At 67.4% G+C, this 56,959-nt stretch carries 51 protein-coding genes (2 of these 51 running past the window's edge); 15 read left to right on the top strand and 36 right to left on the bottom strand.

What is annotated here, in order from left to right; translation table 11 throughout:
* The 5 genes from U1872_RS09925 to otsB form a co-directional block, all read right to left on the bottom strand.
* A protein-coding gene (locus U1872_RS09925) for a carbohydrate porin (RefSeq protein ID WP_332792714.1) crosses the window boundary here: on the bottom strand, window positions 1–651 show its 5' end (the start). It extends 663 nt beyond the left edge of the window; 651 of the gene's 1,314 nt are visible here — the first part of the coding sequence; its start codon is at window positions 649–651; the stop codon falls past the left edge of the window.
* A 36-nt stretch (window positions 652–687) separates the two neighbouring features.
* A complete protein-coding gene (locus tag U1872_RS09920) occupies window positions 688–870 on the bottom strand; it encodes a hypothetical protein (RefSeq protein WP_332792713.1) in 183 nt (60 codons plus the stop codon).
* A 276-nt stretch (window positions 871–1,146) separates the two neighbouring features.
* Window positions 1,147–2,574, bottom strand: coding sequence for an alpha,alpha-trehalose-phosphate synthase (UDP-forming) (locus tag U1872_RS09915; protein WP_332792712.1), 1,428 nt, complete (start codon window positions 2,572–2,574; stop codon window positions 1,147–1,149).
* Complete coding sequence (locus tag U1872_RS09910) at window positions 2,571–4,352, bottom strand: glycoside hydrolase family 15 protein (RefSeq protein WP_332792711.1); 1,782 nt, start codon at window positions 4,350–4,352, stop codon at window positions 2,571–2,573. The genes U1872_RS09915 and U1872_RS09910 overlap by 4 nt, the downstream gene beginning before the upstream one ends.
* Complete coding sequence (gene otsB, locus U1872_RS09905) at window positions 4,349–5,095, bottom strand: trehalose-phosphatase (protein WP_332792710.1); 747 nt, start codon at window positions 5,093–5,095, stop codon at window positions 4,349–4,351. The genes U1872_RS09910 and otsB overlap by 4 nt, the downstream gene beginning before the upstream one ends.
* 249 nt (window positions 5,096–5,344) lie before the next feature.
* Between otsB and U1872_RS09900 the strand changes: the two genes are divergently transcribed.
* The 4 genes from U1872_RS09900 (at window position 5,345) to U1872_RS09885 (ending at window position 9,671) form a co-directional block, all read left to right on the top strand.
* Complete coding sequence (locus U1872_RS09900) at window positions 5,345–6,919, top strand: aldehyde dehydrogenase (NADP(+)) (protein WP_332792709.1); 1,575 nt, start codon at window positions 5,345–5,347, stop codon at window positions 6,917–6,919.
* A gap of 46 nt (window positions 6,920–6,965) precedes the next feature.
* The gene (gene araD1, locus U1872_RS09895; RefSeq protein ID WP_332792708.1) at window positions 6,966–7,949 is read left to right on the top strand and encodes an AraD1 family protein; all 984 of its coding nucleotides are present in this window, start codon (window positions 6,966–6,968) and stop codon (window positions 7,947–7,949) included.
* Between the two features lies 1 nt (window position 7,950).
* A complete protein-coding gene (locus U1872_RS09890) occupies window positions 7,951–8,868 on the top strand; it encodes a Gfo/Idh/MocA family protein (RefSeq protein ID WP_332792707.1) in 918 nt (305 codons plus the stop codon).
* 62 nt (window positions 8,869–8,930) lie between these two features.
* Entirely contained in the window at window positions 8,931–9,671 is a 741-nt protein-coding gene (locus U1872_RS09885) for a FadR/GntR family transcriptional regulator (protein WP_332792706.1), read from the top strand.
* A 158-nt stretch (window positions 9,672–9,829) separates the two neighbouring features.
* Here the strand turns inward: U1872_RS09885 and U1872_RS09880 are convergent, their stop codons facing one another.
* The 5 genes from U1872_RS09880 to U1872_RS09860 form a co-directional block, all read right to left on the bottom strand.
* Complete coding sequence (locus U1872_RS09880; protein ID WP_332792705.1) at window positions 9,830–11,632, bottom strand: IlvD/Edd family dehydratase; 1,803 nt, start codon at window positions 11,630–11,632, stop codon at window positions 9,830–9,832.
* A gap of 180 nt (window positions 11,633–11,812) precedes the next feature.
* Window positions 11,813–12,880: a glycosyltransferase family 2 protein gene (locus tag U1872_RS09875; RefSeq protein WP_332792704.1), complete on the bottom strand. Its 1,068-nt coding sequence runs from the start codon at window positions 12,878–12,880 to the stop codon at window positions 11,813–11,815.
* Window positions 12,877–15,348: a DegT/DnrJ/EryC1/StrS family aminotransferase gene (locus U1872_RS09870; RefSeq protein WP_332792703.1), complete on the bottom strand. Its 2,472-nt coding sequence runs from the start codon at window positions 15,346–15,348 to the stop codon at window positions 12,877–12,879. The genes U1872_RS09875 and U1872_RS09870 overlap by 4 nt, the downstream gene beginning before the upstream one ends.
* A gap of 68 nt (window positions 15,349–15,416) precedes the next feature.
* Window positions 15,417–16,181, bottom strand: coding sequence for an SDR family NAD(P)-dependent oxidoreductase (locus tag U1872_RS09865; protein ID WP_332792702.1), 765 nt, complete (start codon window positions 16,179–16,181; stop codon window positions 15,417–15,419).
* Between the two features lie 206 nt (window positions 16,182–16,387).
* Window positions 16,388–16,687, bottom strand: coding sequence for a hypothetical protein (locus tag U1872_RS09860; protein ID WP_443025359.1), 300 nt, complete (start codon window positions 16,685–16,687; stop codon window positions 16,388–16,390).
* A gap of 283 nt (window positions 16,688–16,970) precedes the next feature.
* Between U1872_RS09860 and U1872_RS09855 the strand changes: the two genes are divergently transcribed.
* The gene (locus U1872_RS09855) at window positions 16,971–17,711 is read left to right on the top strand and encodes an exonuclease domain-containing protein (protein WP_332792700.1); all 741 of its coding nucleotides are present in this window, start codon (window positions 16,971–16,973) and stop codon (window positions 17,709–17,711) included.
* A 62-nt stretch (window positions 17,712–17,773) separates the two neighbouring features.
* On the opposite strand, the gene putA is transcribed toward U1872_RS09855, so the two are convergent.
* A complete protein-coding gene (gene putA / locus U1872_RS09850; protein WP_332792699.1) occupies window positions 17,774–21,379 on the bottom strand; it encodes a trifunctional transcriptional regulator/proline dehydrogenase/L-glutamate gamma-semialdehyde dehydrogenase in 3,606 nt (1,201 codons plus the stop codon).
* 113 nt (window positions 21,380–21,492) lie between these two features.
* Between putA and U1872_RS09845 the strand changes: the two genes are divergently transcribed.
* Window positions 21,493–21,948: an Lrp/AsnC family transcriptional regulator gene (locus U1872_RS09845; protein ID WP_443025358.1), complete on the top strand. Its 456-nt coding sequence runs from the start codon at window positions 21,493–21,495 to the stop codon at window positions 21,946–21,948.
* 411 nt (window positions 21,949–22,359) lie between these two features.
* Here the strand turns inward: U1872_RS09845 and U1872_RS09840 are convergent, their stop codons facing one another.
* The 11 genes from U1872_RS09840 to U1872_RS09790 form a co-directional block, all read right to left on the bottom strand.
* The gene (locus tag U1872_RS09840) at window positions 22,360–23,565 is read right to left on the bottom strand and encodes a cytochrome P450 (protein WP_332792697.1); all 1,206 of its coding nucleotides are present in this window, start codon (window positions 23,563–23,565) and stop codon (window positions 22,360–22,362) included.
* A gap of 49 nt (window positions 23,566–23,614) precedes the next feature.
* Window positions 23,615–24,682, bottom strand: a complete 1,068-nt coding sequence (locus tag U1872_RS09835) for a phosphotransferase family protein (protein WP_332792696.1) — start codon at window positions 24,680–24,682, stop codon at window positions 23,615–23,617.
* Window positions 24,672–25,856, bottom strand: coding sequence for an acyl-CoA dehydrogenase family protein (locus U1872_RS09830; RefSeq protein WP_332792695.1), 1,185 nt, complete (start codon window positions 25,854–25,856; stop codon window positions 24,672–24,674). The genes U1872_RS09835 and U1872_RS09830 overlap by 11 nt, the downstream gene beginning before the upstream one ends.
* Before the next feature lie 4 nt (window positions 25,857–25,860).
* Window positions 25,861–26,397 (bottom strand): VOC family protein, encoded by a 537-nt coding sequence (locus tag U1872_RS09825; protein ID WP_332792694.1) that lies wholly within the window; start codon window positions 26,395–26,397, stop codon window positions 25,861–25,863.
* A 20-nt stretch (window positions 26,398–26,417) separates the two neighbouring features.
* A complete protein-coding gene (locus tag U1872_RS09820) occupies window positions 26,418–27,830 on the bottom strand; it encodes a 2-oxo acid dehydrogenase subunit E2 (protein WP_332792693.1) in 1,413 nt (470 codons plus the stop codon).
* Window positions 27,831–27,841: 11 nt separating this feature from the next.
* The gene (locus U1872_RS09815) at window positions 27,842–28,855 is read right to left on the bottom strand and encodes an alpha-ketoacid dehydrogenase subunit beta (RefSeq protein WP_332792692.1); all 1,014 of its coding nucleotides are present in this window, start codon (window positions 28,853–28,855) and stop codon (window positions 27,842–27,844) included.
* A gap of 16 nt (window positions 28,856–28,871) precedes the next feature.
* The gene (locus U1872_RS09810) at window positions 28,872–29,855 is read right to left on the bottom strand and encodes a thiamine pyrophosphate-dependent dehydrogenase E1 component subunit alpha (RefSeq protein ID WP_332792691.1); all 984 of its coding nucleotides are present in this window, start codon (window positions 29,853–29,855) and stop codon (window positions 28,872–28,874) included.
* Between the two features lie 57 nt (window positions 29,856–29,912).
* Window positions 29,913–31,133 (bottom strand): acyl-CoA dehydrogenase family protein, encoded by a 1,221-nt coding sequence (locus U1872_RS09805; RefSeq protein WP_332792690.1) that lies wholly within the window; start codon window positions 31,131–31,133, stop codon window positions 29,913–29,915.
* 7 nt (window positions 31,134–31,140) lie between these two features.
* On the bottom strand, window positions 31,141–32,298 hold the full coding sequence (locus U1872_RS09800) for a thiolase family protein (RefSeq protein WP_332792689.1): 1,158 nt from the start codon (window positions 32,296–32,298) through the stop codon (window positions 31,141–31,143).
* On the bottom strand, window positions 32,295–32,690 hold the full coding sequence (locus U1872_RS09795) for a Zn-ribbon domain-containing OB-fold protein (RefSeq protein ID WP_332792688.1): 396 nt from the start codon (window positions 32,688–32,690) through the stop codon (window positions 32,295–32,297). Before U1872_RS09795 ends, U1872_RS09800 begins: the two co-directional genes overlap by 4 nt.
* Before the next feature lie 130 nt (window positions 32,691–32,820).
* A complete protein-coding gene (locus U1872_RS09790; RefSeq protein ID WP_443025357.1) occupies window positions 32,821–33,567 on the bottom strand; it encodes a helix-turn-helix transcriptional regulator in 747 nt (248 codons plus the stop codon).
* 132 nt (window positions 33,568–33,699) lie between these two features.
* On the opposite strand from U1872_RS09790, the gene U1872_RS09785 reads away from it, so the two are divergent.
* Entirely contained in the window at window positions 33,700–34,800 is a 1,101-nt protein-coding gene (locus U1872_RS09785; RefSeq protein ID WP_332792687.1) for an acyl-CoA dehydrogenase family protein, read from the top strand.
* On the opposite strand, the gene U1872_RS09780 is transcribed toward U1872_RS09785, so the two are convergent.
* Complete coding sequence (locus U1872_RS09780; protein ID WP_332792686.1) at window positions 34,782–35,615, bottom strand: ThuA domain-containing protein; 834 nt, start codon at window positions 35,613–35,615, stop codon at window positions 34,782–34,784. The two genes, U1872_RS09785 and U1872_RS09780, sit on opposite strands and share 19 nt — an antisense overlap.
* Entirely contained in the window at window positions 35,612–37,066 is a 1,455-nt protein-coding gene (locus tag U1872_RS09775; protein WP_332792685.1) for an aromatic ring-hydroxylating oxygenase subunit alpha, read from the bottom strand. The genes U1872_RS09780 and U1872_RS09775 overlap by 4 nt, the downstream gene beginning before the upstream one ends.
* Window positions 37,067–37,222: 156 nt before the next feature.
* Between U1872_RS09775 and U1872_RS09770 the strand changes: the two genes are divergently transcribed.
* From U1872_RS09770 to U1872_RS09760, 3 genes are read left to right on the top strand one after another with little or no spacing between them, the layout of a single operon-like run.
* On the top strand, window positions 37,223–38,002 hold the full coding sequence (locus U1872_RS09770) for an SDR family NAD(P)-dependent oxidoreductase (protein ID WP_332792684.1): 780 nt from the start codon (window positions 37,223–37,225) through the stop codon (window positions 38,000–38,002).
* Window positions 38,003–38,004: 2 nt separating this feature from the next.
* Window positions 38,005–38,808, top strand: coding sequence for an SDR family NAD(P)-dependent oxidoreductase (locus U1872_RS09765; protein ID WP_332792683.1), 804 nt, complete (start codon window positions 38,005–38,007; stop codon window positions 38,806–38,808).
* Between the two features lie 10 nt (window positions 38,809–38,818).
* Window positions 38,819–39,595, top strand: a complete 777-nt coding sequence (locus U1872_RS09760; protein WP_332792682.1) for an SDR family oxidoreductase — start codon at window positions 38,819–38,821, stop codon at window positions 39,593–39,595.
* Window positions 39,596–39,620: 25 nt separating this feature from the next.
* On the opposite strand, the gene U1872_RS09755 is transcribed toward U1872_RS09760, so the two are convergent.
* From U1872_RS09755 to U1872_RS09745, 3 genes are read right to left on the bottom strand one after another with little or no spacing between them, the layout of a single operon-like run.
* Window positions 39,621–40,073: a nuclear transport factor 2 family protein gene (locus tag U1872_RS09755; protein ID WP_332792681.1), complete on the bottom strand. Its 453-nt coding sequence runs from the start codon at window positions 40,071–40,073 to the stop codon at window positions 39,621–39,623.
* The gene (locus U1872_RS09750) at window positions 40,070–41,392 is read right to left on the bottom strand and encodes an aromatic ring-hydroxylating oxygenase subunit alpha (RefSeq protein ID WP_332792680.1); all 1,323 of its coding nucleotides are present in this window, start codon (window positions 41,390–41,392) and stop codon (window positions 40,070–40,072) included. The genes U1872_RS09755 and U1872_RS09750 overlap by 4 nt, the downstream gene beginning before the upstream one ends.
* A gap of 28 nt (window positions 41,393–41,420) precedes the next feature.
* On the bottom strand, window positions 41,421–42,614 hold the full coding sequence (locus U1872_RS09745) for an aromatic ring-hydroxylating oxygenase subunit alpha (protein ID WP_332792791.1): 1,194 nt from the start codon (window positions 42,612–42,614) through the stop codon (window positions 41,421–41,423).
* 171 nt (window positions 42,615–42,785) lie between these two features.
* Here U1872_RS09745 and U1872_RS09740 point away from each other — a divergent pair, with 171 nt between their 5' ends.
* Complete coding sequence (locus U1872_RS09740; RefSeq protein ID WP_332792679.1) at window positions 42,786–44,411, top strand: AMP-binding protein; 1,626 nt, start codon at window positions 42,786–42,788, stop codon at window positions 44,409–44,411.
* Window positions 44,412–44,417: 6 nt separating this feature from the next.
* Here the strand turns inward: U1872_RS09740 and U1872_RS09735 are convergent, their stop codons facing one another.
* Window positions 44,418–45,212: an SDR family oxidoreductase gene (locus tag U1872_RS09735; RefSeq protein ID WP_332792678.1), complete on the bottom strand. Its 795-nt coding sequence runs from the start codon at window positions 45,210–45,212 to the stop codon at window positions 44,418–44,420.
* A 154-nt stretch (window positions 45,213–45,366) separates the two neighbouring features.
* Between U1872_RS09735 and U1872_RS09730 the strand changes: the two genes are divergently transcribed.
* Entirely contained in the window at window positions 45,367–46,128 is a 762-nt protein-coding gene (locus U1872_RS09730) for an SDR family NAD(P)-dependent oxidoreductase (RefSeq protein ID WP_332792677.1), read from the top strand.
* Between the two features lie 24 nt (window positions 46,129–46,152).
* Here the strand turns inward: U1872_RS09730 and U1872_RS09725 are convergent, their stop codons facing one another.
* Both U1872_RS09725 and U1872_RS09720 read right to left on the bottom strand, forming a co-directional pair.
* Complete coding sequence (locus U1872_RS09725) at window positions 46,153–46,869, bottom strand: SDR family NAD(P)-dependent oxidoreductase (protein ID WP_332792676.1); 717 nt, start codon at window positions 46,867–46,869, stop codon at window positions 46,153–46,155.
* Window positions 46,866–47,885, bottom strand: coding sequence for an NADP-dependent oxidoreductase (locus tag U1872_RS09720; protein WP_332792675.1), 1,020 nt, complete (start codon window positions 47,883–47,885; stop codon window positions 46,866–46,868). The genes U1872_RS09725 and U1872_RS09720 overlap by 4 nt, the downstream gene beginning before the upstream one ends.
* A gap of 147 nt (window positions 47,886–48,032) precedes the next feature.
* Here U1872_RS09720 and U1872_RS09715 point away from each other — a divergent pair, with 147 nt between their 5' ends.
* Together U1872_RS09715 and U1872_RS09710 are read left to right on the top strand one after the other, a co-directional pair.
* Entirely contained in the window at window positions 48,033–50,342 is a 2,310-nt protein-coding gene (locus U1872_RS09715; RefSeq protein ID WP_332792674.1) for a TonB-dependent receptor, read from the top strand.
* Window positions 50,343–50,412: 70 nt separating this feature from the next.
* Window positions 50,413–51,192: an SDR family NAD(P)-dependent oxidoreductase gene (locus tag U1872_RS09710; RefSeq protein WP_332792673.1), complete on the top strand. Its 780-nt coding sequence runs from the start codon at window positions 50,413–50,415 to the stop codon at window positions 51,190–51,192.
* Window positions 51,193–51,205: 13 nt separating this feature from the next.
* On the opposite strand, the gene U1872_RS09705 is transcribed toward U1872_RS09710, so the two are convergent.
* From U1872_RS09705 to U1872_RS09690, 4 genes are all read right to left on the bottom strand, one after another.
* Window positions 51,206–52,003, bottom strand: a complete 798-nt coding sequence (locus U1872_RS09705) for a ThuA domain-containing protein (protein WP_332792672.1) — start codon at window positions 52,001–52,003, stop codon at window positions 51,206–51,208.
* 55 nt (window positions 52,004–52,058) lie between these two features.
* The gene (locus U1872_RS09700) at window positions 52,059–52,487 is read right to left on the bottom strand and encodes a nuclear transport factor 2 family protein (RefSeq protein WP_332792671.1); all 429 of its coding nucleotides are present in this window, start codon (window positions 52,485–52,487) and stop codon (window positions 52,059–52,061) included.
* 87 nt (window positions 52,488–52,574) lie between these two features.
* On the bottom strand, window positions 52,575–52,928 hold the full coding sequence (locus U1872_RS09695) for a Rieske (2Fe-2S) protein (protein ID WP_332792670.1): 354 nt from the start codon (window positions 52,926–52,928) through the stop codon (window positions 52,575–52,577).
* 50 nt (window positions 52,929–52,978) lie between these two features.
* A complete protein-coding gene (locus U1872_RS09690) occupies window positions 52,979–54,025 on the bottom strand; it encodes an NADP-dependent oxidoreductase (RefSeq protein ID WP_332792669.1) in 1,047 nt (348 codons plus the stop codon).
* A 167-nt stretch (window positions 54,026–54,192) separates the two neighbouring features.
* On the opposite strand from U1872_RS09690, the gene U1872_RS09685 reads away from it, so the two are divergent.
* Window positions 54,193–54,600, top strand: a complete 408-nt coding sequence (locus tag U1872_RS09685; RefSeq protein ID WP_332792668.1) for a nuclear transport factor 2 family protein — start codon at window positions 54,193–54,195, stop codon at window positions 54,598–54,600.
* A gap of 107 nt (window positions 54,601–54,707) precedes the next feature.
* On the opposite strand, the gene U1872_RS09680 is transcribed toward U1872_RS09685, so the two are convergent.
* Together U1872_RS09680 and U1872_RS09675 are read right to left on the bottom strand one after the other, a co-directional pair.
* Complete coding sequence (locus U1872_RS09680; protein ID WP_332792667.1) at window positions 54,708–55,937, bottom strand: histidine-type phosphatase; 1,230 nt, start codon at window positions 55,935–55,937, stop codon at window positions 54,708–54,710.
* Between the two features lie 62 nt (window positions 55,938–55,999).
* Window positions 56,000–56,959, bottom strand: partial view of a TonB-dependent receptor gene (locus U1872_RS09675; RefSeq protein ID WP_332792666.1) — the 3' end only. It continues 1,857 nt past the right edge of the window; 960 of the gene's 2,817 nt are visible here — the last part of the coding sequence; its start codon lies beyond the right edge, outside the window; the stop codon is at window positions 56,000–56,002.

The following is a 56,959-nucleotide window of genomic DNA, read 5'->3' as shown; positions in this document are numbered from 1 at the left end:
GCCGAGCCGCAGCGCCCATGCGCCGCGATAGCCCTCGAGTGCCACGCCGCTCGAATAGCCCCAGGCATCGGCGGCATAATCGAAGCTGCCGGCATCGACCACCGACCAGTTGAGGAAGTCGCCGCGCGGATCGTGCGCATAGCTGTTGGTATCGAACACGTCGCCGACGCCGAACTTGCCGAGCGTCACCACGATCCGATCGGCGCGCGTCGCCCCGCCGAGCTGGTTGAGCGCGGGCGCGACCGGCACGACGGCGCCGCCCAGGCCGATCGTCTGGCGCACGAACAGCCGTTGCAGCCGGAAGTATGGCGTCGCGCGGCCGACCTTGTAGGCCTCCGCGCTCGGGAAGCCGGCCGCGCCGAGCGTGTTCGACAGGCCGAAGCCCTGGTCGATCTCCGGATTGGCCCAGATTTCGGCGCCCGCCCATGGGCGCACGCCGAGATAGCCGGTGACGTCGGTGGTCTCGCGGACCTGGCGCGGGGCGAGGCTGTTCGGCCCGGCATAGGGCGAGTCGAACCCGCCGACGCCTTGCACGACCAACGTCGCCTGGCCGTGGATCGCCCAGTCCTGCGTTGCGGGCACGCTCTGCGCGACCGCGGGGGATGCCGCCGCGCAGACCCATGCAACGATCAGGGGAAATTTCAGATGCATCAGTACGTCCTCGAAAACAGCGAGGGGAAGCGGGCGTCAGGGACGCGGGTGGACAGTCGGAACGGTCACGCTTCGTCGGCTCGCGCCGGGGACGGACGACCCAGATATGGACGACAGGGCAAGCGCGCGCAGGATCCGCGCACGGTGAAACGGCGCGGCGGCGAGCGACGCGCGAAGGGTAGTGACACGCCGGTCGGCGAGGAACGTTGGCATGGTCATGCGACCTCCATCGGGTTCGGTTGTACGAGCCCGGCGGAAGGATCGCGTCAGGTCAGCGCAGGCGCTGCCACTCGCGACCCCGACGGGCCCATGGCGTGACGATCGATGACAGCGAAGCGGGTGCTTCTACTGTCTCCGTCGCCGGACAAGGGACTAGATCGGGGCATTGGGGTCCTGGTGCTGAGGTCGGCCGAAGAGCGACTCGACACGCGCCAAATAGGGCCTGATCGGATTTGATCAAGCGCGAACATCTCGCAGGTGCGAAGGGAATGACGATCACACCGCCTCGATCGGATCCTGCGACACGCGCGGCGCGGTCGTCGCGCTGGCGAGCGGCAGCATCAGCGCGTCGAGGAAGGTCTGGCGCCACCAGTTGATGTCCTGCGTCTCGATCGAATCCATGCACGAGCGCCAGCGGCGGATCCGCTCGTCGCGCGGCATGCGCGCCGCCAGCAGGATCGCGTCGGACACCTCCTCTGCGCTGTACGGATTGACCAGGATCGCCTCGGTCAACTGCGCCGCCGCGCCAGCGAAGCGCGACAGGATCAGCACGCCGGGATCCTCGGGATCCTGTGCTGCGATATATTCCTTGGCGACCAGATTCATCCCGTCGCGCAGCGGCGTGACCAGCCCGATCTTCGCCGCCCGGTAGATGCCCGCCAGTGTGTCGCGGCCATAGCCCTGGTTGACGTAGCGGATCGGCACCCAGTCGACATCGGCATAGGCGCCGTTGATCCGCCCCGACAGGCCCTGCAGCGTATCGCGGATCCGCTGGTAGCTGCCGACGGCACCGCGCGACGGCGGCGCGATCTGCAGCAGGAACACTTCCTTGCGCTCCTCGGGATGCTCGACGAGGAAGCGCTCGTAGCCGAGGAAGCGCTCCTCGAGCCCCTTCGAATAATCGAGCCGGTCGACCCCGACGATCATGTCGCGGCCATCGGCGCTGTCGCGCATCTTGCGATAGGCGAGGCGCGCGGGCACGCCCGACGCCATCTCGACGAATTCGGGCGTGTCGATGCCGATCGGGCAGACCAGCACGCGCACGACGCGGTCGCCGAGCGTGATGACGCCGTCGTCGCCGACGATGCCGCCGAGTTCGAGCCGGACGAAATCGAGGAACGAGTCGCACCATTCGGCGGTGTGGAAGCCGATCACGTCATAGGCGAACATCCGCCGCACCAGTTCCTGCGCCTCGGGCAGGATCGAGAGCAGCCGGCGCGGCGGCCACGGGATGTGCAGGAAGAAGCCGAGCCGGTTGGTGCAGCCGCGCGCGCGCATCTCGTCGCCGAGCGGGAACAGGTGATAATCCTGGATCCACACCACGTCGTCGGGTTCGATCAGCGGCGCGACCATGTCGGCGAAGCGCGCGTTGACGCGCTGATAGCCGCCCGCGAAATCGCGCTCATATTCGGCGAGATCGACACGGTAGTGGAACAGCGGCCACAGGGTGCGGTTGGCGTAGCCGTTATAATATTCGTCAATGTCCTGATCCTCCAGGTCCATCGTCGCGGTGGTGACGCCTTGGTTGGTCTGATAATCGATCTCGCCGGTGAAGCTGTCGATCCGTTCGCCCGACCAACCGAACCACACGCCGTCATGTTCGCGCAGCGCCGAGGCGAGCGCGACCGCGAGCCCGCCTTGCGCGCCCGATTGCGACCCCTTGGGGGCCGAGACGCGGTTCGAGATGACGATCAGCCGGCTCATCGGATCGCACTCCAGGGCTTGCTCAGCAGCACCGCGCAGTTGATCATGCCGACGAGCGAATAGGTTTGCGGATAATTGCCCCACAATTCGCCCGACACCGGATCGATATCCTCCGACAGCAGCCCGGCGGCGGTGCGGCGGCCGAGCATTTCCTCGAACAGGGCGCGCGCGTCGGCGCTGCGCCCGGTGAAGTGAAGCGCCTCGATCAGCCAGAAGGTGCAGACGTTGAACGCCGTCTCGGGCAGCCCGAAATCATCCTCGATCGCATAGCGCAGCATGAACGAGCCGCGCCGCAGCCCCTCTTCGACCGCCTTCAACGTATCGAGGAAGCGCGGATCCTCGGGCGACAGGAAGCGCAGGTCGAGCAGTTGCAATACGCTCGCGTCCAGATCGTCGCCGGCGAAGGTCGCCGACATCCGCTTGGTCTCGGGGCGCCACGCAGCGGTCTCGATCCGCGTGCGGATCGTGTCGGCGCGCTCCTGCCAGAAGGTCGACCGCGCACCCAGCCCGAGCGCGGCCGCGGCATTGGCGAGCCGGTCGCACGCCGCCCAGCACATCGCCGAAGAGTAGGTGTGGACGCTCTGGCGCGTGCGCAGTTCCCACAGCCCGGCATCGGGCTCGTCATAATTGCGCCAGGCGCGTTCGCCGACGCGTTCGAGCGACTCGAAATCCTCGGGCCCCGCCATGCGGAACAGGCGCGTGTCGAAGAAGGCATGGACCGCGCACAGCACGATCTGGCCGTAGGCGTCGTGCTGGATCTGCTCATAGGCCTGGTTGCCGACGCGTACCGGCCCCATCCCGCGATAGCCCGGCAGATCGGGGGTGACGCGCTCCTCGAGCCGTGCCTCGCCGAGCACGCCGTAGAGCGGCTGGATATGCCCGCCCGCGGCATCGTCGACGATGTTGCGGAGGTAGCCGAGATATCCCTCAAGCACGTCGAGTGCGCCGAGCCGGTTGAGCGCCTGGACGGTGTAATAGGCGTCGCGCACCCAGCAGTAGCGATAGTCCCAGTTGCGCTGCGAATCGGCATGTTCGGGGATCGAGGTGGTCATCGCCGCGACGATCGCGCCGGTTTCCTCATGCTGGCACAGCTTGAGCGTGATCGCCGAGCGGATCACGACGTCCTGCCATTCGAGTGGGATGGCAAGGCCGCGGACCCATTCCTGCCAGTAGCGCGTCGTGTCGGCGAGCATCGTGTCGAGCGTCGCGGCGAGATCACCGGCGAAGCCTTCATCGGGCCCGAGGAAGAAATGCAGCGGGCGTTCGACCCGGAAGACACGCTCTTCTTCGACCATCCCGACGGGTGCAGTGGTGGTCAGGCGCAGCGAAATGCCGCTCATCAGGAAGCGGATGTGGTTCGAGCCGCCGGTCTGCTCGCCGCAATCCCCGCCCCAGCCACAGGTCGGGCGCAGCCGGACGCGAATCCGCGGGCTGCCGGAGACGGGGCGAACGATCCGCGCATAGGAGACCGGGCGATAGCTGCGCCCCTGCCGCTCGAAGCGCGGGCAGAAATCGATCACCTCGATCGCGTTGCCGCAGACGTCGGTATGGCGCGTCACCAGGATCGGCGTGTTGCGCAGATAGTGCTGCTCGACGCTGAAGCTGTCCTCGATCTCGATCGCCCAATAGCCGCGCTCGGGGGCTTCACCGCCGAGCAGCGCGGAAAAGAGCGGGTCGCCGTCGATGCGCGGGACGCAGCCCCACACGAAGCGTCCCGCGCGATCGACGAGCGCGCTGACCTGGCAATTGCCGATCGGCCACAGATCGACCGAGCTCATGCCGCCACCTCGCACGCGCTTTCGAGCCAGGCGAGCGTGCTCGCGACGTCGGGCAGGCGATAGGCGGCGCTCGTCGCCCGCGGCGCGCCGACGAGGATGCCGGCGCCACCGAGCGCGGCGGCGGCGACCATCGCGGGCTCGTCGGTGTCGTCGTCGCCGAGGAACACCGGCGCATGCCCCGCCATCGGCGCGAGCGCCATCAGCCGGTTGAGCGCGGTGCCCTTGTCGGCGCCGCCGACGCGCAATTCGACCATCATCTTGCCGGTCTGCAGGTGCAGCCCGGTTTCGGCGGCAAGCGTGCGGGCGAGCGCATGCGCCGCCTCGGCCCGATCGGGCGCGCCGCGATAATGAAGTGCTGCGCCAAGCGCCTTGGTCTCGACCAACAGGCCGGGGGAGGTATCTGCAAAATCTGTCATGATGGAGAGGATACGATCGAGGGCGGCAGGTCGTTCCGGCAGCGTCATCCGTCCATCGTGCCAGCGCACCTCCGCACCGTGACTCCCCGCGATCGTCAGCGGCAGGTCGCCGAACAAGGCGAGGATGTCGCCGACGGATCGACCGCTGAGCAGGGCGACGCGGCCGTCCAGCGCGTCGGCCAGCCGGGGGATCAAGGCCGCGAGCCGAGAATCGACCGATACCAGTTCGGGGCGTGCGGCGAGTTCGACGAGTGTTCCGTCAAAGTCGAGGAAGAGCGCCGCATCGCGCAACAGCGGGAGGGGGGGCGGGGAGAGCGTATCGGTCATCGCGCCCCGATAGCCGACAAATCTGGCAACCGCGCGATTTTTAGCGGGTCGGGGCTGGGGATCGCGCGACGGTACGGCCCGGCGGGGGACAGAGTGGAGCCATGGCGCCGGTGCGGCGGTGGTGCCCGGTCGGAGGTGTCCGATCCGCCGACCGACCGCACTGCGGCACCGGTCGGACGGGCCCGCCATTGCGCCGCGCCAGTCGTGTTGTTATACATTTGTCTGAGTTATACATTGACGGGAAATTCCATGATCAACGGTTCGATCCTGATTGGCCGCGGCGAACATGCCGGCGCCGACACCTTCAACGCGATCGATCCCGCGACCGGTGCGACGATCGATCCGCCCTTCACCGCGGCTGGGACGGACGACGTCGCGAGCGCCTGCGCGCTTGCCGACGAGGCGTTCGCCAGCTTCTCCGAGACCGATCTCGAGACGCGCGCGAAGTTCCTCGAGACGATCGCCGACAAGATCGTCGCGATCGGCGACGAGCTGATCGACCGCGCCGTCCAGGAAAGCGGCCTGCCGCGCGGCCGGATCGAAGGCGAGCGCGGCCGTACTGTCGGCCAGCTGCGGCTGTTCGCCGGCGTGGTCCGCGATGGCGAGTGGGTCCATGCGACGATCGACCCGGCGCTGCCCGAGCGCCAGCCGCTGCCGCGTCCCGACCTGCGCCGCCGCCATGTCGCGCTCGGCCCCGTCGCGGTGTTCGGCGCGAGCAACTTCCCGCTCGCTTTCTCGGTTGCCGGCGGGGACACCGCCTCGGCGCTCGCCGCCGGTTGCCCGGTGGTGGTCAAGGGCCACCCGGCGCATCCCGGCACCGGCGAATTGGTCGCACGTGCGATCCAGGCGGCGGTGACCGAATGCGGCCTGCATGAGGGCGTCTTCTCCTTCCTGCCGGGCGCGAGCAACGAGCTCGGCGGTGCATTGGTCGCGGATCCGCGGATCAAGGCGGTCGGCTTCACCGGGTCGCGCGGCGGTGGCCTCGCGCTGGTGCGGATCGCGGCCGGGCGTGAAGAGCCGATCCCGGTCTATGCCGAGATGAGCTCGATCAACCCGGTCATCCTCTTCCCCGCAGCGCTCAAGGCGCGCGGCGCCGCGCTGGCGCCCGCCTTCGTCCAGTCGCTGACGATGGGCGCGGGGCAGTTCTGCACCAATCCGGGCCTCGTCATCGCGATCGCCGGCCCCGAGCTCGACGCCTTCGCCGCAGCCGCGGGCGAAGCGCTCTCGGGCAGCGCGCCGGTGCAGATGCTCACCCCGGGCATCCACGCCAGCTTCGAACAGGGTGTGCAGGCGCTCGAAGGCCATGCGGCGGTGACCGTCGTCGCGCGCGGCTGCGTCGGCGAAGGCGTCAACCAGGCGCGCGGTGCGCTGTTCCGCACCGACGCCAAGAGCTTCCTCGCCGATCGCGCGCTGGGGCATGAAGTGTTCGGTTCGTCGTCGATCGTCGTCGCGGTCGCCGACATGGCCGAGGCGGCACAGGTCATCGCCGCGCTCGAAGGGCAGCTGACCGCGACGCTGATGCTCGATCCCGCCGACGAGCCGCTCGCTGCCGAGCTGATCCCGCTGATCGCGCGCAAGGTCGGGCGCGTGCTCGCCAATGGCTGGCCGACGGGTGTCGAGGTGAGCCATGCGATGGTGCATGGCGGGCCGTTCCCGGCGACGTCGGACGGGCGCTCGACCTCGGTCGGCACGCTGGCGATCGAGCGCTTCCTGCGCCCGGTCTGCTACCAGAACCTGTCGGACGCGCTGCTGCCGGCGGCGCTGCGGGCCGACAATCCGTGGCACGTCTCGCGCCGCATCGACGGCGTCGTCACGCCCGCCTGACGCGTACAGCGCGCTCGCTATCTCCCGGTTTTAGGAAAGGATTCTCATGAGCCTGTCGCTCGTTCAATATCGTCTTGCCGACGGCACGCGCGGCGTCGCCGCGATCGACGCCAGCGGTGTTGCCCGGATCGTCCCGGGCGCGAGCGACACGCTGTCGCTCGCGCGCGCGGCGATCGCCGCCGGGCACGGCCTCGCCGACGCTGTGGCCAAGGCCGGCGCGGGGGAGACGATCGACCTGGCGAGCGTCACGCTGCTCGCGCCGATCGACCATGCCGATCCGGCGCATCTGCTGCTGACCGGCACCGGCCTCACGCACCTCGGTTCGGCCGAGGGGCGCGACAAGATGCACCGGGCGGCGGTCGAGAACCCTGCGCCGACCGATTCGATGAAGATGTTCCTGATGGGCGTCGACGGCGGCAAGCCGAGCGAAGCCGGGCAGGGCGTCCAGCCCGAATGGTTCTACAAGGGCGACGGCTCGCAGCTGGTCGGTCCGGGCGAGCCGCTGCAATCGCCCGCCTTCGCGCTCGATGCGGGCGAGGAGCCCGAGATTGCCGGCGTCTATCTGATCGACGCCGACGGCACGCCGGTGCGGATCGGCTTCGCGCTCGCCAACGAATTTTCGGATCATGTCACCGAGCGCGGCAACTATCTGTGGCTCGCGCATTCGAAGCTGCGCAACGCGGCGCTCGGGCCCGAGCTGCTGGTCGGCGCGCTGCCCGACGACGTGCGCGGCACCAGCCGGATTGTCCGCGATGGCGCGACGATCTGGGAGAAGCCGTTCCTGTCGGGCGAGGCGAACATGTCGCACTCGATCGACAATCTCGAGCATCACCACTTCAAATATGGCCTGTTCCGCCGCCCGGGCGACGTCCACGTGCACTTCTTCGGCACCGCGACCTTGTCGTTCAGCGAAGGCGTGACGACGCAAGTCGGCGACGTGTTCGAGATCGAAGCGGCGCCGTTCCATCTGCCGGTGCGCAATCCGATCGCGATCGACGCGCCGCTCGCCGTCCGCGTGAAGGCGCTCTGAGATGGCGATCCGCATCGGCATCGTCGGCGTCGGCAAGATCGCGCAGGACCAGCATATCCCGGTCCTCAACGCCTCGCCCGATTTCGACCTGGTCACCGCGGCGAGCCGCCACGGTCGGATCGAAGGCGGGGTGACCCACCCGACGATCGGCGAAATGCTCGACGCCGAGCAGATCGACGCGGTCTCGCTGTGCCAGCCCCCGCAAGTGCGCTTCGACGCCGCGCGGATGGCGATCGCGGCGGGCAAGCATGTCTTCCTCGAGAAGCCGCCGGGCGCGACGCTCAGCGAGATCACGATCCTGCGCGACATGGCGCGCGAAAAGGGCGTCACACTGTTCGCCAGCTGGCACTCGCGCTACGCCGCGGGAGTCGACGCGGCGCGGACGTGGCTTGCCGACAAGGTGCTGCATTCGGTGCTGATCGAGTGGAAGGAAGACGTGCGCCACTGGCATCCGGGCCAGACCTGGATCTGGGAAGCCGGCGGGATGGGGGTGTTCGATCCCGGCATCAACGCGCTGTCGATCGCGACCGCGATCCTGCCGCCCTTCTTCCTGACCGAGGGCACGCTCGAGATCCCGTCCAACTGCGCGTCGCCGATCGCCGCCGACCTGACCTTCACCGACGCCGCGGGCACGCCGATCAAGGCCGAGTTCGATTTCCGCCAGACCGGGCCGCAGACGTGGGACATCCGCATCGAGACCGACGGCGGGACGCTCGTCCTGTCGAAGGGGGGCAGCGAACTTAGCATCGACGGGGTCGCGCAGAGCCTGCCGCCCGAGGCCGAGTATCGCGGGCTCTACGATCGCTTCGCGGCGCTGATCGCGGCGGGCGAGAGCGATGTCGACGTCAGCCCGCTGCGCCACGTCGCCGATGCCTATCTGCGGGCGGAGCGGCGCGAGGTCGAGGCGTTCCATGACTGAGCGCGGTTTGCTCGACACTGCGGTGCCGCGCCGTTCATAAGGAAGGCGAGGAGAGCGGTGTCGTGGCAGCGGGCAAGCCGGAGCGGATAAGGCTTCCATTCGAGGATCTGGGGTCGAAGCGGATCCACGGATCGATCGCGCACGATCTCGGCATCGCGATCCTCACCGGGCGCTATGCGCCGGGCGAGATCCTGCCCGGCGAAATCGAGTTTAGCGAACAGCTCAAGGTGTCGCGCAGCGCCTATCGCGAGGCGGTGCGGATCCTTGCCGCCAAGGGGCTGGTCGAAAGCCGGCCCAAGACGGGGACGCGCGTCAGCGCGCGCAGCCGCTGGAACGTGCTCGATCCCGAGGTGCTCGCCTGGACCTTTGCCTCGGAGCCGAGCGAGGCGTTGATCCGCGAGCTGTTCGAACTGCGCATGATCGTCGAGCCGCCGGCTGCCGCCCTGGCGGCGGAGCGGCGCACCGGCGCCGACTTGGCCGAGATGGGCCATGCCCTCGGCGAGATGGCGCGCTTCGGGCTGGCGACCGACGAAGGGCGTGCGGCGGACCAGGCGTTCCACCATGCCGTGCTGGCGGCGACGCGCAATGCGCCGCTGATCGCGCTGTCGAGCTCGATCGCCGCGGCGGTGACGTGGACGACGATCTTCAAGCAGCGCAAGTTCAAGCTGCCGCGCGACCCGTTGCCCGACCATCGCCGGATCTACGACGCGATCGTCGACGCCGATCCGGCGCGCGCGCGGGCGGCGATGACCGAACTGGTCGAGCTGGCGCTTGCGGATACCGAGCTCGCGCTCGAGGCGTGAGCGGGGCTGCTTTTAGGTAATCGCTTCCCCGGCGAAGGCCGGGGCCCAGGAGCGAGCCGCCGATAGTCGCGCGCTCCCCTCCCCATAGAAACCTGTCCGCCTGGGCCCCGGCCTTCGCCGGGGAAGCGAAGAAAACCGGGGCAGGGGCCGTCAAACGATCAGTGGTTATCGCGCGGCAGGCCCTTGGTCTGCGCGATGCGCTGATACTTCTCGGCACCCTCGAGGATCGCGCCGGTGTTGAGCTGCCCGACGACGGCGCGCTGCATTTCCTGCCACGGCGTCTGCGACGCGGGGTAGGCGAAGCCGCCGGCGTCCATCAGCGCGGTGCGCCGCTCGGCCAGCTCTTCGGCCGAAATCAGCACGTCGGCAGAACCGCGGCCGAGGTCGATGCGGACGCGGTCGCCGGTGCGCAGCAAGGCGAGGCCGCCATTGGCCGCCGCCTCGGGCGAGGCGTTGAGGATCGAGGGCGAGGCCGACGTCCCCGACTGGCGCCCGTCGCCGATGCACGGCAGCGCGTGGACGCCTTCGTGGATCAGATAGGCCGGCGGGCGCATGTTGACGACCTCGGCAGCGCCGGGATAGCCGATCGGCCCGGCGCCGCGCATGAACAGCAAGGTCTCGCGCGTGATGCCGAGCGCGGGATCGTCGATCCGGTGGTGATAATCCTCGGGGCCGTCGAACACGACTGCGGGGCCCTCGAACGCTTCGGGGTCTTCCGGGTTTGAGAGGTAACGGTCGCGGAATTCGGCGCTGATCACGCTCGTCTTCATGATCGCGGCGTCGAACAGATTGCCGCTCAGCACGACGAAGCCGGCTTCCTCGATCAGCGGATTGTCGAAGCTGCGGATCACCTTGCCGTCCTCGATCGTCGCGGCGCGGCAATTGTCGCCGATCGTCTTGCCGTTCACCGTCAGCGCGCCCTCGTGGATCAGGCCCTGCTTGATCAGCTCGGCGACGACGGCGGGGACGCCGCCGGCGCGGTAATAATCTTCACCGAGATATTCGCCGGCGGGCTGCATGTTGACGAGCAACGGGACCTTGTGGCCGTGCGTCTGCCAGTCGGTCAGGTCGAGCTCGGCGCCGACATGGCGCGCGATCGCGGCGAGATGGATCGGCGCATTGGTCGATCCGCCGATCGCCGAATTGACGACGATCGCGTTGAGGAAGGCGTCGCGCGTCAGGATGTCCGACGGCTTGAGATCCTCGCGCACCATCTCGACGATGCGCTTGCCGGTGAGATAGGCGACTTCCTGGCGATCGCGATACGGCGCGGGGATCGCGGCCGAGCCCGGCAGCATCATCCCGAGCGCCTCGGCGAGCGAGTTCATCGTCGAGGCGGTGCCCATCGTGTTGCAATAGCCGGTCGACGGCGCCGACGACGCGACCAGCTTGATGAAGCCGGCATCATCGATCTCGCCATTGGCGAGCATCTCGCGGCCCTTCCATACGATCGTGCCCGATCCGGTGCGCTCGCCCTTGTGCCAGCCGTTGAGCATCGGCCCGACCGACAGCGCGATCGCCGGGATGTTGACCGTCGCCGCCGCCATCAGGCAGGCCGGGGTGGTCTTGTCGCAGCCGGTGGTCAGCACGACGCCGTCGAGCGGATAGCCGTACAGCGTCTCGACCAAACCGAGATAGGCGAGGTTGCGGTCGAGCCCGGCGGTCGGGCGCTTGCCCGTTTCCTGGATCGGGTGGACCGGGAATTCGAGCGCGATGCCGCCCATCTCGCGAATGCCTTCGCGGATGCGCTCGGCCAGCACGAGATGGTGGCGGTTGCACGGGCTGAGATCCGAACCCGTCTGCGCGATGCCGATGATCGGCTTGCCCGACTGCAATTCCTCGAGGCTGAGCCCGAAGTTGAGGTAGCGCTCGAGATAGAGCGAGGTCATGTCGATATTGTCGGGGTTGTCGAACCATGCGCGCGAACGCAGCTTTGGCATGGCGGCAGGGGCATCGTTCATAAGACATCGTCCGGCTGGGTCAGCAGGGGCACGCCGGCTTCGCGCTGCACAAGAGGTGCGCATGATCCTCTCGTCGCGGCATCGTAGGCCGGGGCCCCTGTAACGGGGTAACGCTGCACTTATACTCCGACAAATCGTCAAAGTGCAATGCATCGGCGTGCCGCCGCGCCATATTCCGCGTCAGGCGGCGCTGCGCGTCTTGCTTCGCCGTTGGACGGTGCGGATCGTGCCGATCAGGCGCGAGAGGATCAGTTCCTCGACCCCGGCATAGCCCATCCCGAGATGATCGGGCCGGACCGTTGCCGCGTCGCCGAGCCGGAGATTGCCCGTCCGTAACCCGGCGCGCCCGATCCGCGCCCAGCGCCGCGCCGTTTCCCAGCGGATCAGGTTGCGGCTCTCGATGTCGGGCGTGCGGCGCTTCAGAAAATCGTCCTGCAGCGCGACCAGCGTCTCGCCGACCCGCGCGAAGGTCGCGCGGTCGGGGACCGGTTGCTGCGCCATGACGTGGCGGACGACCAGCGTCGCGGTTTCCGCCGCAGCCTCGCCGAACAGCGGGGCATAAGCGTCGGCGAGCACGTCGGCGGCGCGCGCGCGCATCGCATCGGCCTGCGTCTGCGAGGCGCCGCCGCCGTGTCGGCGATAGGTCAGCAATTCGTCGTCGAGCCGTGCCACCCCGCCGAACGCGCTGATGCGGTGGTAGAGGTCGAAATCCTCGGCATAGACCCGCTCGGGGCGCTGGAACGGATCGAGCCGGCGCGCCGCATCGCCGCGCATCATCACCGACGACCAGACCAAAGGGTTCTCGATCTGCAACAGCCACTCGATCAGCGGCGGGGTCGACAGCGGGGCGAGCGAAGAGGGCAGGATCGCGCCGTCGCTCAGCACGTTGGCGGCGGTGCCGAGCAGCGCGATCGCCGGGTTCGCGTCGAGATAGCCGACCTGGCGGGCGAAGCGATCGGGGTGGCACAGATCGTCATGGTCGAGCGCGGCGATATAGCGCCCGCGCGCCTCGGCCAGCGCGGCGTTGCGCGTCAGCACGACGCGGCGGTTGTGCGGCGCCGCGATCACGCGGATACGCGGATCGTCATACCCCCGCGCGACCGCGACGGTCTCGTCGCGCGAACAATCGTCGACGATGATCAGCTCGAAATCGCCGAAGCTCTGCGCCAGGACCGCTTCGATCGTCGGTCCGAGCAGATCGGCGCCATTGTAGGTCGGCATCAGGACGCTGATCGTCGGTGCGCTCATGCGACGGCACGCTCCGCGGTGCCGAGCACCTGGTCGACGATCATCGCGCCGACGTCATTCTGCCATTGCCACAGCCCGTTGGCCTGCCCCGAGAAGCTCGCCTCGCCGCCGAGCCGCCCCCATGGCACGAAGCCCGCCGCCAGCCCGATGCCGTAGAGTCCCGCGATCGGTGCACCGGCAGCGTCGAGAATGCGGCAATGCCGGTCGACCATCGCGCTGCCGTGCTGTGCCGCAAGCGCGATTGCGCGGCCATCCGCATCGTCGACCGGCAGCGCGCGCGGGCGGTAGCCGAGCGCGGCGATCACCAGGTCGGCCTCGGCGAGATGCGCGCGCGCGACCGGATCGTCGTCGCCGACGACCTGATGCACCGTCAGCCGCGGATCGGGCATACGGCCGTCGACGCGCAGATGGCGCAGGACGAGTTCGCGCGCCTCGAGCCGGAAGCCGGCGAGGCGGTAGACGAAGCCGCTGACCGGGCAGATGTCGTCGGGGGTGAAGTCGGTAAAGCCTTCGGCCAGCGCGGCCTCTGGGGTCGGATAGAAAGGTCGCAGCGGGCGACGATGGAGCAACGTCACCCCGCCCGCGCCGAGCGGGATCCGCGCGGTCTTGAGCAGCAGCACGATCGTCGCGATCGCGCTGGTCGATCCGCCGATCACCACGACCTTGGGGTCGCGCTTGGCGCACAGCAGGTCGGCAATCTTGGCCGGACCGCCCAGCGCGAGCGCTTCGTCGGACTGCATCAGCCGGTCACCGACTTCGCCGAGCAGAGCAACGCCCCCGACGCGCTGCGCGGCAAGCCGGTCGAGCGGCTGGTGCCCGCCGGTGGCGATCACCACCGCGCTCGACAGCTGATCGAACTCGTATCCGTCCTGCAGGCGGCGCAGGCGGCTCGACCACAGTCCGCCGCGCACGCGCTGCGTGCCGAGCACGTCATGCCCGGTGAGCACCGTCCCGCCATGGCCGGTGACGAGCGCGCCGAGGCGGCCGCCCGTCGCCTGGACGAACGGTCCGGCCTTGAACAGCGGCACGCCGAGCGCGCCGACATAGGTCGCGACGGTGCGGCCCGCCGGATGATCGACCAATGCGGCCAGCTCGGGGTGCGGATTGTCGGCGACCGCGCTGAGAAAAGTCTCGGCGGTACTGTCCGACGTGATTTCATACTGGCCGAGGCGCCCTTCGCCGAGCGTGTCGCCGCGTTCGGCCACCACCAGCCCCGCAGCGGCGAGCTCGGGCAGCCGGCCGCGCTTGCTCGCCGCGGTCAGAAGCGCGGTGCCGGCGGGGCCGCCGCCGACGACCAGCAGCGAGGCGACCGGGGTGGCGCGCGGCTGTGCCGGAACGCGGGCCTCGGCGGCGAGGATGCGGCGCAGTTCGGTCGCGATGATCGCGACATCCTCGATCCGCATCGCATCGGTGATCGGCAGCGAGAGCGCGCGCGCGGCGACAGCATCGGCGACCGGGGTCGGCAGGATGGTCGCGTCGCGCTGGAACAGCGGCTGCTCGCCGAGATGCGGGCTGAAATAGCGGCCCGTGCCGATCCCGGCGTCAGCCAGCGCGCTGGCGATCGCGTCGCGCCGATGCGCGATCGCTTCGGGCAGCAGCAGCGGCATGAACTGGCTCGCGCAGCGCTGGCCCTGCGACGCCTGGAAGGTGAGCTCGGGCAGTGCGGCACGGTACGCCGCCTCGAGCGCGGCGCGATGATCGCATACCGCGTCGATCTCGGCGAGCTTGGCGCGCGCCATCACCGCGATCACTTCGGGCAGCTTGGCGTTAATCCCGGGGAGCGTCGCGCTGCGCCCGGATTCGAAGCCGAAATTGGTCATCGCGCGCAGCCGATCGATCAGCGCGCTGTCACCCGAATGGATCAGCCCGCCCTCGGCGACCGCGAAGGTCTTGGTCGCGTGCATCGAATGGACGACCGCGAACGGCGCGCCGGTGCCGAACCCGACCCCGCCCGCATCGCGCGTGCCGAGCGAGGCGGCCGCATCGATCACCACGCCGACACCGTGCGTGCGCTGCAGCCAGGCATAGCGATCGAGGTCGATCGCCGTGCCGAAGGTCGCATACGGGAGCAACACCGCGATCCGGTCGCCATAGTCGCGCAGCAGGCGCTCCTCGGCGGCGGCGCTCGCCGTCCAGTCGGCGGGGTCGATGTCGCAGATCAAAGGGGTCAGACCGGCCCACATCGCCGCCTGCGCAGTCGCCGCGAAGGTCAGCGCGGGCATCACCGCAAAGCGCCCGCCGGGATGCTCCCCGACCGCCTCGCGAATCGCGATCATCAGGCCGAGCGTGGCGTTGGCGACCGCGAGGCACGCGCCGCGTCCATGGAACAGCTGCGCGGTCGCCTCTGCCTCGAAGGCGCGGACTTCGGGGCCGTTGTTGCTGAACACGCCCGATGCCTCGACCCGTTCGAGCGCCGCGACATGCTGGCTGAGGCGCGGCGGGTTGGGAGCGATCAAGGGGTAGCGCATGCGTGCTTGGCCTGACTGTGGTGCGACCCGCGCGGTATGCCGCGCCCCGCCCTAAAATCTCGTTACGGCTATGGGGCCCCCGAGGATGCAGCCGGGCGCGCCACCGCGAAGCCCGCAAAGGACTGGTTGACCGGCATCAGCTCGAGCGTGTTGATATTGAGATGCGGCGGCAGCTGCGCGACCCACAGCAAGGTGGCGGCGATGTCGTCGCCGGTCATCGGATCGGCGCCGGCGTAGAGCGTGTCCGACGCGGCCTTGTCGCCGCCGGTGCGCACGACGGTGAATTCGGTCTCGACCATGCCCGGCTCGATCGAGGTGACGCGGACGCCGGTACCGTGCAGGTCGGCGCGCAGGCCGAGGCTGAACTGGCGCACGAACGCCTTGGTCCCGCCATAGACGTTGCCGCCGGCATAAGGGTAGGTCGCCGCCACCGACGACAGGTTGATGATCGCACCCTTGCGCGCGACCAGCGCGGGCAGCAGCGTGCGCGTGATCGCGACGAGGGCGGTGACGTTGGTGTCGATCATCGTCTCCCAGTCGTCGAGCTTGGCGGCTTGTGCCGGCGCGGTGCCGAGCGCGAGGCCGGCATTGTTGACGAGCAGGTCGATCGCGGCGAAGTCGGCGGGCAGGCCGGCGATCGCCGCCTCCATCGCCGCGCGGTCGCGTACGTCGAACGCCAGCGTCAGCAGCTGGTCGCCGAGCGAGTCGGCAAGGGCTGCCAGCCGGTCGGCCCGGCGCCCGGTGGTGACCACGCGCCAGCCCGCCGCGACGAAAGCGCGCACCGCCGCTTCGCCGATCCCCGAGGTTCCGCCTGTGATGAAGGCCGTACGCATCCGTTACTCTCCGACGCTTGATCGGCCGCGTGCAGGCGGCGCGATCGATCCTTGCTATGCGCGGTGACGAGCGTTCGATCGCATACGCGCGCCGTCGCCGCCTGCGATCCATGCCGCCTTTGCCGCCGCGACGGAAGGGCTGATCGAACGCTCACCGATGGCGCGGAAAACGCGATGGTGATGCGGTGCGGCCGCCCGCGTCGCGATCAATCGCGCGGGGTGCCCGGGTTGCGGTGCAGCCAATAGGCGAGCGGGAGGGTCACGACGAGCGGGCCGATCCAGTCGGCCCACTGATCGAGCTTGGGCCAGACCCGCGCATCGAAGGCGCCCCACCACGGCAGCTTCGCGCGCAGACCATGGCCGAACTGCTCGATCCAGCGATATTCGGCCTGCGCCACCTCGCGGCCGATGAAATAGCCCGATGCCAGGATCGCGCCGGCCCACCAGTTCCGCGTGAGCAGCCCGATCGCGATCTGGATCGCGAGCGCAAACAGCGCATGTTCCATCAATCCCATGGGGCCTTTTAACGGACGCGCGCGCAAACTGCCACGGCACCCCGCTGTCGGGCCGAGCGTCCCGATCGCGGCAGATCAGGTCGAACGCCTGGTCCGCGTCGGGGGTGCCGGGCAGGGTGTTGGACTCGTCGTGCCCAACCCTCGCGCACGAGCAATCGGGTTTGGGTTCCGGCGTCGAGCCAGCCGATGACAACGCGCGGCCGAAGAACATTGTGAGAACTGTTGGCGCGCGCTATCCTCCGGCCACATGACGACCTGTTCGCGTTCCGCCCGCATGCGTATCCGGGTCATTGATCTCGAGACCGCCGGCTCTGCCGCACACAGCGTGTGCGAGATCGGTTGGCAGGACGTCGTCCAAGGGCGTGACGGTCGCTGGGAGGTCAACCAAGAGCGAGGCGCCCGGTTCGTCAATCCCGGCGGGCCGATCTCGACGCAGACGATGGCCATCCACCATATCATCGACGCGGACGTGGCAGGCGCCCCCTTCTGGAAGGATGCGGCGCCGCCGGTCCTGCGGCCGGCCGGTGGCGTGGTCGCATTGGTGGCGCATCGCGCGACCTTCGAGCAGCGGTACTGTTCGCCCGGCCTGTCGGGCGGGGCGCGCTGGATCTGCACCTGGAAATGCGCGCTCCGGACATGGCCCGATCTTCCCGGTTTCTCCAATCAGGGTCTGCGCTACGCCCGCATGCCGGCGGGGCTGGATCGTGCGACCGGCCTTCCGGCGCACCGCGCGATGCCGGACGCCTATGTCACCGCGCATCACCTGCGCGACATGCTGAACGCGTCCTCAGTGGAGCAGCTCCTGGCGTGGAGCCAGCAGCCCGGCCTCCTGCCACGCGTGCCGGCCGGTCCGGACCGGAAGCGACGGTGGGGCGACCTGAGCGACGACGCGCTCGCGGGCTACGCCGGGGATCGGGACATCGACATCCGCTTCAGCGCCGAGACCGAACAGCGCCGTCGGGCAGGCCGGGGAGAAATCCCGACGCACGTCGAGGTCCAACCCTCGCTCCTCTGACGTGCGCCGCGCAGCCCCGCCAGTCGATTGCGCCACCTCCAACCAAGGTGCCCGATACGCCGCTACGCGATCATCATCAGGCTGGCGTTGCCGCCGGCCGCGGCTGTGTTGATCGAGGTCGACACCTCTTCCAACAGCCCTTCGGCGGCATAGGCGAGCGGTGCGTTCGGGTTGGCGGCATAAACCGGCACGATCGGCCCGGGCATCGCCGCCATCGCTTGCGTCAGCGCAGTAACCGCGGCCGCATCTCCCTCGACCAGCGCGACCGCGAACGGCCCATCAGGCTGGTCGGCAAAGGCCGCGGCGAGGCTGGCGGGGAGACCGTCCGGCAATGCCATGCCGTCGACCGAGCCGGTATTCCCGGTCGCCAGCACCACGGCCATCTGTTCGCGCAGGCCGGCAGGCGTGGCGGGCTTCATCAGAACGCGCCCGCGCGGGTGCAGCGCATAGCGGTTGCACTCGCCGACCGGCCCCGGAAGTTCGCGTTCGACACAGCAGGGGGCATTTTCGGCATAGCGCCGAGCGGTTCGGGCGCCATTGGCGTCGCCTTGCGCATCGAGCCACGCGACGAATTCGGCGAGGCGCGGATTCGCCCGATCGCTGCGCATTCCGGATGCTGCCGTGCCGCTACCGAGGCGGCCTAGATACAGCGGCCCGCCCGCCTTCGGGCCGGTGCCCGAGAGCCCCCGCCCGCCGAACGGCTGAACGCCGACGATCGCGCCGATCACGTTGCGGTTGATGTAGATGTTGCCCGCCTTCACCCGAGCCGTGACCTGCGCGACCGTATCGTCGAGTCGGGTGTGAAGCCCGAAGGTCAGGCCGTAACCGGTGGCGTTGATCGCATCGACCAGCGCATCGAGCCGTTCGCGCCGGAACCGGAGGACGTGCAGGACGGGCCCGAACACTTCACGATCGAGATCGGCGATCGAGTCGATCTCGATGATCGTCGGCGGCACGAACGTCCCGTGCGCGCATTCGGCCGGCAATGGCTGCTGATGGATCGGGCGACCGGCGGCGCGCATCCGCTCGATATGCGCGTCGATGCCACTCTTGGCCTCGGCAGTGATGACCGGGCCGATATCCACCGCGAGCCGGTCCGTCCGACCGATCCGCATCTCGTCCAGCGCGCCCTTCAGCATCGTCAGCGTGCGATCCGCGACCTCCTCCTGAAGACACAGGATGCGGAGCGCCGAACAGCGCTGGCCGGCGCTGTCGAATGCCGAGGCGATCACGTCGGCGACGACCTGCTCGGCCAGGGCGGAGGAATCGACGATCATCGCATTCTGGCCGCCGGTCTCCGCGATGAGCGGGATCGGCGCACCGTTGGCGGAGACGCGCGTCGACAGCTGACGCTGGATCAAGCGTGCCACTTCGGTCGAGCCGGTGAACATGACGCCGGCAATGTCGGGGGCGGCGACCAGCGCGGCACCGACCGCGCCATCGCCCGGAACGAGCTGCACCGCGTCGTCGGGGATGCCGGCTTCGTGGAGCAATCGAATGGCTTCGGCGGCGATAAGCGGCGTTTCTTCGGCCGGCTTGGCCAAAACCGGATTGCCCGCCACGAGCGCTGCGGCAACCTGCCCGGCGAAGATGGCGAGCGGGAAGTTCCACGGGCTGATGCACACCACGGGCCCGAGCGGTTGCCGATGGTCCGCGGCAGTCGCGCGCGCTTGCGCTGCATAATAGCGCAGGAAATCGATTGCCTCGCGCACTTCGGCGATTGCATTCGCGACCGATTTGCCGGCTTCGCGCACCGCCAGACCGATCAACACCGGCATCCGCGCCTGCATCGCATCGGCCGCGCGGTCGAGCGCCGCGGCGCGATCGGCGACCGGCGTGGCGTGCCAGTTGCTGGCGCGCGCGCGGGCAACCGCCGCGCGCGCCTGCTCGGGCGAGGCTTCCGTGACATGCCCGACGATGTCGCGGTGATCGGCCGGATTGCGCACCGCGCGGGGTTCGCCCGCGCCTTCCGGTGGCGCGGCCGTCCATGCGGTCGCCGCGCTGTGCTGCAACGCTTCGGCGAGCGCCGCCAATGCCGTCTCATCGCTGAAATCGATGCCGGCGGAATTGCGGCGATCGGGATACAGCCCGCCCGGCAGCGCGATCGCTGCGTGGTGCGCGCCGGGATGCGGCATCGCCGCCACGATCTCGACCGGGTCGGCGATCATCGCGTCGACAGAGACCGCAGGGTCGGCGATCCGGTTGACGAACGACGAGTTCGCGCCGTTCTCGAGCAAGCGCCGCACCAGATAGGCGAGCAAGGTCTCATGCGTGCCGACCGGCGCATAGATGCGGCACGGCCGGTCGAGCTTGTCCTTGCCGACCACATGTTCGTACAGCGGCTCGCCCATGCCGTGCAGGCATTGAAACTCATATTTGCCGATCTCGAAATCCGGTCCAGCGAGACGGTAGATCGTCGCCAGCGTCTGCGCATTATGCGTCGCGAACTGCGGGAAGACCGCGTCCGGCGCCGCAAGCAGCTTCTGCGCGCACGCGACATAGGCGATGTCGGTATGGACCTTGCGGGTATAGACCGGAAAATCCGCCAGCCCGTCGACCTGCGCGCGCTTGATCTCGGCATCCCAATAGGCGCCCTTGACCAGCCGGACCATGATCCGGCGATCGGAACGGCGCGCGAGATCGACGATCCAGTCGATCACGAACGGACAGCGCTTGCCATATCCCTGCACGACGAAGCCGAGCCCGTTCCAGCCCGCCAGGTCCGGATCGAGCGCCAGATCTTCGAGCAGGTCGAGCGACAGCTCCAGCCGGTCGGCCTCTTCCGCGTCGATGTTGAAGCCAATGCCGTACTGCTTCGACAGCATCGCGAGGCGCTTCACGGCCGGCAGCAATTCCGCCATCACGCGCGCCGCCTGGCCGCGGACGTAGCGGGGGTGCAGCGCGGACAGCTTGATCGAGATGCCCGGACCGGCATACACGCCGCGCCCGGCCGACGCCTTGCCGATGGCATGGATCGCGTTCGCATAATCGGCAAAATAACGCGCGGCGTCGCCGGCCGTGGTCGCGGCTTCGCCGAGCATGTCGTAGCTATAGCCGAAGCCCTTGCCCTCCATCTCCTTGGCGCGCTTCAACGCCTCGGCGATCGTCTCGCCAGTGACGAACTGCTCGCCCATCATCCGCATCGCCAGATCGACGCCGCGCCGGATGACGGGTTCGCCGACCCGCGCCACCAGCCGCGAGAGCGCGGCACCGAGCCCGCGATCGTCGACGCTGCCGACCAGCTTGCCGGTCACCACCAGTCCCCACGTCGCCGCGTTGACGAACAGCGACTTGCCACCGCCGAGATGCGCGCTCCAGTCACCGCCGGCGATCTTGTCGCGGATCAGGGCGTCGCGTGTCGCATCGTCCGGGATCCGCAGCAGCGCTTCGGCGAGACACATCAGCGCCACGCCTTCCTGGCTCGACAGCGAATATTCCTGGACCAGCCCCTCGACGCCGGTGCCGCGATGATCGGCGCGCAGCTGCGTCACCAGGTTCCGGGCGGTTTCGCGCACCGCGTCGCGCGTCTGTGGATCGAGCGTGGCCGCGGCGATCAGCGGGGCCAGCGCCGCGGCCTCGTCACGGCGATAGGCAGCGGTGATCGCCTCACGGAGCGGCGACGGTGGTCGGATGGCGGGAGCAAACGCGGCGAAAGGCTGGCTGGTCATCGCGAGAACATAGATCGCTTCCTAAAGCCGATCAGACTTATATGGTGCCTATGCCAGGGCAGTTTGCCCTATTTCGAGCTATCAAATGGGTGAATCATATGGAAAAGCAGCCGTTGAAAGGCGAATTGGACGAGTTCGATCGTCGCATCATAGCGGCGCTGCTTGCGGATGGGCGGATGACGGTGACCGATCTCGCGCGCGATGTCGGATTGTCGAAGACGCCGTGCCAGGTTCGCCTGCGCAAATTGATCGCGAACGGGGTGATCCGGGGGTTCTGCGCGATCGTCGATGCGGAGAAGATGGGGATGGACCACGTCGCCTTCGCCGAGGTCAAACTCGACGATACGCGCGAAGATGCGCTGAAAGCGTTCAATGCAGCCGTCCAGCGCATCGCGGAAGTCGAGGAATGTCACATGATCGCGAGCAGCTTCGATTATCTTCTCAAAGTCCGCACAGCCGATATACGCCGCTATCGCGCGGTGCTCGGCGAAAAGATTTCCAGCCTGCCGCATGTCGCGAGCACCTCGACCTTCGTTGCGATGGAAACGGTGAAGGACCACGTGCGCTGAGCGGTCGCCTGCGGTTTGTTCTTTTTCAGCGTGTGGCGAAGGCACCCATCCTCAGGTTGGCGACACCGGGGAGCCTCGGACGTGCGGTGAGACGCCCGCGCAGTCCTGTGTGGTGCACTAGATATCGAGCCTGTCGCAGAGGTTGTTCCACTCGGGGTGCCGATCCGTGCGCCCCGCCACTACGCCAACGCGGCCCCTGAACGACACCGCCTCTGCGCCAGCGCAGGATTCGCGGGTCGATAGACCGAAGAGCCTGAACACCGAATCATAGGCGCCATCTCGGCCGTCGCTCCGACGGCGCGCCGGTGCGTGGCCGAGGTCGCCGCGTACGAGACGCGATGATGATAGGTCCGGACACGCGTTTCACCCCGGGGTCGTTGCCGACCTTTTAGGCTCGCCATCGCCGAGCGATCAGGCCGCCCAGATCAGCGGCAGGCTGGTGAGAATGCCGACATTGCCCGCCCGCATCGTGGCGCGCCGCGACGGATCGATCGAGAAGGGGGGCATCGCTGCCAACCACGCGCGCAGGAAGGTGATCACCTCCATCCGCGCCAGCCCGACGCCGACGCAGCGATGCGCGCCCGCGCCGAAGGTGGTGTGGTGGATCGGGTTTATCTTGCGGTTGAAATCGACCCGTTCCGGCGTTTCGAAGCAATCTGGATCGAGATTGTGCAGCACGCCGGGCAGATAGACGATATCGCCAGCGCGGATGATCACTTCGCCGACCGGCACGTCGACCACGGCATTGCGCGACACCGAGGCCGACGGGTAGCGCCGCATCAGCTCATCGGCGGCGGCGGGGATCAAGGTCGGGTTTTCGCGAAGGATCTCCTGGTCGTCAGGATGCCGCGCCAGATGCATCGTGATCATGCCAAGCATCGCCGCAACGGTGTCCAACCCGGCGAACAGGATATTGCGCGCCATCCGCATCGCTTCGTCCACCGTCCAGGCGCGCCCCTCGACCGATTCGGCAAGGATGCGGCTGAGCAGATCGGCTCCGGGTTGCGCGAGGCGTGCCTGAATGTACGGGCGCAGATAGCCGTCGACCGCATCGCGCAGCTCGACCACTCCCATCGTCCCGTCCGGACGTGTTAGCTGTGCGCCCAGCGGTCGAAGGATGGCGCGATCTGCCACCGGGACGTCGATCATCGACAGGAAGACGTGGACCGGCAGGATCTCGGCGAAATCCGGCATGAAATCGCACGTGCCGCGTCCGATCAGGTCAGCGATCAACTCCTCTGCCAGCGCGGTCACCGACGCTTCCAGGGCGACGATATGCCGACCGCCAAAGCCCTTCATCACGGCCCCGCGGAAGCTCTTATGCTCGGCTCCGTCCTGCTGCAGCGGGATGAGACGCATCGTCTCGCCCAGCCCCGGGGTAACCGCGAGCACTTCGCTCGAAAGGCGGGCGGCGTCGGCCCACAAGGCGCGGACCACCGCGCCGCGCGTGGCGATCCAGTGGCCGCCATTGGCGGTGGTCCACACCAGCCCGTCGCCATCTGCGCGGTGCAGTGTCTGCCATGCCGCGAAATAGTCGGTGTCGGCACCCGGCGGGTTGAAGATGTCGAAATCGACGACGAGCCCGGGCGGCACATGGGCGGGGATTGCGTTCGACATCCGTCAGCTCCTGCGGCACCCGGTCGTTGCCGGCTCGGGGAATTTCGTCTTAGATCAACGCCTGCGCCAGGCGTGCCAGGCGGGGAAAGGCCTTGGCCCGTTCGGCGGCGTCGGCATTGCTCGCGGTGCCGCGCAGCACCCGGCCCTTGATGCCGTGGAAGATCGCGGCCAGGCGAAAATAGGTGAACGCCAGGTAGAAGTTCCAGTCGGCGATGCCGTCGCGCCCGGTGCGGGCGCAATAGGCCGCGATATAATCGTCCTGGCTGGGTAGGCCGAGCGCGACCGGATCGGCACCGCCCAACCCGGCGACGATGTCGGGCGGCATGCTATACAGCATCGCGTGATACGCGAAATCAGCGAGCGGATGCCCGAGCGTCGACAATTCCCAATCGAGCACGGCGAGTATCCGCGGCTCGGTCGGATGGAAGATCAGATTGTCGATGCGAAAATCGCCATGGACGATGCGGGTCTCGTCGTCGGCGGGGATGGCATCCGGCAACCACGCCACCAGCGCGTCCATCGCGGGATCGCGCCCGGCCAGCGGGTCGGCCTGATATTGCTGGGTCCAGCGCCCGATCTGGCGGGCGAAATAGCTGCCCGGGCGCCCGAAAGTGCCGAGCCCGACAGCGACCGGATCGACGCGGTGCAGCGCCGCGATGACGCGGTTCATTTCGTCATAATATTCCGCACGCGCGGCGCGGGGCAGGTCGGCGAGGCTGGCGTCCCAGAAGATGCGGCCCTCGACCAGTTCCATGATGTAAAAGGCGCTGCCGATGACGGTCTCGTCGGCGCAGATCGCGAAAATGCGCGCCACCGGGACATCGCTCCCCGCCAGCGCCTGTTGCACCTGCGCCTCGCGCAGCACGTCATGCGCGCCTTTGAGGACCGGTCCCGCCGGTTTGCGCCGCAACACATAGCGCGCCGCTGGCGTGGTGAGGCGATAGGTCGGGTTGGACTGGCCGCCGTTGAACTGCTCGACCCGCATCGGGCCGGCAAAGCCCGCGACCTGTGCCGCCATCCAACTTTCGAGCGCGGCGGTATCGAAGAGCGTCCGCATCGCGCCCGTGCCGCTATTGGCGTCCGCGATCGCCGCAGCGGACCCGGCATCAGTCGGCATGGGCCGCTTTCCAGTCGCGCTTGATCTTCTTGGCCAGGCTCCATTTGTGGACTTCGGTCGGGCCGTCATAGATGCGGAAGGCGCGGACCTCGCGGAACACCTGCTCGACGATCGTGCGGTCGGTCACGCCGGTGCCGCCCATCACCTGGACGCAGCGATCGGCGATGCGCATCAGCGCTTCCGATACCGCGACCTTGGCCATGCTGCTTTCGACCGTGCCCAGGCTGCCGCTGTCGAGCACCCCGGCGGCCCAGTCGATCATCAGGTCGGCCTGTTGCAGGTCGATCCTGTTTTCGGCGAGCATGAAGCCGACGCCTTCATGGTCGATCAGCGGTTTGCCGAAGGCGATGCGGCGGTTGGCATAATCGACCGCGATCTCGTGCGCGCGGATGCAGCAACCGAGCCAGCGCATGCAATGCGACAGCCGCGCCGGGCTCAGCCGGATCTGCGCATATTTGAAGCCGTCCCCCGCTTCCCCGAGCAATTGATCGGCGGGCACGCGGAGGTGATCGATGGTGACGGTGGCGTGGCCGCCCGGCATCGAGGTGTCGATCGTGTTGGGGACGGCGTCGATGCGGATCGCCGGATCGGGCAGGTCGACGAGGAACATGCACGCGCCACCAGCACTATCGGCCTCGGTCGATTTCGCCATGACGATCCCGACCTGCGCACCGACCGCGCCGGTGATGAAGCACTTCTTGCCATCGATGACCCAATGGTTGCCGTCGCGGCGGCAGGTCGTCAGCATCATCGACGGGTCGGACCCGGCGCCCTGCAGCTCGGCGGGTTCGGTCATGAAGAAAGCGGAGCGGGCGCGGCCTGCGACGAGCGGGGCGAGGAAGCGCGCGCGCAGCTCGGGCGAGGCGACGTGGCCGATCAGGTACATATTGCCTTCGTCGGGCGCCATCGTGTTGCACGCCAGTGGACCGAGCGGGGAGAGGCCGGACGCGATCAGCACGCGCGCTGTCTCGCGTTGGGTGAGGTGGCTGCCATCCGGCAGGATATGCGGGGTCAGCACCCCCGCCGCGCGGGCGTGCGCGCGCATTTCGTCGACCAGCGCGTCGGTCGGTGCGCCGTGATGGTCGCGGCGCGGATCGCTTTCAAAAGGGATGATCCGGTCGCGCACGAAGGCTTCGACGCGGGCGGTGATCGCCTGGGCACGCTCGGTTGGCATGGTCTTATCCGATCTTGCGCAACGGATCGCTGCCGTCCCAGTCGCGCGCGGCATCGCGCATCATGGCGAACAGTTCGATACCGCCGTCCATCGGTTTGACATATTCGACGATATGGCCCGGGCCGCCGGCCGGATCGGCATAGATCACCGCGCCGCTATCGCCGACCTTGCCCTCGATCAGCACGGTCGCGCCGGCATCGTGCAGCGCGGCGCGCGCGCTGGCGATGTCATCGACCATGATGCACACGTGATGCAGCCGGTCCTTCACCGCATAGTCGCCGGTATAGATGGAAGGGCTGTCATTGTCGGGACGGATCAGCTCGATCTGCAGATCCCCCCAATAGCCGATCGCGACCGAAAACACCGCGTCGCTCGGCTGGCCGAGATAAGTCATCTCGCCCAGTTGGATGTGTTCGAGCAGGAAGAACGGCCCTGCGCCCACGACTTCGGTCCAGTGGCGGATCGCCGCCTCGAAATCGGACGGCAGATAGGCCAGTTGCATGATCGGGCCGAGTTGGGTGAGCGGGCCGCGTTTGGCCATGACATATGTCTCCGGGTAGGTCAGCGGAACAGAGTTTCGGGCGCTTCGAGCAATCCCACCAGCGTCGCCAGGAATTGCGCGGCGGCAGCCCCGTCGATCGCGCGGTGATCGACCGACAGCGTCAGGGCGAGGCGTGTTTCGAAGCCCGCCGTCCCGTCCGCGCGTTCACACGGCACGCGCCGCGCCGCGCCCACTGCAAGAATCGCGCCCTGCGGCGGGTTGATGATCGCGGCGAACTCCTCGACGCCGAACATGCCGAGGTTCGAGATCGAGAAGGTGCCGCCCTCGATATCGCCATGCGCCAGGCGACCGGCGGTGGCCTTGTCGATCAGCGTGCGGGTGGCGGTGGCGATCTGCGCGACGTTCTGGCGATCGGCTTGCCGGACGATCGGGGTGACCAACCCGTTGGGGCTGGCGACCGCGATCGCGATGTCGGCATGGGCGAAGCGGTGGAGCGCACCGTCCCGCACCTGGACGTTGACGTCGGGATGGTGCGCCAACGCGACGCCGCAGGCGCGCACCAGATAGTCATTGATCGACGCCTTGATGCCCAGCACCAGATTGGCGGTCTTGCGCAGCGCCAGCAGATCGTCGAGCCGTGCGCTGGAGCGCAGGTAGAAATGCGGAATCTCCTGCTTCGCCCGCGTCAGCCGGTGCGCGACGACCTTTCGGATGCTGTCGAACGGCACGACCGTCGGCACATTGGCGACGGGGGTAAACGCTGCCATCGTCCCCGCAGCGGACGGTGTCGGCTGCACCAGCCGCAACACGTCCGCCTTGGAAATGCGCCCGCGCGGGCCGGTGCCGGTAACCGTGCTCAGGCTGATGCCATGCGCCGCGGCGATGCGACGGGCCAGCGGCGAGGCGAAGATCGCCGCCGTTTCGGGCTCGAGCGGTAGCGTGCCCGTCGGGGCCAGCGTGATAGCCGGGCGCAGAGCCTGCTCGACATCCTGCAGTGTGATGCGTCCGTCGCGACCCGAACCGACGATCGGGTCGAGATCGAGCGCGTTTGCCTCGGCCAGCTTGAGCGCTTCCGGGCTGATCGCGCGGTTGGTCAGCAAGCGGGGCGGGGCGGGGGCGGCCGCGGCAGCGGATGCGGGCTCGGCCGGGGCGGACCGTGCGGCGGCGCTGGCCTCGGCCGGACGGAAGGCTGCGATGAAGGCATCGATGTCGGCCGCGCTCGCACCCTGCTCGGCGATCACGGCCAGCAAGGCGCCGACCGGATGCGCATCGCCGCCCGACGGCACCAGAATGCGCGCGAGCATGGCATCGACCTCGGCCTCGACCTCATTGGTGATCTTCGCGGTTTCGATCAGGCACAGCAGGTCGCCGCGGCGAAAGGGCTCGCCTTCGGCCACTTTCCATTCGGCGATCACGCCTTCGGTCATCTCGATACCCCATTTGGGCATGCAGAACGGGCGAATTGCGGGCATGGCCATCGTCCTCAGCGCCAGTTCAGCACGCGGCGCACCGCCGCCTCGATCTTTTCGACCGAGGGCAGATATGCGCTTTCAAGCTCACGCGCGAAGGGGATCGGCGTGTGTGGCGGGGTCACTTGCAGCGGCGGGGCTTTCAGGCTGGAAAACGCCTTTTGCGCGACCAGGGCGCAGAGATCCGCCCCCAGTCCGCAGCGCGGCGGTGCCTCGTCCACCACCACGAACCGTCCCGTCGCCTCGACGCTGTCGAGGATGGTTTCTTCGTCGAGCGGGCTGGTGGTGCGCAAGTCGATCACGTCGCAGCCAATGCCCTGCGCCGCGAGCGTGTCCGCCACCGCCTCGCACAGGCCCAGCAGCAGCCCCGAGGACACCAAGGTCACGTCGCCGCCCGCGCGGGTGAGGCGGGCATGGCCGAACGGGATCATGAAGTCGCGGTCGTCGGGCACTTCGCCGCTCATCGCGTAGAGTGCCTTGTGTTCGAGGAAGATCACCGGATCGTCGTCGCGGATCGCCGTGCGCAGCAGGCCCTTCACATCGGCCGGGGTGGAGGGCATCACCACCTTCAGCCCCGGCATCCCGGTGAGGATCTGGTGGACCGACTGGCTGTGCTGCGCGGCGGCGTTATAGCCCGCGCCGTACGCCATGCGGATCACCGCCGGGCACCGCGTCTTGCCGCCGAACATATAGCGGAACTTGGCCATCTGGTTCCAGATCTGGTCGAGCGAGACGCCGATGAAGTCGGCGAACATCAACTCCGCCACCGGGCGCTTGCCCGAAAGCGCGAGGCCGGACGCCGCGCCGATGATGGCGCTTTCCGAAATCGGCGTATCGATCACCCGCTCGGCCCCGAACTTGTCGAACAGCCCGGTCGAGGTGGACCAGATTCCGCCGATCGCCTCGGGGCCGCCCGGCGTGCCCATGCCGCCGACGATATCCTCGCCCAGCACGACCACATCGCTGTCGCGCTCCATTTCCTCCATGATCGTGGAAAGAACCGCGTCGCGGTACATCATCGTGCTCATCGCTTTGCTCCCGCGCTCAATAGGAAATGTAGACGTCGGACAGGACGTCCTCGGGCGTGGGGCGCGGAGCCGCCCGCGCCGCGGTGACGGCACGCTCGATCGTGTCGAGCGCCCCGCTATCGAGCGCGTCGAGATCGCTGTCGGACAGCAGCCCGGCGCTGGTCACCGACGCGCGGAATTTGGTGATGCAGTCGCGCGTGGCGCGGATACGGCTGAGCTCGTCGGGCGCGCGATAGCGCTGCGGATCGCCCTCGAAATGGCCGAAGAAGCGCTCGGTGTCGAATTCGACCGCCGCTGGCCCGCCGCCGCCGCGGACATGCTCGAGCACCTCGCGCATCGTATCATGGACCGCGAAAAAATCGGTGCCGTCGGCGCGCCACGCCTTCATGCCGAACGCCTCGGCGCGGCTGGCGATGTCGCGCGCGGTGCCGACCGCATATTGGAAGCCGGTATGTTCCGAATAATGGTTGTTCTCGAACACGAAGATGCACGGCGCGTGCGTGACGACCGCAAGGTTCATCGCCTCGAAGGTCGTGCCCTGGTTGCACGCGCCATCGCCGGAAAAGGCGATCGCGATGTTCAGGCCAGCGGGGCCGGGGCCATCGACGCGGCTGGCCAGCGCGGCCCCGACCGCGATCGGCGCGCCCGCCCCGACGATGCCATTGGCGCCGAGCATGCCCTTGGTCGCATCGGCAATGTGCATCGAGCCGCCCTTGCCCTTGCATAGCCCGTCGCGGCTGCCCCAGATTTCCTTCATCATCGCATCGACATCGCAGCCCTTGGCGAGGCAATGGCCGTGGCCGCGATGGGTGGACACGATCCGGTCCTGCGCGCCGAGATGCTCGCACACGCCGACCGCGACCGCTTCCTGGCCGCAATAGAGATGCGTGAACCCGGCGATTTCGCCGGTCTGGATTTCGACATGCAGCCGTTCTTCAAATTCGCGGATCACCTTCATCCGGGAATAAGCGGCCTTCAGGGCTTCTCGGCTAAATTGCATTCCTGGCTCCTGATGTGGTGATCTGGCTGCGGTTTTCCGCATGCGGCGTGGTGGTGGCTAGAGATTGAGGACGGTTCTTGCGATAATGCCGGCCTGAACCTCGTTGGTTCCGCCGAAGATGGTCCAGGCGCGGCTGTTCAGATAGCGCGCGGCGGCGACCTGAGTCGCCCGGCTGTGGACCGGCGGTGGCGCACTGGGACCATAGAGCGGGCGGCGGGTGTCGAGTTCCAACCCGGCGGGGCCGTGCAAGTCCATCGCCAGCAGGTCGACGTCCTGGCGCAGATTGGAGGCCAGCAGCTTTACCAGCGAGGTTTGTGGCCCGGGGGCCTGCCCGTGCGCGATTTCGGACAGGATCTTGAGCTCGATCATCTCCAGCGCCTCGACATCCAGTCGCGCGCGGGCGACGCGGCGGCACCAATCGACCCCGTCCGCCAATCGCCCGCCGTGACCGTCGCTCTGCTCGGCAGCCGCAGTGGCGATCAGGCTCAGATCATATGCGAGCTTGGGCGCGTGGCAGGAGCCGCCGCGTTCGTTCTCGAGCAGGAATTTGGCGAGTTTCCAGCCATCGCCCTCTTCGCCGATACGGTCGCTGACGGGGACTTCGACATCCTCGAGGAACACCTGATTGACCTCGTGATCGCCTGCCAGCGTGTGGATCGGGCGGACGCTGATCCCCTTCTGCCGCATGTCGACCAGCAGGAACGAGATGCCCGCATTCTTGTGGCCGCTCGAATCGGTGCGCACCAGGCAGAACATGCGGTTCGCCCAATGCGCGTGGGTGGTCCAGATCTTGGAGCCGTTGAGGATGTAGCGGTCGCCCGCCGCATCGGTCACGCGCTCGGCGCGGCATTGCAGGCTGGCGAGATCGGATCCGCTGCCGGGTTCGGAGAAGCCCTGGCACCAATAGTCCTCGCCCGACAGGATCCGCGGCAGATAATAGTCCTGCTGCGCCGGGGTGCCGAAGGTATAGAGCACGGGCGCGACGAGCTTCAGGCCGAGTACGGTCAGATTGGGCGCCCCCGCCTCGGCGCATTCCTTTTCGAAGATGTAGCGCTGCACCGGCGTCCAGCCCGTGCCGCCATAGTCGCGCGGCCACTGATAGGCGAGCCAGCCCTTGCGGTGCAGGATGGCGTTCCACGCCTGGCCGATATCGGGTTCGACGAACACCGACGGCGTGGCCGCCGAGCCGGCGCGAATCTCCGCGCTCAGCTGCTCGGCCAGAAAGGCGCGGACTTCGGCGCGGAAGGCGCGTTCTTCGGGGGTGAGGTCAAGGTCCATCGCGCGCCTATCTCTGCAGGATCGTAACGGCGGAAACGCCGGGAGCGCCATAGACATGGCTGTAGCCGGTGCGCGGCGTGCCCGGCACCTGACGCCCGCCGCCGGCGCCGCGCAACTGCACGACATTTTCGTACACCTGCCGCAGGCCCGACGCGCCGATCGGCTCGCCACAGGCGAGGCATCCGCCATCGGTATTGACCGGCAGCGTGCCGCCGATGCGCGTGCGCCCTTCGGCCAGCCACTGTTCCTGCGCGCCATCGGCGCAGAAGCCGTTTTCGGCCATGTGCATGATTTCGGCACCCGCCTCGGTATCCTGCAATTGCGCGACGTCGATCTCGTCGGGGCCGATCCCGGCGAGCTCGAATGCGGCGGCGGCGGCGAGCCGGGTGGCGGTGGCGGTGCCGCCACCAAGGTCGATGCTCGGCGCGAACACCTCGAAACTGCCGGGCGGGCGCGTCCGCATCGTCGCGGCGACCAGCCGGATCGGCGTCGCGCCCAGTTCGCGCGCCTTGCGTTCGCTCGCCAGGATCAGCGCGACCCCGCCTTCGCCGGGCGAGCAGAACATGAATTTGCTGAACGGATCGGACACCATCGGGGCCTCCAGGATCGTCTCCAGCGCCACTTCGGACCGCCGCCACGCATGCGGGGCATGGACGCCATTGGCGAAGGCCTTTTCCGCGACCAGCCCGAGCGAGCGTCGGCTGATGCCATGCAGGTGCATGTAGCGCATGATCTTGGCGGCAAAGAATTGCGTGGTGACCATATAGCCAGCCGCGCCATACCAATCGGGCAGGCCATATTCGGCGGGCAGCGCGTTGAAGGCCCCGCGCGGATGCTTGTCGAAGCCGACCGCGAGCCCGAGCTCGAACTGCCCCGAGCGGATCGCGGTCTGCGCCGAGAACAACGCCGAGCCGCCGGTCGCGCAGCCATTCTTGACGTTGATGAACTGCACGCCGGTGAGCCCGAGCCGATCGACCATCGTGTCGGGATTGCCGGCCGCGTCCGAGCCGCCATAGGCAAACTGGATGTCGGCCCAGTCGATCCCCGCATCGGCCAGCGCGGCGCGTACCGCAAAGACGCCCTGGTCGATGCCCGACAGCCCTTCGGTACGCCCGAACGGGTGGATCCCGATGCCGATGATGCAGACGTTCGTGGCGTCGCTCATGCGGTGGCCTCCGCTGCCGGGCGGAAGGCGGGCAGGCGCAACGAATCGGCGACGCTGGGGTCGAGCGGCACCTCGGTCAGTTCGAGCGCCATGCCGATCCTGATCGCGTCGAACGCGATGCCGGTCAGCCGCGCCTCGATGATGATTTCGCCCGGCAGCTCGACATAGCCGAGCGCCCATGGCTCGAACGCCTCCGGTCCCCCATAGGGGGGCGTCTTCGGCCGGAAGCGCTGCACGGTGTACGACCATAACGTGCCGCGACGGCCCAGCATGATGGGTTCCAGACGCGCGTCGTCGCGGGGTGGGAAGACGATTCGCCCGGTCGTGCGATCGCGCGCAGCGAGCAGGCGCAGCGGCGCGTCGGTCGCGAACAGAGACACGTCGGGCGTCAAGATTTTCCCCTTCCTATGGGCGTGTTGTCTTCAACTACGCCGCGATAAAGCGCCAACCAGCCGCCGAGCGCGACTCTTAAAAGGGATAGGCTGGGTGGTCATGCCGCCGATTTGCGCGACGATCGGGACCTCAGCGCGCCAGCGTGATGTAGCCGAGCTGGGCCGCCTTGAAGACCGTCTGGCTGCGATTGACCGCGGACAATTTGGTCGACGCATTGTGGATGTGGAAGCGCACGGTCGCGCGGCTCCGCCCGATGATCATGCTGATCTCGAAATCGGTCTTGCCGATCGCCGCCCAGCGCAGGCATTCCACTTCGCGCTTCGACAGGCGCAGATGCGCGGGGAGCGCCTGTGCCGAGCCCATCGTGTTGACATAGCCGGCGATGAAGGTGCGCCCGAGCAGCCCGAAAACGTCGCCATAGCGCTCGAATTCGCTCGACAGATCGGTCAGCGCAGCATCGAGCGGGTTGAACGAGACCGCCCCGATCTGCCCGAACGGCAGATGCACCGGCACGACGATCGCCGCGCGCGTGCGTGCGCGCACTTCGAAATTGGTGAGGTCGATCGCCGACAGATAGCGATTGGATTGTCGCGTGTGGAACCCTTGCGCGTTCAGCCAGAACGGTTCGCTCTCGAAGCGACAGGCGGAGGTAAGCGGGGAATCGAGCGCGATATGGGGATTGCGCCACCAGGCCTGCTCCCCGGTCCAGCCGAAGACCTCGCTCGCCAGCACGTTGCCGGCGAGATCGGTCGGGGTCCGCTTGTCGGCAATGTTGTGCGCGGGGGCCGCCCGCATGCCGCAACGCATGGCGATATCGTGCAGCGCCTCCGCTGCCGATCGCACTTCATCGGGTGCCGCGATTCTGACCGCGTTCACCCAATCCAGCCTTGGGGCATCCTTCTCCACGGTCCCTTATCTCCTGCGCGGGCGGTTTAGGCTATCCTAGCCTTTTGCCCAGCGTTTTTGATTTTCGGCTCCCGCTACGATGCGTCGCAAAGGAGCGCAGCCGTGAATTTTGATCTCAGCGAAGACGAACGGATGTTGCGGGATCTGGCCGAGCGTTTCGTGGCGGATCGCTACGATCTGGATCGCCGCCGCGCCTATCAGGCCGACCCGTGCGGGTTCGGTCGGGAGAATTGGGCGTTGCTGGCGGACTATGGCTTGGTCGCGGCCGCGCTGCGCCACGAGGATGGCGGGCTTGGCCTCGATGCCAGCGCGCTGGTCACGCTGTTTACCGCGCTCGGCAAGGGGTTGGTGGTCGAGCCGTTGATCGACAGCATGGTACTGGGCGCGCGCCTGATGCTGGCCGGTGGCGAGGAGGTGGCATCGGCCTGGCGCGATCGCCTGGCCGCGGGCGCGAGCCGTGTCGTCCTGGCCCATGCCGAGCGCGCCAGCCGGGGGAATCCCGACTGGGTCGAGACCCGCGCCGACAGGCGGGATGACGGGTATGTGCTGTCCGGCGAAAAGCAGTGCGTCCCGGCCGGGGTCGGGGTGGACGCCTATATCGTCAGCGCGCGTCGTGCCGGGCAGGATTCGCCGGACTTCTTCGTCGTCCCGGCAGACGCGCCCGGGCTTTCGGTGACCCCGTGGCGGCTGATCGACGGCGGTGCAGCGGTCGTGTTGCGGCTCGACCAGGTCGCCGTCGCGGCGGCGAACCGGCTGGCGGGCGGGCGCGCGCTGCTCGACGCCATCCTGCCGCTGGTCGAGCTCTGCCGCGCGGCGGAGGCGGTCGGCGTGATGCAGCGGATCTTCGACGAGACGCTCGACTATCTGCGCACGCGCAGCCAGTTCAACACCGTGCTGGGACGCTTCCAGGCGATCCAGCATCGCATGGTCGCGCACTATGCCGCGCTCGAGCAGAGCAAGGCGCTGATCAATTGTGCGCTGGTGCTGGAAGGGGAAGCGGGGTTCGTCCGGGCGGTGGCCGGGGCGCGTGCTTTCATCAGCGATGTCTCGGTCGCGCTTGGACACGACATGATCCAGTTCCACGGCGGCATGGGCGTGACTGACGAACTGGCGATCGGGCATGGGCACAAGCGACTGGTCTTCTTGTCGCGCTGGCCGGAAGACCCGCTGGCGAAGCTCGACCGCTATGCCGACGCGGCCTGATCCGGTGCAGTGGCGGCGCTGATCCCGTCTCTATCCGCCAAAGGCGCGCGCGTCCAGGCAATGCCGCGCCGCAACAGATCGTAAAACACCGGCAGGTCCCAGGCACAGCGATCGACCGTCGGCCACCAGTCGAGCATCGGTTGCAGGTCGTAATGGCCGCGGCAGTGCCCCAGCGTCAGGTACAGCACCGCGCCCGCACCGTGCGGCTTGATGTAGAACACCGGGTGCCGCCCCGGTGCCGCGTCGCCCTCGACGAAGCCGGTTCCGGCTGCGGTGCAGTCCGTGTCGAGCAGGACGTGCAGGTCGCCATGCGTTTCCAGATGGTAGAGTTCGTCGCTGGTCTCGAACGGGGTAATGCCCGCGACCAGCGGATGGTCGGGATCGGCAAGCTCTACCCGATAGGGCGCGATCGGCGGGTGGCTGAGGAACTGGCTGCCGAGCAGATCCATGAACAGCGGTGCCCAGCGCGGGGCCTCCCACAGACCGGCATTCGGCCCGTCGGACAGCAGGCGCAGCACCGAATTGGTGCCGTGCAAAGCGTACCAGCGCCCCCCTGCCGCCAGCCACGCGCGCAACGCCTCCTGCGCGGCGAGCGAGGGGGTGATGTCGCAGGTGTAGGTGATCAGGATATCGGCCGCTTCGATCGCGGCGATCGTCTCGTAATCCTCGAACAGGCGGGTGCGGATCGCCGGATCCTCGCCCAGCAGCTTGAGCAATTCGAGCCGGGCGAAATCGATATCGTGCCACACCCCGCCACAGATCAGGACGCAGTTGATGCGCCGCGGGTGCGCGACGGGCGCGCCTGCCTCGCTCATGCCTGCGCCTCGCTGCCGTCGCTGCCCTCGGCGATCCCGAGATAGCGGTCGAGCGTCTGCTGGAACTGGCGGAGGCGGATTTCCTGATAGTCGCCCAGCTGCACAACGCCGGTCTTGGAGGCGTGCAGGCCCTCCTGCACGTACGGCAGATTGTCCATATCCTGTTCGAACACGTCGCCGAGAATGCCGAGCTCGGGCGCTTCGGTCCATTTCTGGTCGAGCCGCAGATATTTCATCGGGACGCCGCGCGGATGCGGCGCGCCTTTCTTGACGCGCATCAGGATGCGGACTTCCATCAGGCACGTATCGGGCGTTTTGCCGGGGCGCCAGCGATAGACGATGTTGGGCATGAACCCGCCCCACGGCGCGAAGTTGGGGAAGACGTTGTAGACCAGCGCGTCGAGCAACTCGGCATCGGTGGCGTCGTCGAGGTCGTATCCGCTCTGGTCGGCATAAGCGGTTCGCATTTTCGCGCCGAGCGCGGCGCGCGCGGTCACGCCGTCGGGCACGCTGACGGCGTAGGGATCCGTGCCGGATTCATAACTGTCGCCGCTGCGGCCGTTATATTTGACGAATTCGTCGACGATCCATTGCTGGCTCCGGCCATCGGGGTCGAGGTGCGGCGACATCGTGCCGAACGGCACCAGATTGACGTTCACATGGTCGCCCCACGTCCAATAGGCGCTGTTGGCGTCTCCCGTGAATGGCAGCAACTGCGGATGCGTCACGACGGTATGCCACGCTTCCATGAAGGCCTCGGCGGTGACCTTCCAATTGGCGGGCACTTCCTTGCCGACCCACATCACGGTGGTGCACTCCTCGTGCCGCCAGCGCGTGAAATGGTCTGGCAAGGGCGCAAGATACTCTTCCAGGCTCGGCCCACCTGGCTCCTCGCGCAGGAAGATGTACCCGCCCCACTGGCCGACCTCGACCGGCGGCAGCGTGAGATCGGCGCGGTCGAGATGCGTGAAATCCCACGCGCACGGCATATGATCGAAGCTGCCGTCCTTGTTCCAGGTGAAGCCGTGAAACGGGCAGGTGAAGCGGTCGGCGCTGCCGTCTTCGGTGCGCAGCTTGCGCCCGCGGTGCAGGCACACATTGTGCATCGCCTTGATCGCACCATCATCCTGCCGCGAGATCAGGAAGGAACGCCCGGCATTTTCATACACCACATAGTCGCCGGGCTCGGGCAGATCCTCCTCGCGCGCGGCGAATTGCCAGACGCGCGGCCACATGTGGTCGCGCTCGAGCTTGGCGAAGGCCTCGCTGGTGTAGCGCGCGGCGGCGATCGGCGCGGTGCCGCGACTGTGATAGCTTGGCGTGGTCAGAACATCGGGGACCGGGCGCGAATCCGCGGCCATCAGTTCCAACCAGCTGATGCCGTCGCTGATCGGCAGGCCGCCATTGTCGGGTGCCGCGCGCGTCGGATTAATGGGATCGCTGTCCGCCATGGCCGCTCTCTTTCCTCTCCTGGCCGGGAGTCTTGCCCCCGGTCGCCGGACCTTGGTGTAAATCCCGCAGGGTCGGCAAGTCACCTTACCGAAAGCATAGTTTTCCTGCCCTCGCTCGCTGGTGCATGATGGGAAAAACGCGGATGGGAGAGTGGCGTGGCGGGCAGGCTTGACGGAAAGGTGGCGCTTGTCACCGGCGGCACCAGCGGGATCGGGGCGGGGGCAGTGCGGCGGCTTGCGGCCGAGGGCGCACGGGTGGTGTTCACCGGCTCCAAGGCCGAGATCGGGCAGGCGATCGCCAGCGAGATCGGCGGGCGTTTCGTCAGCCACCGGGTGGAGGATGCGGCGGGCTGGCCCGCGCTGATCGACACCGTGCTCGGCGATTTCGGGCGGCTCGACATCGCCTTCGCCAATGCCGGTACCGAACAGGGCGATGCCACTATCGAGCAGGTCAGCATCGAGAATTGGGACCGGCTGATCGCGATCAACCAGACCGGCGTGATGCTGACGGTGCAGCATGCGATCCGGGCGATGGCGCGCAATGCCGGGGCGACCGGTTCGATCATCATCAATTCCTCGATGAACGCGGCGCGCCCGCTCGGCAATTACGTCACCTATTCCACCACCAAGGCGGCGGTGGTCGCGCTGGCAAAGTCGGCGGCGGTCTATTGCGGGCAGGCGAAATACCGCATTCGCGTCAACGCCATCCTGCCGGGCGTCGTCGAAACCGATCTGATCCGCAACATCATGCAGAGCCAGGACGATCCGGTCGCGGTCCGCGCGATCTATGAGGGGATGGCGCCGCTCAACCGCATGGCGCAGGTCGACGAGGTCGCCGGCCTCGTCGCCTATCTCGCCAGCGACGAGGCGGCCTTCATCTCGGGGGCCGAGATCACCATCGACGGCGCCACCACCGCCGGCATGATGGGGGTTTGAGCATGAAACGACTGGATGGACGCGTCGCGCTGATCACGGGCGGCTTGCGGGGCATCGGGCAGGCGATCGCCGCACGCTTCTGCGCCGAAGGAGCAACCGTCGTCATCACCGACCTGGATGCGCCCGACAGCGCCGCAGCGAAAGCGGCGCTCGCCGCGCTGGGCGGGCAGGCGCGCTACGTTCCGGGCAATGTCACCAGCGAGGATGACTGGGCCAGGATCGCGGCCGATCTGAATGCGGCGCACGGTGCCTGCCACATCCTGGTCAACAATGCCGGGATCGATCTAACGGGGGCGGTCGAGACGCTGACGCTCGAGGCGTGGCGGCGGATCATGGCGATCAACGTCGACGGCGTCTTCCTCGGCACGCGCGCGCTGGTCCCGCTGCTGGCGGAGAGCGGCGGCGCGGTGGCGGGCGGATCGAGCATCATCAACGTCAGCTCGATCATGGGGATGGTCGGCTTTTCCGAAGTGTCGGCCTATAACGCTAGCAAGGGCGCGGTGCGCTTGTTCACCAAGGGCATCGCGATCGAGTTCGCGCAGAAGAAGATGCCGATCCGCGCCAATTCGCTGCATCCGGGCTTCGTCAAGACGCCGCTGCTGAGCGCCGGTTTCCAGCGCTGGGTCGACAAGGGATTTGCCGAAAAGCCCGAGGATCTGGTCGGCGCGATGGAAGCCGCCACCCCGATCGGGCGCCTGGCCGAGCCGGACGAACTGGCGGGGCCGGCGGTGTTCCTCGCCAGCGCCGACGCCAGCTACATGACCGGTGCCGAACTGGTCATCGATGGCGGCTGGACCGCGCAATAGGACGATGGGGATGGCGATGGACCTCAAGGATGTCGTGGCGGTGGTGACCGGCGCAGGCGGCGGGATCGGGCGCGAAGTGGTGCGCGCGATGAAGGCGGCGGGGGCGATCGTGATCGCGACCGATGTTTCGGCCGATGGGATCAGCGACGGCGACGCGGTGCTGGCGCAGGACGTGACCCAAAGTGCCGACTGGCAGCGCGTCGCCGACCTGGTGGCGCGCGATTACGGGCGGCTCGACGCGCTGGTGAATGTGGCCGGGATCAGCGTGGTCGCGAGCATCGAGGAAACCTCGATCGAGGCGTGGCAGCGCATCCAGCGCGTCAACGTCGAGAGCGTGCTGATCGGCGTACAGACGCTGCTGCCGCTGTTGAAGCTGGGCGGCAAGGCCCGCGCCGGGGGCGCGTCGGTCGTCAATTTCTCGAGCGTCGGCGGCATTCGCGGTGCCCCGTTCAACGCCGCCTATTGCACCAGCAAGGCCGCGGTCGCGATGCTGTCCAAATGCATGGGGGCGGAGTTTGCAGCGCTCGGGTACGCCATCAGGGTCAACAGCGTGCATCCCGGTGGGATCGAGACGCCGATGCTGCAGGCGATCATGCAGCGGTACGTCGACCTCGGTGCTGCACCGTCGCTGGAGGCGTCGATGCAGGGGGTGGTCGCGGCGCATCCGCTCGGGCGGCTGGGGCGCCCGGAGGAAATGGCCGGGGGCGTGGTCTATCTGTGTTCGGACGCCGCCAGCTTCGTGACATGCAGCGAATTCATGATGGATGGCGGCTATTGCATGAGCTGAGCGGCGGCCGTGGCGCGCGGTGCGGTCAACCGCGCGTCGTGATCGGCGGCAGCAGCATGTCCATGCCGAGCCGGGCGATGCGCCAGGACTCGCGCGTGCGCACCACCGTAAGGCTATAGCGCGCCTTGACCTCGAGCAGGGTGCCGTCCTTGCCGAGGCTGAAGGCATGGCCATAGGCCTGCACGCGCGCGTCGTCTGGCGGCGTATAGGCGCGCACTGCGATGTTGCTGATGAAATGGGCATTCTGCGCCATCCCTGCAAAGGCATCGCGGAAGAAGGCGCGGATCGCGGCTTGCCCGACGATTTCGCCCATTCCCAGCGCGGACAGGTCATAGACCGCAGCGTCGCTGAACAGGCTGCCGACGCCGTCGACATTGCCGATATCGTCGACGGCGCTGGCGTAGGCGATCACCAGATCGGCAAGCGCGATGCGGTCTTCGGCCGGACAGGCTGGCGCGGGGTAGGGGACGGCCGTCATGGTTGCCCTTTGACATAGTCGTTGAGCAATTCGTGGAAGCGCTGAACGCGCTTTTCCTGCCCCGGGAGAATGCAGCCCTTGAACCCGCGCGAGTTCAACCCCTGCTGCTGCGTCGTGCCGATCGACAGATCCTGATCGGCAACGAAGCCCAGCGACACGCCGTCGCCATAGCGGCTGTGGCGCGCGACGGCGTCATGCCGCAGCGGCACCGGACCGATCGGGGTGACGACCTCCTTCATCCCGGGAACCGGCGGGAACAGGCACCAATGCTGGAACACGCATTTTTCGGGATCGGTCGGATGCGGCTCGGTGCGCAGCACCTGCAATTGCTCGGGCGACATCGTCAACGTGAGATTGGGGAACAGCGTGCAGTGGAAGTAATCGACCAGTTGCTGGTCGGTCATGTCGGCATACATTGTATAGCCGCGCTCTGGCCCCAAAGTGCGCTTGGCGCGGATCACCGCAGCGCGAATGTCGCCCGTGTGGCCGTCATAGTCGGCCGGGTCGATTCCCCACGCCCGCGCGATGTCGTCGAGCGGGGCGGGGACTTCGGCGCTGTGATAGTCGGCGCGGGTGGTTGCCTGGTGCCCGATCATCCACATCGCATTGTGACCGGTCGGATACATTTCGAACAGCGTGGTCGGCAGCCCGTCATTGATGAAGGTCGCCAGTTCCGGGTGGATCGTCGGCAGGTGATAGCTTTCGTTGAAATTGTCGCGGATGATCTTCCAGTTGAAATCGACGTCGCACGAGAGCTTGAGCACGCGCACCCAGTTTTCGACGCCATAACTGGCGAAACGGTCGGGGAGGGGCGCAAGCCAGTCGAGCAGCGGCGGCACGTCGTCGTCCATGCACCAGAAGACGAACGGGCCCCAGCTTTCGCAGCGCAACTCGGACAGGTGCACCCGCCCGCATGGATTGCCGCCCTCGAAATCATCGGGGTCCTGGACATGCGCCAGCACCCCGTCGGTGGTGAATTGCCAGCCATGATAGCCGCAGGTGATGCGCGGCATATGCCCGGCATCACCCAGCACCAGCCGGTTCCCGCGATGCGGGCAGCTGTTGTAGAAGGCGCGGATCGACCCGTCCTCCTGACGGACCATGATCACCGATTCCTTGCCGAAATCGTGCCGGATGAAGTCGCCGTCTTCTTCCAGCTCGGCGCGCATGCCGCCCAGGTGCCACACCTTGGGCCAGAGATTGCGCTGCTCGGCGTCCATCCATTCGCGTGAGATGTAGCGGTCGGCGGTGATCGTATCGCCGCGCACGGCCACATCGAATTCGGGGGAATAGCGCGACTTGTTGTCCATGGCGGTCATGCGGGCGGATATCCTGCGCTGGAGGCAATCAGAGCGTTGGTTCGGGCCGAGAGCGATCGTCCTCGAGATACCAGGTGAGCCATTCGTGGAAATATTGGTTGCCGCGCTCGTTGCGGCCGAAGGTCAGATGGTCGTGCGCGCCGCTGTCGAGCCCCTTCTGGATTTCCATGCCGATGACATAATCCTCCTGATAGGTTACATCGCGGAAGAAGCCGATCATCGCCTCGACGGTGGCGCGGTCTTCGTCGTCGCGGATCGGATCGCGGCGCAGGTAATTCAGTACGGTGCGGTTCTTGTCGGGTGTCGGCCCGGGGAAGAGCTGCGCGATCTGGGTGATTTCGGGCGCGAGGAACGCGGACACGTTGGGGAAGAGGATCCGCACGAAGTCGAACCCGTTATTCTCCTGGTCCCCCCAATCGGCGCGCGGCACCGCCTTCAGCGCCTCGGCGATGCGATGCTGCGGGAAACCGATCCGCAGCGACGGTCCGAACCCTTCGTAGGACGTGCGGTTGGACGGCGTGCGCGGCTCGATCGTCTCGGGGTGGAGCGAGGCGAAATGATAGCCCTCGAGATAGCCGTCGAAGGCGATCTTCCAGTTCGCGCCTTCGATCTCGCGGCTGCCGAGATAAGTCCATGTGGCCAGGCCTGCCGCTTCGAAATCCTCGAGGAAGCCGCGGAAATAGCCGTCCAGGTCCATCACGCCGTTGGGCGTCAGGCTGACGAAGATCATCCCGGCCCGCTCCTCGCACGGCAACGCGCGCAGGCCCATGCTGGCGCGGTCGACCTCGCCGAACAGCGCGCTTTCGGAAACGCCGATCAGCTTGCCATCCTGGCCATAGGTCCAGCCGTGATATTTACAGGTGAAGCGCGCGCAATGGCCGTGCCCGGTCGACGCCACCGGTGCCCCGCGATGCGAACAGACATTGAAGAAAGCGCGCACCTTGCCGGCTTTGTCGCGGTTGATGAGGATCGGCAGGCCGACCACCTCCATCGCCTTGTAATCGCCCGGATTTGGAATCTCGGCGGTGAAAGCGAGCATCAGCGGCAGCTGGCGGAAGACCAGTTCCATCTCGGCCTTCCACTGGTCGGGATCGGTATAGGTCGCGGTGCGCACCTGCGTGGTCGACGGGGCCTGGTGCGTAGTCTTGTGCTCGACATAGTCGAGCAGGACTTCCGCCACATCGCCGATGCGGTCGCGACGGCTGGGCGTCTGGCTCGTCATCATTCTCTCTCCACGTCGATCTTCTCGTTATCTCCGGCAAACTGCCGCAGGCGCGCGGTGCTGCCAAGCTGGGACTGGTGACAGGTGCCTCGCCTTTTCGCCAAGTGGACAGCCGCTGGCGCGACGACCAAGACAGGTCGGCTACGCGAGACAATCATGGGGGAGAGGATCATGGCCGAAACATCGTCGCGCGGCTGGCCCACGGGGATCGCGGCGCATCAGCGCGCGTTCCACGACGCCGGGCTGTGGCCGCAGCGCACCGTCGCCGATCATGCCGAGGCCCTGGCGCAGGCGCGGGGCGATGACCTCTGCCTGATCGACGGTGTCGGCACGCTGACCTTTGCGCAGCTGTGGCGCGATGCCGGTGCGCTGGCCGCCGCGCTGCGCGGGCGGGGGCTGGAGTCGGGCGACGTCATTGCCTTCCAGCTGCCCAACTGGCGCGAAGCGGCCGTCCTGAATGTCGCGGCGGCGCTGTCCGGCCTGGTGGTGAACCCGATCGTGCCGATCTATCGCGATGCCGAACTGCGCGCGATGCTGGGGGATTGCGGGGCCCGCGCGCTGTTCGTGCCGGCCGCGTTCCGCACGGTCGATTATCCCGCGATGGCACGTCGGGTCGCGGCCGATCTGCCGGGGCTCGACCATATCTTCACGGTGCGCGGGACGGGGGAGGACGATTATGCGGCGCTCCTCACCGAGGGCGCGCACCTGCCGACCGCGCGCCGCCCGGTCGATCCGACCGCGGTCAAGCTGGTGCTGTACACCTCCGGCACCACCGGCCGCGCCAAGGGCGTGCTGCACAGCCACGCAACGCTCGGCCGCGTGATCGTCCAAAGCGCGGCCTATTGGGGCGTGGCGGCCGGCGACGCCATGCTGATGCCGTCGCCCGTCACCCACGTCTCGGGCTACGCCAACGGACTGGAGATGCCGTTCTTTTCGGGCACCTGCACCGTGCTGATGCAAAGTTGGGACGCGACCGAGGCGATGGCGCTGATCACCCGACATGCCGTGGTCGGCACCGTCGCGGCGACGCCGTTTCTCGTCGAATTGGCCGAGGCGGCGCGGGCGAGCGGCGACCTGCTGCCCTCGCTGCGCTTCTTCGCCTGTGGCGGCGCGGCGGTCGCGTCCGAGGTGATCGTGAACGCCCGCAGCGCCTTTGCGCAGTGCGCGCCGTTCCGGGTGTTCGGCAGCTCCGAGGTGCCGCTGGTCAGCTTCGGCTGGCCCGACGATGCGGCGCTGGCCGCGACCACCGACGGGCGGATCGTCGATTACGCTGTCCGCATCGTCGATGGCGACGGCCACGACCTCCCGCCCGGCCACGAGGGCGAGATCCTGGCGCGCGGGCCGGCGATGATGCTCGGCTATGCCGATCCGGCGCAGACCGCCGAGGCGATCGACGCGCAGGGCTATTTCCGCACCGGCGATCTCGGGGTGGTGGGCGCGGACGGGTCGATCACCGTGACGGGTCGCAAGAAGGACCTCATCATCCGCGGCGGCGAGAACATCTCGGCGGGCGAGATCGAGGCGGTGCTGCTCACCCACCCGATGGTCGCCGATTGCGCCGTCGTGGCGATGCCGCACTCGCGTCTGGGCGAAGGGGTGTGCGCCTACGTCGTGCTGCGCGATGCGGTCGAGCCGGCCGCGCTGGGTGCGCATGTCGCGGCGGCGGGCCTGGCAAAGCAGAAGATCCCGGAACGCTTCGTCACCGCCGCGACGCTGCCGCGCACGCCTGCGGGCAAGATCCGCAAGGACGTGCTGCGCAGCGAGATCGCCGAGCGGATCAGCCGCGAGTCGGCATAAGCCCGGTCAACCGGCGGCGATCGCCGCGCCGATTTCCGCAGGGGTCGGGTTGCGGCGCAGCGTCAGCCCGCCGTTCACCTGCAGCGTCTCGCCCGTCATGAAGCATTCGTCGCTCGCCAGAAACACCGCGGCGGCGGCAATGTCGTCGCTGGTCCCGATGCGGCCGAGCGGGTAGCCCGCGACGAAGCATTCGAACAGGCCGGGCACGGTCTTGGCGTCGGCCGTCATCGGCGTATCGGTGAGGCCCGGCGCGATCGCATTGGCGCGCACGCCCTCGGCGCCGAATTCATTGGCGACGCAGCGCAGGACATGATCCGTCCCCGCCTTGGTCCCCATATAGGCGGCATGGTCATTGAGCATGATCGTGGCGGTGGCGCTGCTGATCTGGATGATACTCCCGCCGCGCCCGCCCCGGCTCTTGGCCATCTTGCGCAGCATCGCTTGGTAGAATTGGAACGGCCCGATGAACTGCAGCGCGGTGATCGCGTCGAGGTCTTCGCGGCTATTGTCGAGAAATGGTTTGAGCAAACCCCAACCGGTTGCGTTCACGGCAATGTCGATGCCGCCCATCTGCGCGACGGCGCTGTCGGCAAGGCCGGCGAGGCTTGTTTCGCTGGTGATATCGCAGGCGGCCCACTGCGCGCCGGTGTCATGCGCGAATGCCGCGAGGACATCCTCCTTGCGCCCTGCCACCAGCACCTGCGCGCCTTCCGCGAGGAAGCGCCGGGCGATGTGCTGGCCCATATTGCCCGCGCTGCTGGCCCCCAGGATCACCGCGCATTTGCCTATCAGCCTGCCCATCGTCGCTCCGTTTCGTGCTTGCGCCTGTTGCCTGCTATCACACCCGGGCGTCGGCCATTCCTCTCCAAAAGGCGAGTGGCCGGAAGGGGGGGCTGCGCGCAAGCATCGGCCTTAGGCACACCAAAAACACGATCAGCGCGAAGAGGATGCAAGCATGGACCTGGGGCTCAAGGGCAAGAAGGTGATTCTGACCGGCGGGAGCCGCGGCATCGGCCGGGCGACGGTCGAGCTGTTCGCGGCGGAGGGAGCCGATATCGCTTTTTGCTCGCGCAACGCCGATCAGGTGGCGGAAACCGCCGCCGCGCTTGCTCGCCACGGTGGCAAGGTGTTCGGCGACGCCTTCGACATAGAAAGCGGCCACGATGCGTATCGTGCGTGGCTGCGCCGCGCGGCCGAACAGCTTGGCGGTTGCGACATCTTTGTGCCGATGATCTCGACCAGCGGCGCCGGGGCGACCGGCGATTGGCACAAGAGCCTCGACTACGACATTCTCGGCGCCGTGATCGGGGTGGAGGTGCTCGAAGACGCGCTCGCCGCCTCGGGCACCGGCAGCATCGTCCTGCTGGCGAGCACGGCGGGGCTTGAAACCTTCATCGTGCCGCAGGGCTATAATGCGCTCAAGGGGGCGCTGCTCGTCTATGCCGGACAGCTCAGCCAGGCGCTGGGCGCCAAGCGAATTCGCGTGAATTGCGTGTCGCCCGGCCCGATCAAGTTTCCCGGTGGCAATTGGGAAGCGATCCAGGGTGCGATGCCCGAATTGCACGACAGTACCGAAGCGAGCTTCGCCTTGGGCCGTTGGGGTGGCCCCGAGGAAGTGGCACCAACCGTGGTGTTCCTCGCCAGCCCGGCATCGTCCTTCACCACCGGCACCAACGTCGTGATCGATGGCGGCTATACCAAGCGCGTGCAATTCTAGATCCGACGATGGCGGGGCGATCGCCTACATGCGGGTCATCGCGCCGCCATCGACCAACAGGCCCTGGCCGGTGATGAAGCGGGCGTCATCGCTGATCAGGAAGGCGATGACGTCGGCAATGTCGTCCGGCTGACCCAGCCGCCCGAGCGCTGCCTTGTTTTCCCAATGGACCCGGTAGTCCGGCATCGCGGTAAAGGCCGGGGCGGTCATCGGCGTGTCGATCGCGCCCGGCATTACGCAATTGACCGTGATGCCCGCCGACCCGAGTTCCCCCGCCAGCGCGCGCGTCATGCCGAGCACGGCGTGCTTGGAGGTCGCATAGGCAACCAGCCCGGCGTCTCCAAATGCCGAGGCGATCGATCCGATCGTGACGATCCGGCCTGCCGCGCTTTGCCTGAGCGGGCCGATCGCCTCGCGCAGCAGGCGGAACACCGCGGTCACGTTGACCGCCAGCACGCGCTCGAAATAGGCGTCGTCATGCCCTTCGATCGGGCAGAAGGCGCTGATCCCGGCACAGGGCACGACGAAGTCCAGCCCGCCCCAGCGCGCGACCGCCTGCTCGACCAGCTGTCGCGCCGAATCCGGGTCGGTCACGTCGAGCAGCAGGTCCGCGCTGCCGGTCAGGTCGGCGGTCAGCACCTGTGCACCGTCGGCGCGCAGGCGGTGGGTGGTGGCGGCTCCGATGCCGGATGCGGCCCCGGTGACGATGCCGCGGCGACCGTGCAGACGCGGCGTCGTCATGCGATCTGCAGCACGAGCTTGCCGCTGTTCGCTCCGCTGAACAGCCGCATGAAGGCGTCGTACGCATGCTCGATGCCGTGCTGGATGTCCTCGTCGACGCGCAGCCGGCCTTCGCCCATCCACTGCGCCACCTGGGCGCCGCCTTCGGCAAAGCGATCGACGTAGCCCGCGATCAGGAAGCCATGGATCGTCGCCTGCTTGACGATGATCTGCCACAGATTGCGGATGCCGACCTTGTCCGGCGCGTTATATTCGCTGATCAGTCCGCACAGGACGATGCGGGCGTGCAGCGCCAGGTTTAGCAGCACCGCATCCATCACGTCGCCGCCGACATTTTCGAACAGGACGTCGACGCCACCGGGGGCGGCCGCCGCGATTTCGGCGGAGAGCGCCGCGACCGACTTGCCCTTATAGTCGATCGCCGCGTCGAAGCCGTAATCCTCGATCAGGCGTCGGCATTTTTCGCGGCCGCCGGCGATGCCGATCACGCGCATGCCCTGGATCTTGCCGATCTGGCCGACCATCGATCCGACGGCGCCGGCTGCCCCGGTGACGACCAGCGTGTCGCCGGGCCGAGCGCGTCCGGCGTCCAGCAGACCGAAATAGGCGGTCATGCCGACGGCGCCGACCGCGGAAAGATAGCGCGACGGGCGATCCACGATCGCGCTGTCGATCGCGCTGGTGAAGCCGCCGGGCAGGACGACCGAATAGTCCTCGATCGCGTTCAGCCCGAGCACCCATTGGCCCGGAACGAAACCGGGGATGCGAGACTCGTGGACGACGCCCACCGTCGTCGCCCGGACCGGCTCGCCCAGCGCGATCGGCGGCATGTAGCTGGGCGCGTCGTCCATCCAGCCGCGTTGTGCGGGGTCCAGCGAAACGAAGTGGTTGCGGATGACCATGCCGCCGTCGGGCGCGGTTGGTATCGCTGTCGTCTCGAGCCGGAAATCCTCCGGCCGGGGCATCCCATCGGGACGTCGGATCAGCAGAAATCTGCGGTTTTCTGGTTGGTTCACGCGGTGCTCTCCCTTGTCGCAAAGGGTGGCACAATCGATCGATCCTGCACCTATGATTTGTTGCAGTAGGTTCTTTGGGGCCCCCGGGCATAGGTTGCCGCCGAGAAGAGGGAAGCAATCCCTCTCGCTGATAGGGGAGGTTTTCCGATGAAGGGTGGCGCTTCGAAACGTGCGATTCTCGTTCTGCTTGCCGGAACGGGGCTGCAGGTCTTTCCATCCATGGCCATGGCGCAGACCTCGCCCGCGCCGCCGCCTCCGTCGCCGCCGACAGCCGGGCAGGATGATGCTGCCGCCAAGACATCCGGCGATGGCAACGCGATCATCGTGACGGCGCGTCGCCGGTCCGAAACCTTGCAGAGCACGCCGGTGGCGATCACCGCGGTCAGCGCGGCGATGCTGGAAAACAAGGCGTCGGTGAGCATCGCCGATCTGTCGGGCGCGGCGCCCGGCCTGTTGATCACGCAGCAGAATTCCGGCGCGCAGGCGGCGAACCTTTCGATCCGCGGGCTCACCTATGCCGATGTCGAGAAATCGCAGACGCCGACCGTCGGTGTCGTGGTCGACGGCGTGACGATCGGGACCAGCACCGGGCAGTTGCAGGATGCCTTCGACATCGAACAGATCGAGGTGCTGCGCGGCCCGCAGGGGACGCTGTTCGGGGCCAATACGATCGGCGGTGTCATCAACATCCGCCGCACCAAGCCGACGATGATGAACAGCGCCAAGCTCGAGGCGTCGTATGGCCGCTTCAACAGCTGGAACACCAAGGCGGTCGTCAATGTCGGCAACGGCGGATCGCTCGGCGCCAAATTCTGGTATTTCCACAACGAAACGGACGGCTTTTACCATAACGCGACCACCAACACCTCAAACGGCTGGAGCAAGGGCGACAATTACGGCGCGGCGCTTCGCTTCCAGCCAGTCGGATCGGGCTTCGATGCAATCCTGACGCTCGAAAAGGTCAGCCAGAAATTTGATCCGGTCCTCGCCAACATCGCGAATTCGAGCGACGTGTTTTGCGGTTTCGAACCAGCGCGCGAATGCAATCGCAACACGCGGGGTGACCTCTACACCACGTTCGGGCAGCCAGCCGAGAGCCGTTATAATGCCCCGGCTGCGACGTTGGAGATGAACTACAATCTTGGCGGCACGGTGCTGACGTCGATCACCGGCTGGCGGCACACGCGCGAAAGCCAGACGCAGGATTTCGATGGCTCCTCGACCGATCTCTATTATGTCGATCGGCGGCAGCGCTACACCCAGGTCAGCCAGGAACTCCGCGCCGCCGGCAACATTTTCAGCGGCTTTGACTATGTCGTCGGGGGCTATTATTTCACGTCTAACTATGACTTGACGCAATGCTCGCGCGTGTTCGGCTTCAGCCCGACCACGCCGCCCTGCACGTTCGATACGAATGCGCAAAGCGTCTATGGCAAGACCGAAAGCTATGCTGCATTCGGCGACTTCAACTGGGCATTCGCGGACAAATGGCGCTTGTCCTTCGGTGGGCGCTGGAGCCACGACAACAAGCGACTCCGCAACAGCTTCGCCACGACGGGGCTGATTGGCTCGGGCAATGTCAATTTCTCGAAATTCACCCCCAAGGTTGGCGTCGACTGGCGTCCCAATTCCAACCTGATGCTTTATGGCAGCTGGTCGCGGGGATATCGGTCTGGCGGCTTCAGCCCGCGTGCCGCGACGGCAGCGACGGCGGGGACGCCATTTGGCCCGGAAACCGTCGATTCCTACGAAATCGGCGCAAAGCTCGATCTGTTGCAGCGCAAACTGCAGGTGAACGTCGCCGGCTTCATCTCCGACTATAAGAACATGCAGCAGAACACGACGATCCCGGGCGGCCCGACCGGCAACCAGACGATCACCAGTAACGTCGGGGGCGCCACGATCCGGGGCGTGGAGATGGACGCGACGCTGCGTCCGGTGAAGGGCCTGCGGATCACGGCGACCGCCTCGATCATGGGGTCGCATTTCCGCAATTTCGTGGTGGGCAACGTCTATGCCGGTGCGATCGTCCCCTTCGATTATTCGGCGAACAATTTGATCTACGCTCCGAATTTTTCGGGGTCGATCGACGCCGAATATAAGGTGCCAACGCAGTTCGGTAGCGTCGTCACGACGCTCGGGCTGCGCCATATCGCGCCCTATGACCAGCAGATTTCGCTCGGTCCGTTGACGCTGGTCAAGACCGGGACGACCGTGACGTCGGTGGTCGTCAACGGAAACGATGCGCGGGTCCGCACGGCGACGCAGGACCTGCTCGATGCGAGCATGACGCTCAACTTCAAGCTCCAACAGAGCGATGCGTACGTCCGCGTGTTCGCCCGCAACCTGGCTGATATTCGGACCACCACGGCAGCCTTCACCGTCGCAGGGCTGTGGGCGTTCGGCTCGGCGCTGGAGCCCCGGACCTATGGCGTGACGGTTGGCGTGAAGTTCTAATCTCACTCGGTTCTGGGGTGGCGGGCGCTACGCCTCCCACCCCGCCTCTTTATGGAAACGGAAGCGATCTATGGCACGTCTGGCAGGCAAGGTAGCATTGGTTACCGGAGGCGCCTCGGTCCCGGGGCTTGGCAGCGCCACGGCGATTCGCTTCGCGCAGGAAGGGGCGACCGTCTATCTCACCGATCGCGAGCTCGCCGGTGCGCAGACGGTCGCGGCGCAGATAAACGCGGCTGGCGGCCGCGCGATCGCGCTGGAACACGATGTCACCCGCGAAGCCGATTGGGACCGGGTGATGGCCGCGATCGATACGGCCGAGGGGCACCTCGATATTCTGGTCAACAATGCCGGCATTGCGGTGCTCGGGCCCTTGGAGGAGGTGACCGCCGCGGACTTTCTCCGCCAGAACGACGTCAATCTCAACAGCGTATTCCACGGCTCCAAGCGCGCTTTGGTGCTGATGCGTCGGCCTGCGGAAGGGGGCAAGGCGCGGGGCGGATCGATCATCAACATCTCGTCGGTGGCTGGCCTGATCGGCGTTCCGGGATGCGGATCCTATGCCGCATCCAAAGGCGGCGTCCGGCTGTTTTCCAAAGTCGTCGCACTCGAAGGCGCGGCCGATGGCGTGCGCTGCAACAGCGTGCATCCCGGCATGATCGCCACCAATATTCAGGGCGTCGCGCTGGAGGACAATGCCGCAAACTTCGATGCGGTCATGGCGTTGATCCCGATGGTGCGCATGGGCGAACCCGAGGATATCGCCAACATGAACCTGTTCCTGGCGTCGGACGAAGCGCGCTACATTACGGGCGCGGAATTCGTGGTCGATGGCGGGATGACCGCGCGCTGATCCGCCGGCGGCCTTAAGCGGCGGGCTTCGCGACCCAGCGCAGCGCGTTTTCGAGCAGCCGGCGATAGTCCGGGTTGTCATAGGCTGACGGACCGTCGCCTGGCTGAAGATAGACCAGGCGGCTGTTGATGGCCATTTTGGTCCAGCCGATCAGGCGCGATCCGGGCACGTGGTTCCAGCCATCATTGGCGAACATCCGTCCCTCCATCGCGTGCGCGGCGGACCAGTAATTTCCGGGTTGCGTGCTGGCATCGGTGGTCAGCAGCGGCTCGACCCTGTCCTCGAACACCTCGGCGAGGTAAAGTTCGTCGGTAAGCGGAAAGCGGTGCGCGACGCCCGCGGTTACCGGGTGGGCACAGGTCGTCGCGGTGTAGGCTACGTCGTGGCGATAGCCGCTGTCGAGACAAGGGCTGCCGTGCACCGTCGCCGGGCGATAGAGAAACTGCCCGCCGAGCCAGTCGTGATAGTCGCTCCAGTCCGGCCAGCCGGCGAGGGCATGATGCAGCGCGACGACTCCTTTTCCCTGCTCGAGCAGCGCGCGAAAGCCGCTCTGCAGTGCAGGCGACGGGGTGACGATGCCGGGGCGGGGGACGGCGTCGAAATCGAGGCCCGGCATATCGTACAGCACCAGCAGGTCGAAATCGCGCATCCCGTCCGGGTTCATCAGCAAGGCGGCGGCCGGCTGATCGACCATCGTCGCGGAAATCCCGTCCATCGCCTGGAACATCGCGTCGAACGCGCTGCGATCGAACGGGTGACCGCGGACGGCGACAAGCGCGCGCAGCGGTGCGTGATAGTGGATGACCGGCATCAGCGCGCACCCGGGAAAGCGGCGTTCGCGGCTGGAGCCGGGGCGCGGTGCGCGCTCACAGGCCCTTCTCGCCAATCTGGCGGTGGATGTTGCGGAAGGTGCGCCGCTGGAAAAACCATTGGCCCCCGATCTTGACGCACACGTCGTCATAACGGCCGCGATCACGGTGCACGCCATCGGGCCAATCATAGACCTCCGCCGTGTAAGACCACAGCACCGCGGTATCTCCGGTCACCTGGATGCTGCCTGGCCATGCCTCGAACATGATGCCGGGATAGTGCGTCATCGCCTTGCTCCACATCGCGACGATCGCATCGCGCCCGTACGTGATGCCGATCTCGGGGTAATCGGGGAGCGACCATTCGCCATCCTCGGCCCAGGTCGCGCCCCATGCCGCGGGGTCGCAGCGGGTGACCGCATCGGCATAGGTTTCGAGCAATTCGCGCAGCGCCAGACGGTCTTCGGCAGGGCCGGTAAAGGGCATCTTCGCTCTCCTCCATTACGGTCTTTCGGGGAGCATAGCGTCATCACGGCCCGCCAACCCCTAGCCGATTGGACAGGCGCGCTTGTGTCAGGCGCCGACGGGCGTTTCGTCCATCGCCGGCGGGGTCTGCGGCACGGCCACCTCGATCGTACCGTCGACCACGCGCACTTCGAACCGGCGCAGCGCGGGATAGGTGCCGCCGATGCAGCGGCCATCGGCAAGATCGAAGCGGGCACCGTGCAGCGGGCACATCAGCGCGCCCCGCCGGATGCGCCCGCCCGACAGGCGCGCCGCTGCGTGGGTGCAGCGATCGTTGACCGCAACCAGCGCGCCGTCCGACCGCGCCAGCAGAATGTGCCAGCCGCCCGCCACATGGGTAAGAATCCCGCCTTCTTCGATCGTGTCCGCTGTGCCCAGTTGGTGCCAGTTCGTCTCGCCCACCCGCGTTTTCCTCTCCGTCGTGGTCCAATCGTCGTCTGCGTGCGCTCGTGCTACCGCGTAGCATCGAGCTCGACGAGCGTCTTGCCGGTCGTTCGACCCTGCATCAGGTCGATGAACGCGTGCGGCAGGCTGTCGAACCCGTGATGCACCGTCTCGATCAGCCGCAACCGACCCTGTGCGTGCAGCCGGTCCAGCATGGCCTGCGCCTCACCCAGGCGATCGACATAATCATAGGTCAGGAAACCCTGCATCTTCAGGCGTCTCACCACCAATTGCCACAGCGTGGTCACGCCGTGCGGATGGTCGGCGTCGTTATATTGGGCGATCATGCCGCAGACCGCGATACGCCCCTGTTCGCGCATCCGCGGCAACACCGCGTCGAGCGTGGGACCACCGATATTGTCGAAATAGCCATCAAACCCCTCCGGCGCGGCGGCGTCGAGCGCTGCACCGAGGTCCGCCCAGGCGCGGTGATCGATGACGGCGTCGGCGCCGAGTGCGCGGACCAGGGCGACCTTCTCGGCGCCTCCGGCAATGCCGACGACCCGGCATCCGGCCGCCTTGGCAAGCTGGACGACGGTACTGCCGGTCGCGCCGGCGGCGGCGCTAACCAGGATCGTGTCACCGGCCTTGGCCGCAGCCACCGCGAACAGGCCGACCCAGGCGGTCAGGCCGACCGGGCCGAGCGCTCCCATGTAGGCACGCAGTGGGACGGTGCCGACCGGCACCACCCGCTCCAAGCCCAAGGCATCGGGCGTGATGACGAAATGATCCGACCAGCTGCCGAGGACACGCACCAGCGTCCCGACCGGCCAGTCCTCATGGCGCGACACGACGATCTCGCCCAGCGACATGCCGGTGACCGGCGCGCCGATTTCGACCGGCGGCAGATAGCTTGGGCGGTCGTCCAGGAAGCCGCGGATCGCCGGGTCGAGCGACGCGACCCGCATCCGCACCAGCATCTGCCCCGCGGCCGGCTCCGGCATGGCGATCTCGCGATGGCCGAAACAGCTTTCCTCCGGCACGCCGGTCGGGCGGCGCAGCAGCACGATCTGGCGCACGCGCGGTGCGAGCATCGGAGCCGATGGATCGGGCATGCTGGCGTTCCCCTCTCGGTATTCGGCATCGGCGTTCGACGATACGCTCTTGAAACCCGGTCTAGTCGCTCGCGGGCGCGCGATCATTCTGGCCTTTTCGCTAGGTGCGTCGCGCGACCGGGAGGGTGGATGGTGTCCCCCGACCCCGCCCGATCGAGGATAGCGCGATGACGCCCGACCAGATGATCGCCTTTGTTGAAGAGCTGTACGCACTGACCGGTGCCGGCGACTGGGAGGCCGCTGCCGCGCGGCTGACCGACGATTTCGTCGCGATCGAGGCGGACGGGTTGCCGATGGCGGGGCGTTACGAGGGCCGCAACGGCCTGCACGACCTGTTCATCAAGGTCATGGGCATGATGGACGTCGTGGCGATGGACCATGTGGAGACGACGGCGGGTCGCGACCATGCCGTGACGATCCTGTCGCTGCGCTTCGCCGACCCCGCGCTGGCGCCGGCGGAGTTGTGTGAAGTATTCCGCTTTCGCGACGGAAAATGTTGCGAGATCAAACCCTTTTACTTCGACCCGGCCCCCGTGATCGCGGCCGTCGCGGCAAAGGCCGCCGCCGCGCGCTGACCGCCCCCGCTCCGCGAAATGATCGTCATCGGTTCGACGCTCGAAATGCCCAGGCAGCGGTCGCCGAAAAGGGGATTGCCCAGGCCGCCGCACATCCGCGTCGGGGTTTAGTCTCCCGAACCCTTGAGCAAGGGTGGAAGGCGCTTTCCCAGGAGCTCGGCAAACCGGTCCGCGCGGCATCGGGTCGTGCAGCCCGCAATGCTGAGCGGCGTTATGGTGACGTTCGGTTTTAGCGAGCGAATGGCGCCGAGCGCCTGCGTCCGATAGAAAATACGGACGAAGTGCACGCCCGAGCGTCGATCGCGCAGGCGTTCGAACACCAGCGCCCCGCCGGGCGCGACGTCGTTGCGCGCGAAGCCGGGCGCATCGAGATCGGTGCTCATCGCAGCGGCAAGCGCGGTCACGTTGGTATCATGGCCGACCAGGATCTCCAGCCGTGGACCGCTGCGCGCCCTGAGCGTGTCGATGATGTGGTGACCAAGCACCGAGGCCTGGTGCGACGCCATATACGGCGAGCGGGTGAAAACGTCGAACAGCGCCGCATGCAATGTGCCGATTCGCGCGATCGTCGCGGGATCGGCATGGCCCCACCCCACCGACGACCGCGGCATGCCTTCGGCTTCCGCGAGCAGCAGGACCTGCGCGATCCCGGAGGTCGCACGGATCGGTCCGGTGAGGTCGACGCCGCGCCCATCCGCAGCGGGTGCGAGCGTTGCCGGCGTGGCGGGGCTGCAGGCCTGGTCGCCGTCGCAGCCGAGGATGCGGTTCAGGACATCGATCGTGGGTTGGTGTCGCTGAACGAGGGCGGCCATGCCGCCGGTGTAGCGGTTGATCGACGCGATCGCCGTGTTCGGGTCGAAGGCGGTTGCTCCGGCGCGAAGCGGTTCGAAGCGCGGATCGATCTGGTCGGCCGCGAGATGGCCGACGGGGAGGAGGCAGCCGGGGGCAAAGCCCGCAGCATAGGCTTCGCCGCTGGCGATCGTTCGCTCGGCGGTGTTGGTCCAGATGCGGACCGTGCCGGCGACCGGGCACCGCGCCAGACCGAGCGACGCCAGCCAGCGGCGGTCATGCCGTGCGAGCAGGCGCAACGCGGCGGCACCGTGCGGGGTCAGCTGCCCGTCCGCAACCGGCCAGCGCGGCCAGGGCTGCGCGGTTCGGGTGTCGGACGGGACCTCGCCCGACAGCGGTGCGCGAACGCCGTGCCGCATCACGATGACGACGCGCTCGAGCTGCAATCCGTCCCGCGCTGGGCGCCCCCGTGCCGCCAGCGACGTCGCGGGCAGCGCGAGCATGAGCGCTGCGATCACCGTGGTGGAAACTATACCGAGTAACCGCATCGCAAAAGTCCCGATCTGCAGGCGAGGTGTGGCTGGAGGCGTAAGGGCTGGCGGGGGAGGGGCTACATCTTCATCGTCAGGCTGAACTGGAGCACGCGGCCCGTGTTCATGTATCCGCCGTTGCGATCGTTCGAGATGTACCGCTCCGACTTGCCGACCGTCGCCCAATAGGTATGCTGATCGAGCAGGTTGCGCGCCGCGACACCAATTTCGAGATTGTCGGTCGCTGCAAACGCCAGGCCGAAGTTCAGTTCGCCGACCGGCTGGACATAGATGTCGGGCTGGCTGTCCTGCACGGTCGCGAGGAACCGACCGGTGTAATTGTACGACAGGTTGGTACGGAACTGGCCATCGGCATAGAAGACCTCGGCATTGTAGATCAGGTCGGGCGCCTGCGGCAGGCTGGAGTGACGGATGTCGGTCGCCGAGATCTGGTAGGTCGCTGTGGTCCGCTGCAAGGTGATATTGCCGCCGACCCCGAATTTGCCGAGGAAGCGCGAGCCGACCATGTCGCCGATCGTGAAGCGGCCCGACGCCTCGACGCCCTTCGCCGTGCCGGCGCCGCCGTTGGCGGGCTGGATGGTGATGACGCTGCCCACGGTTTCGCTCAGCGACCGCGTGCCGGTCGGCACCAGGATGTTCTTCATGTCCTTGTAATAGAGCGCGACCTGGAGATACCGGCCGACACCGCCATAATATTCGACGCCCGCATCGTAGCTCCACGCCTCGACCGGCTTGAGATCCGGGTTGGGTCGGGTGACGGTGATCACGCCGTTCGGATCCGGGTCGCTCCGCCGGGTCGGGCCCGCGATCTGGTCGAACCCGGGCCGCGCATAGCTCGATCGCACCGCACCGCGCACGACGAACCGGTCGTCGGGCTTCCACGCCGCCAGCACGCTGGGATCGAGATGGTCATAGCTGCGTCCGGCATTGACGAAGCTGCCGCCGCCGTTCGCATTGGCCGAAAAGTACCGCGCGTCGAAGCTGTTGTCCTCGTACCGGAGCCCCGGCACGACTTCGAG

It is taken from the genome of Parasphingomonas frigoris, from assembly GCF_036663815.1.
In the GTDB taxonomy this organism is placed as follows: Bacteria; Pseudomonadota; Alphaproteobacteria; order Sphingomonadales; family Sphingomonadaceae; genus Sphingomonas.
Note: the sequence above shows the minus strand (reverse complement) of the source record. Positions and strands in the feature narration are given on the sequence as shown.

Coding starts and splice junctions, on each gene's coding strand:
- U1872_RS09920 (WP_332792713.1), bottom strand. CDS start 870: ATGACCATGCCAACGTTCCTCGCCGACCGGCGTGTCACTACCCTTCGC.
- U1872_RS09915 (WP_332792712.1), bottom strand. CDS start 2,574: ATGAGCCGGCTGATCGTCATCTCGAACCGCGTCTCGGCCCCCAAGGGG.
- U1872_RS09910 (WP_332792711.1), bottom strand. CDS start 4,352: ATGAGCTCGGTCGATCTGTGGCCGATCGGCAATTGCCAGGTCAGCGCG.
- otsB (WP_332792710.1), bottom strand. CDS start 5,095: ATGACCGATACGCTCTCCCCGCCCCCCCTCCCGCTGTTGCGCGATGCG.
- U1872_RS09900 (WP_332792709.1), top strand. CDS start 5,345: ATGATCAACGGTTCGATCCTGATTGGCCGCGGCGAACATGCCGGCGCC.
- araD1 (WP_332792708.1), top strand. CDS start 6,966: ATGAGCCTGTCGCTCGTTCAATATCGTCTTGCCGACGGCACGCGCGGC.
- U1872_RS09890 (WP_332792707.1), top strand. CDS start 7,951: ATGGCGATCCGCATCGGCATCGTCGGCGTCGGCAAGATCGCGCAGGAC.
- U1872_RS09880 (WP_332792705.1), bottom strand. CDS start 11,632: ATGAACGATGCCCCTGCCGCCATGCCAAAGCTGCGTTCGCGCGCATGG.
- U1872_RS09875 (WP_332792704.1), bottom strand. CDS start 12,880: ATGAGCGCACCGACGATCAGCGTCCTGATGCCGACCTACAATGGCGCC.
- U1872_RS09870 (WP_332792703.1), bottom strand. CDS start 15,348: ATGCGCTACCCCTTGATCGCTCCCAACCCGCCGCGCCTCAGCCAGCAT.
- U1872_RS09865 (WP_332792702.1), bottom strand. CDS start 16,181: ATGCGTACGGCCTTCATCACAGGCGGAACCTCGGGGATCGGCGAAGCG.
- U1872_RS09860 (WP_443025359.1), bottom strand. CDS start 16,687: ATGGAACATGCGCTGTTTGCGCTCGCGATCCAGATCGCGATCGGGCTG.
- U1872_RS09855 (WP_332792700.1), top strand. CDS start 16,971: ATGCGTATCCGGGTCATTGATCTCGAGACCGCCGGCTCTGCCGCACAC.
- putA (WP_332792699.1), bottom strand. CDS start 21,379: ATGACCAGCCAGCCTTTCGCCGCGTTTGCTCCCGCCATCCGACCACCG.
- U1872_RS09840 (WP_332792697.1), bottom strand. CDS start 23,565: ATGTCGAACGCAATCCCCGCCCATGTGCCGCCCGGGCTCGTCGTCGAT.
- U1872_RS09835 (WP_332792696.1), bottom strand. CDS start 24,682: ATGCCGACTGATGCCGGGTCCGCTGCGGCGATCGCGGACGCCAATAGC.
- U1872_RS09830 (WP_332792695.1), bottom strand. CDS start 25,856: ATGCCAACCGAGCGTGCCCAGGCGATCACCGCCCGCGTCGAAGCCTTC.
- U1872_RS09825 (WP_332792694.1), bottom strand. CDS start 26,397: ATGGCCAAACGCGGCCCGCTCACCCAACTCGGCCCGATCATGCAACTG.
- U1872_RS09820 (WP_332792693.1), bottom strand. CDS start 27,830: ATGCCCGCAATTCGCCCGTTCTGCATGCCCAAATGGGGTATCGAGATG.
- U1872_RS09815 (WP_332792692.1), bottom strand. CDS start 28,855: ATGAGCACGATGATGTACCGCGACGCGGTTCTTTCCACGATCATGGAG.
- U1872_RS09810 (WP_332792691.1), bottom strand. CDS start 29,855: ATGCAATTTAGCCGAGAAGCCCTGAAGGCCGCTTATTCCCGGATGAAG.
- U1872_RS09805 (WP_332792690.1), bottom strand. CDS start 31,133: ATGGACCTTGACCTCACCCCCGAAGAACGCGCCTTCCGCGCCGAAGTC.
- U1872_RS09800 (WP_332792689.1), bottom strand. CDS start 32,298: ATGAGCGACGCCACGAACGTCTGCATCATCGGCATCGGGATCCACCCG.
- U1872_RS09780 (WP_332792686.1), bottom strand. CDS start 35,615: ATGAGCGAGGCAGGCGCGCCCGTCGCGCACCCGCGGCGCATCAACTGC.
- U1872_RS09775 (WP_332792685.1), bottom strand. CDS start 37,066: ATGGCGGACAGCGATCCCATTAATCCGACGCGCGCGGCACCCGACAAT.
- U1872_RS09765 (WP_332792683.1), top strand. CDS start 38,005: ATGAAACGACTGGATGGACGCGTCGCGCTGATCACGGGCGGCTTGCGG.
- U1872_RS09760 (WP_332792682.1), top strand. CDS start 38,819: ATGGCGATGGACCTCAAGGATGTCGTGGCGGTGGTGACCGGCGCAGGC.
- U1872_RS09755 (WP_332792681.1), bottom strand. CDS start 40,073: ATGACGGCCGTCCCCTACCCCGCGCCAGCCTGTCCGGCCGAAGACCGC.
- U1872_RS09750 (WP_332792680.1), bottom strand. CDS start 41,392: ATGACCGCCATGGACAACAAGTCGCGCTATTCCCCCGAATTCGATGTG.
- U1872_RS09745 (WP_332792791.1), bottom strand. CDS start 42,614: ATGACGAGCCAGACGCCCAGCCGTCGCGACCGCATCGGCGATGTGGCG.
- U1872_RS09740 (WP_332792679.1), top strand. CDS start 42,786: ATGGCCGAAACATCGTCGCGCGGCTGGCCCACGGGGATCGCGGCGCAT.
- U1872_RS09735 (WP_332792678.1), bottom strand. CDS start 45,212: ATGGGCAGGCTGATAGGCAAATGCGCGGTGATCCTGGGGGCCAGCAGC.
- U1872_RS09730 (WP_332792677.1), top strand. CDS start 45,367: ATGGACCTGGGGCTCAAGGGCAAGAAGGTGATTCTGACCGGCGGGAGC.
- U1872_RS09725 (WP_332792676.1), bottom strand. CDS start 46,869: ATGACGACGCCGCGTCTGCACGGTCGCCGCGGCATCGTCACCGGGGCC.
- U1872_RS09715 (WP_332792674.1), top strand. CDS start 48,033: ATGAAGGGTGGCGCTTCGAAACGTGCGATTCTCGTTCTGCTTGCCGGA.
- U1872_RS09710 (WP_332792673.1), top strand. CDS start 50,413: ATGGCACGTCTGGCAGGCAAGGTAGCATTGGTTACCGGAGGCGCCTCG.
- U1872_RS09705 (WP_332792672.1), bottom strand. CDS start 52,003: ATGCCGGTCATCCACTATCACGCACCGCTGCGCGCGCTTGTCGCCGTC.
- U1872_RS09700 (WP_332792671.1), bottom strand. CDS start 52,487: ATGCCCTTTACCGGCCCTGCCGAAGACCGTCTGGCGCTGCGCGAATTG.
- U1872_RS09690 (WP_332792669.1), bottom strand. CDS start 54,025: ATGCCCGATCCATCGGCTCCGATGCTCGCACCGCGCGTGCGCCAGATC.
- U1872_RS09685 (WP_332792668.1), top strand. CDS start 54,193: ATGACGCCCGACCAGATGATCGCCTTTGTTGAAGAGCTGTACGCACTG.
- U1872_RS09680 (WP_332792667.1), bottom strand. CDS start 55,937: ATGCGGTTACTCGGTATAGTTTCCACCACGGTGATCGCAGCGCTCATG.